Origin of the sequence: Dysgonomonas sp. PF1-14 (assembly GCF_029892965.1) — a bacterium.
Lineage (GTDB): Bacteria > Bacteroidota > Bacteroidia > Bacteroidales > Dysgonomonadaceae > Dysgonomonas.
Map to the genome: position 1 here is coordinate 1 of NZ_JARXWN010000003.1, position 57,671 is coordinate 57,671.

46 protein-coding genes, 1 tRNA gene and 1 pseudogene (1 of these 48 running past the window's edge) are annotated in these 57,671 nt (G+C 39.7%); 36 read left to right on the forward strand and 12 right to left on the reverse strand.

Features of this window, described 5'->3' with window-relative positions; genetic code table 11:
* Positions 1-129: 129 nt before the first annotated feature.
* Both M2448_RS04215 and M2448_RS04220 read right to left on the reverse strand, forming a co-directional pair.
* On the reverse strand, positions 130-1,356 hold the full coding sequence (locus M2448_RS04215) for a DUF4861 family protein (RefSeq protein WP_280646598.1): 1,227 nt from the start codon (positions 1,354-1,356) through the stop codon (positions 130-132).
* A 140-nt stretch (positions 1,357-1,496) separates the two neighbouring features.
* Positions 1,497-5,939, reverse strand: a complete 4,443-nt coding sequence (locus M2448_RS04220) for a two-component regulator propeller domain-containing protein (protein ID WP_280646599.1) — start codon at positions 5,937-5,939, stop codon at positions 1,497-1,499.
* Positions 5,940-6,294: 355 nt separating this feature from the next.
* On the opposite strand from M2448_RS04220, the gene M2448_RS04225 reads away from it, so the two are divergent.
* From M2448_RS04225 to M2448_RS04310, 18 genes are all read left to right on the forward strand, one after another.
* Positions 6,295-9,495, forward strand: coding sequence for a TonB-dependent receptor (locus tag M2448_RS04225; RefSeq protein ID WP_280646600.1), 3,201 nt, complete (start codon positions 6,295-6,297; stop codon positions 9,493-9,495).
* A 19-nt stretch (positions 9,496-9,514) separates the two neighbouring features.
* Positions 9,515-11,305 (forward strand): RagB/SusD family nutrient uptake outer membrane protein, encoded by a 1,791-nt coding sequence (locus M2448_RS04230; protein ID WP_280646601.1) that lies wholly within the window; start codon positions 9,515-9,517, stop codon positions 11,303-11,305.
* Positions 11,306-11,324: 19 nt separating this feature from the next.
* Positions 11,325-12,872 (forward strand): DUF4957 domain-containing protein, encoded by a 1,548-nt coding sequence (locus M2448_RS04235; protein ID WP_280646602.1) that lies wholly within the window; start codon positions 11,325-11,327, stop codon positions 12,870-12,872.
* A 204-nt stretch (positions 12,873-13,076) separates the two neighbouring features.
* Complete coding sequence (locus tag M2448_RS04240) at positions 13,077-14,696, forward strand: glycoside hydrolase family 28 protein (protein ID WP_280646780.1); 1,620 nt, start codon at positions 13,077-13,079, stop codon at positions 14,694-14,696.
* An 18-nt stretch (positions 14,697-14,714) separates the two neighbouring features.
* On the forward strand, positions 14,715-15,881 hold the full coding sequence (locus tag M2448_RS04245) for a glycoside hydrolase family 88 protein (protein ID WP_280646603.1): 1,167 nt from the start codon (positions 14,715-14,717) through the stop codon (positions 15,879-15,881).
* A 3-nt stretch (positions 15,882-15,884) separates the two neighbouring features.
* On the forward strand, positions 15,885-17,264 hold the full coding sequence (locus M2448_RS04250; protein ID WP_280646604.1) for a pectate lyase: 1,380 nt from the start codon (positions 15,885-15,887) through the stop codon (positions 17,262-17,264).
* Between the two features lie 5 nt (positions 17,265-17,269).
* Complete coding sequence (locus M2448_RS04255; protein ID WP_280646605.1) at positions 17,270-18,223, forward strand: pectinesterase family protein; 954 nt, start codon at positions 17,270-17,272, stop codon at positions 18,221-18,223.
* Between the two features lie 9 nt (positions 18,224-18,232).
* Positions 18,233-19,024 (forward strand): rhamnogalacturonan acetylesterase, encoded by a 792-nt coding sequence (locus M2448_RS04260; RefSeq protein WP_280646606.1) that lies wholly within the window; start codon positions 18,233-18,235, stop codon positions 19,022-19,024.
* Positions 19,021-20,646 carry a glycoside hydrolase 43 family protein gene (locus tag M2448_RS04265; RefSeq protein WP_280646607.1) on the forward strand — a complete coding sequence of 542 codons (1,626 nt, stop codon included), beginning with the start codon at positions 19,021-19,023 and terminating at the stop codon, positions 20,644-20,646. The genes M2448_RS04260 and M2448_RS04265 overlap by 4 nt, the downstream gene beginning before the upstream one ends.
* A 109-nt stretch (positions 20,647-20,755) precedes the next feature.
* Positions 20,756-21,754, forward strand: coding sequence for an alpha/beta hydrolase (locus tag M2448_RS04270; RefSeq protein WP_280646608.1), 999 nt, complete (start codon positions 20,756-20,758; stop codon positions 21,752-21,754).
* Between the two features lie 239 nt (positions 21,755-21,993).
* Positions 21,994-23,400, forward strand: coding sequence for a glucuronate isomerase (gene uxaC, locus M2448_RS04275; protein WP_280646609.1), 1,407 nt, complete (start codon positions 21,994-21,996; stop codon positions 23,398-23,400).
* 26 nt (positions 23,401-23,426) lie between these two features.
* Entirely contained in the window at positions 23,427-24,269 is an 843-nt protein-coding gene (gene kduI, locus M2448_RS04280) for a 5-dehydro-4-deoxy-D-glucuronate isomerase (RefSeq protein WP_280646610.1), read from the forward strand.
* 27 nt (positions 24,270-24,296) lie between these two features.
* Positions 24,297-25,454: a DUF4861 domain-containing protein gene (locus tag M2448_RS04285; protein ID WP_280646611.1), complete on the forward strand. Its 1,158-nt coding sequence runs from the start codon at positions 24,297-24,299 to the stop codon at positions 25,452-25,454.
* 84 nt (positions 25,455-25,538) lie between these two features.
* Positions 25,539-26,576: a sugar kinase gene (locus tag M2448_RS04290; protein WP_280646612.1), complete on the forward strand. Its 1,038-nt coding sequence runs from the start codon at positions 25,539-25,541 to the stop codon at positions 26,574-26,576.
* Positions 26,577-26,679: 103 nt separating this feature from the next.
* A complete protein-coding gene (locus M2448_RS04295; RefSeq protein WP_280646613.1) occupies positions 26,680-27,459 on the forward strand; it encodes a gluconate 5-dehydrogenase in 780 nt (259 codons plus the stop codon).
* A 134-nt stretch (positions 27,460-27,593) separates the two neighbouring features.
* On the forward strand, positions 27,594-28,265 hold the full coding sequence (locus M2448_RS04300) for a hypothetical protein (RefSeq protein ID WP_280646614.1): 672 nt from the start codon (positions 27,594-27,596) through the stop codon (positions 28,263-28,265).
* 18 nt (positions 28,266-28,283) lie between these two features.
* On the forward strand, positions 28,284-28,952 hold the full coding sequence (locus tag M2448_RS04305; protein ID WP_280646615.1) for a bifunctional 4-hydroxy-2-oxoglutarate aldolase/2-dehydro-3-deoxy-phosphogluconate aldolase: 669 nt from the start codon (positions 28,284-28,286) through the stop codon (positions 28,950-28,952).
* A gap of 10 nt (positions 28,953-28,962) precedes the next feature.
* On the forward strand, positions 28,963-30,546 hold the full coding sequence (locus M2448_RS04310; protein WP_280646616.1) for an MFS transporter: 1,584 nt from the start codon (positions 28,963-28,965) through the stop codon (positions 30,544-30,546).
* 89 nt (positions 30,547-30,635) lie between these two features.
* Here M2448_RS04310 and M2448_RS04315 read toward each other — a convergent pair whose 3' ends face one another.
* Together M2448_RS04315 and M2448_RS04320 are read right to left on the reverse strand one after the other, a co-directional pair.
* Positions 30,636-33,257, reverse strand: a complete 2,622-nt coding sequence (locus tag M2448_RS04315) for a carboxypeptidase-like regulatory domain-containing protein (protein WP_280646617.1) — start codon at positions 33,255-33,257, stop codon at positions 30,636-30,638.
* Between the two features lie 14 nt (positions 33,258-33,271).
* On the reverse strand, positions 33,272-34,117 hold the full coding sequence (locus tag M2448_RS04320; protein WP_280646618.1) for a GLPGLI family protein: 846 nt from the start codon (positions 34,115-34,117) through the stop codon (positions 33,272-33,274).
* Between the two features lie 258 nt (positions 34,118-34,375).
* Between M2448_RS04320 and M2448_RS04325 the strand changes: the two are divergent.
* The 4 genes and pseudogenes from M2448_RS04325 (at position 34,376) to M2448_RS04340 (ending at position 39,424) form a co-directional block, all read left to right on the forward strand.
* A pseudogene (locus tag M2448_RS04325) lies at positions 34,376-35,242 on the forward strand (IS982 family transposase).
* A gap of 601 nt (positions 35,243-35,843) precedes the next feature.
* Positions 35,844-37,721 (forward strand): ABC-F family ATP-binding cassette domain-containing protein, encoded by a 1,878-nt coding sequence (locus M2448_RS04330; RefSeq protein ID WP_280646619.1) that lies wholly within the window; start codon positions 35,844-35,846, stop codon positions 37,719-37,721.
* A gap of 153 nt (positions 37,722-37,874) precedes the next feature.
* Positions 37,875-38,246: a hypothetical protein gene (locus M2448_RS04335; RefSeq protein ID WP_280646620.1), complete on the forward strand. Its 372-nt coding sequence runs from the start codon at positions 37,875-37,877 to the stop codon at positions 38,244-38,246.
* Positions 38,247-38,248: 2 nt separating this feature from the next.
* Positions 38,249-39,424 (forward strand): MFS transporter, encoded by a 1,176-nt coding sequence (locus M2448_RS04340; protein ID WP_280646621.1) that lies wholly within the window; start codon positions 38,249-38,251, stop codon positions 39,422-39,424.
* Between the two features lie 7 nt (positions 39,425-39,431).
* On the opposite strand, the gene M2448_RS04345 is transcribed toward M2448_RS04340, so the two are convergent.
* Genes M2448_RS04345 through M2448_RS04365 form a run of 5 tightly spaced genes read right to left on the reverse strand, consistent with a single transcriptional unit; the run spans position 39,432 to position 46,442 of the window.
* Complete coding sequence (locus tag M2448_RS04345) at positions 39,432-40,412, reverse strand: Gfo/Idh/MocA family oxidoreductase (protein ID WP_280646622.1); 981 nt, start codon at positions 40,410-40,412, stop codon at positions 39,432-39,434.
* Between the two features lie 5 nt (positions 40,413-40,417).
* Positions 40,418-42,259, reverse strand: coding sequence for a hypothetical protein (locus tag M2448_RS04350; RefSeq protein ID WP_280646623.1), 1,842 nt, complete (start codon positions 42,257-42,259; stop codon positions 40,418-40,420).
* Between the two features lie 37 nt (positions 42,260-42,296).
* Positions 42,297-45,293 carry a tetratricopeptide repeat protein gene (locus M2448_RS04355; RefSeq protein WP_280646624.1) on the reverse strand — a complete coding sequence of 999 codons (2,997 nt, stop codon included), beginning with the start codon at positions 45,291-45,293 and terminating at the stop codon, positions 42,297-42,299.
* Positions 45,290-45,811, reverse strand: a complete 522-nt coding sequence (locus M2448_RS04360) for an NUDIX domain-containing protein (protein WP_280646625.1) — start codon at positions 45,809-45,811, stop codon at positions 45,290-45,292. Before M2448_RS04360 ends, M2448_RS04355 begins: the two co-directional genes overlap by 4 nt.
* A 46-nt stretch (positions 45,812-45,857) precedes the next feature.
* Positions 45,858-46,442, reverse strand: a complete 585-nt coding sequence (locus M2448_RS04365; protein WP_280646626.1) for a DUF3109 family protein — start codon at positions 46,440-46,442, stop codon at positions 45,858-45,860.
* Positions 46,443-46,756: 314 nt separating this feature from the next.
* Between M2448_RS04365 and M2448_RS04370 the strand changes: the two genes are divergently transcribed.
* Positions 46,757-46,828, forward strand: a tRNA-Arg gene (locus M2448_RS04370).
* 86 nt (positions 46,829-46,914) lie between these two features.
* The gene (locus M2448_RS04375) at positions 46,915-48,279 is read left to right on the forward strand and encodes a phage integrase SAM-like domain-containing protein (RefSeq protein ID WP_280646627.1); all 1,365 of its coding nucleotides are present in this window, start codon (positions 46,915-46,917) and stop codon (positions 48,277-48,279) included.
* A 310-nt stretch (positions 48,280-48,589) separates the two neighbouring features.
* Here the strand turns inward: M2448_RS04375 and M2448_RS04380 are convergent, their stop codons facing one another.
* Genes M2448_RS04380 through M2448_RS04390 form a run of 3 tightly spaced genes read right to left on the reverse strand, consistent with a single transcriptional unit; the run spans position 48,590 to position 49,535 of the window.
* Positions 48,590-48,856, reverse strand: coding sequence for a hypothetical protein (locus tag M2448_RS04380; protein ID WP_280646628.1), 267 nt, complete (start codon positions 48,854-48,856; stop codon positions 48,590-48,592).
* A gap of 1 nt (position 48,857) precedes the next feature.
* The gene (locus M2448_RS04385; RefSeq protein WP_280646629.1) at positions 48,858-49,067 is read right to left on the reverse strand and encodes a hypothetical protein; all 210 of its coding nucleotides are present in this window, start codon (positions 49,065-49,067) and stop codon (positions 48,858-48,860) included.
* Positions 49,068-49,097: 30 nt separating this feature from the next.
* Positions 49,098-49,535 carry a helix-turn-helix transcriptional regulator gene (locus tag M2448_RS04390; RefSeq protein WP_280646630.1) on the reverse strand — a complete coding sequence of 146 codons (438 nt, stop codon included), beginning with the start codon at positions 49,533-49,535 and terminating at the stop codon, positions 49,098-49,100.
* A 137-nt stretch (positions 49,536-49,672) separates the two neighbouring features.
* Between M2448_RS04390 and M2448_RS04395 the strand changes: the two genes are divergently transcribed.
* The 12 genes from M2448_RS04395 to M2448_RS04450 all read left to right on the forward strand — a co-directional run.
* Positions 49,673-49,927 (forward strand): XRE family transcriptional regulator, encoded by a 255-nt coding sequence (locus M2448_RS04395; protein WP_280646631.1) that lies wholly within the window; start codon positions 49,673-49,675, stop codon positions 49,925-49,927.
* Between the two features lies 1 nt (position 49,928).
* Positions 49,929-50,480, forward strand: coding sequence for a helix-turn-helix transcriptional regulator (locus M2448_RS04400; protein ID WP_280646781.1), 552 nt, complete (start codon positions 49,929-49,931; stop codon positions 50,478-50,480).
* Between the two features lie 253 nt (positions 50,481-50,733).
* Positions 50,734-51,018, forward strand: coding sequence for a hypothetical protein (locus tag M2448_RS04405; RefSeq protein ID WP_280646632.1), 285 nt, complete (start codon positions 50,734-50,736; stop codon positions 51,016-51,018).
* 5 nt (positions 51,019-51,023) lie between these two features.
* Positions 51,024-53,024: an AAA family ATPase gene (locus M2448_RS04410; protein WP_280646633.1), complete on the forward strand. Its 2,001-nt coding sequence runs from the start codon at positions 51,024-51,026 to the stop codon at positions 53,022-53,024.
* Positions 53,025-53,042: 18 nt separating this feature from the next.
* A complete protein-coding gene (locus tag M2448_RS04415; RefSeq protein WP_280646634.1) occupies positions 53,043-53,969 on the forward strand; it encodes a recombinase RecT in 927 nt (308 codons plus the stop codon).
* 11 nt (positions 53,970-53,980) lie between these two features.
* Positions 53,981-54,709: an MBL fold metallo-hydrolase gene (locus tag M2448_RS04420; RefSeq protein WP_280646635.1), complete on the forward strand. Its 729-nt coding sequence runs from the start codon at positions 53,981-53,983 to the stop codon at positions 54,707-54,709.
* The gene (locus M2448_RS04425; RefSeq protein WP_280646636.1) at positions 54,706-55,068 is read left to right on the forward strand and encodes a hypothetical protein; all 363 of its coding nucleotides are present in this window, start codon (positions 54,706-54,708) and stop codon (positions 55,066-55,068) included. The genes M2448_RS04420 and M2448_RS04425 overlap by 4 nt, the downstream gene beginning before the upstream one ends.
* Positions 55,061-55,501 carry a hypothetical protein gene (locus M2448_RS04430; RefSeq protein WP_280646637.1) on the forward strand — a complete coding sequence of 147 codons (441 nt, stop codon included), beginning with the start codon at positions 55,061-55,063 and terminating at the stop codon, positions 55,499-55,501. Before M2448_RS04425 ends, M2448_RS04430 begins: the two co-directional genes overlap by 8 nt.
* Positions 55,502-55,629: 128 nt before the next feature.
* Positions 55,630-56,196: a hypothetical protein gene (locus tag M2448_RS04435; RefSeq protein ID WP_280646638.1), complete on the forward strand. Its 567-nt coding sequence runs from the start codon at positions 55,630-55,632 to the stop codon at positions 56,194-56,196.
* A gap of 49 nt (positions 56,197-56,245) precedes the next feature.
* Entirely contained in the window at positions 56,246-56,674 is a 429-nt protein-coding gene (locus M2448_RS04440; RefSeq protein WP_280646639.1) for a hypothetical protein, read from the forward strand.
* A 27-nt stretch (positions 56,675-56,701) separates the two neighbouring features.
* A complete protein-coding gene (locus M2448_RS04445) occupies positions 56,702-57,460 on the forward strand; it encodes a hypothetical protein (protein ID WP_280646640.1) in 759 nt (252 codons plus the stop codon).
* Positions 57,461-57,509: 49 nt separating this feature from the next.
* Positions 57,510-57,671, forward strand: partial view of a hypothetical protein gene (locus M2448_RS04450; RefSeq protein WP_280646641.1) — the 5' portion only. 645 nt of this gene lie beyond the right edge of the window; the window shows 162 of its 807 coding nt (coding positions 1-162); the start codon lies at positions 57,510-57,512; the stop codon falls past the right edge of the window.

The following is a 57,671-nucleotide window of genomic DNA, read 5'->3' on the forward strand; positions in this document are numbered from 1 at the left end:
TCTACAAAGGCACGAAGGAAGTTACCTTCTCCGAATTGAAGGATTTTTACTGGTAAGTTTTTCTTTTCTACTGTCGATTTATTCAGTTGTTTCATGTGTGTAAATTTTATGGTATATATTTATTTTACTTTACTTTCTGATTTTGTATGTAACAGGGTTGTTCAGCCTGTTCATTACTTCGTCTATGCACTGCATAAGGTCTTCTTTTGTCTTTACAGACTCTTTGTCCATCTCCCATGTCGGCATGAAGTAATATTCGGCATAGCCATTTTGGGGAGTAAGTACCAGTACATGGTTCAGCTCGTCTTCAGTGATTTCTTTTATCTGCTTAGTCGGGGCAAATACCACCAGTCCCTGCATGTCGTTGTTGAGGCTTTGTTTGCCGAAAGTAGCAATGTACGACCATTTGCTGTTTTTGTCATTGCCCACGATCAGCTCTGTATCTTTGTTTTTTATGATTCCTGTTGCAATATTAGCTACCGAATTGCTGCTTACATGCAGTTCCATGTGCGATGCCCTGCTTCCGGCGTCAATGGATATAAGAGCGGTCAGGTCGCATTTTATATAGTTTGCTTCCCATCCGTAGTAAATGGTTTTCACCTGTGATCGTATTTTGCCGTCTGCCGGAATATAACAGGTCATACTGTCCTTTTTTTCTACTCTTACTGCTTTTTGTCCGTCCCATATAGCTATAGAACCAATACCCAGCGCTTTGCCTACTTTCAGGTTGTCCATACCCCAGTCGGCCATTTTGTGGTAGTTGTCGAATCCATCTACACCTACGGCAGGAAGTACAATATCGGATGTCTTTTTGCCGAATACGTCTATCGCATTACGATTGTCCAGATAGAAGCGGAAGGCTACCTTGTCGCTTTCCCATCCCGGACCTTCATACTTAATGTAATACGAGTGATCGCGGAATGTACCGGGCAGTGTTATGTAATTGGGTTTTACCCACGAAAATCCCCCCTCGTATTTATGCCCTTCAAATTTTCCGCCTATCTTGTGCGAAAGTTCTGCATAAGTACGTTTCGGGTATGCATCGGCTATTCCTTTTCTCACAGAAACAGTGATTTCTTTGCCTGCATCTATTTTGTCGATGGGAAGTATTGCTTTTTGTTTACCATTGATGTCTGTTATAACTTCTATCGGCACAATATTGCCGTTTACAACAGCCTCGTAGTTTCCATAAGAAAGATGTAATTCCCCGACAGGTATTTCAAGTGTATAGTCCAGAATTGCCTGTTTCGAATTGTTCTTTACAAGAAGTGTTTGCGCACACACCGTTGTGTTTAAAAAAACGAATGAGAGGACAAAAGTCAATAATAAAATCTTGTTTTTTACAATATTCTTCATTGGTTCTTAAGGTTATTAAGAGTTTAAAAGCCAGAGGGGAAAAAGTTTATCTCCGCAATTTTGAAACAAATATAAGATATATAATTTATTATATAGGGGAGTTTTTGACTTAAACAGTTTAACCCCCCATTCTATTTATATTACTTTGTACTATTTTGCAGATTCTTATACTCGGTAGGAGTCATACCATACACATTTTTAAATAACTGCGTGAAGTATTTCGTGTCCGATATCCCTATCATATAAGACACCTCTTTTATTGTGTATTGTTGTGTGGCTATCAGTGCTGCCGCATGTTTGATCTTAATATCCCTTATAAATTCGATAGGGGCAAAGCCGGTGAGGCTTTTCAACTTTTTGAAGAATACCGTACGGCTCATCGCTACCGAGGCGGCAAGGTCTTCGACAACGAAGTCGCTGTTGTCGATGTTCTTCTCTACTTCTTCCTTTATTTTTGTGATAAAGGCTTCATCCTGAGGGGTAAATTTTAATTCGGTTTCAGCTTCTTTTACCGTTTCGGTTTCAACAATTGGTTTGTCTTCAACTTGCTTACCAGTAGAATAAGATTCGTACAGTCGTTTGCGCTGGCGGATTATGTTGTCGATACGTGCTTTCAGGTATTTTACACTGAATGGTTTTGTAATATAGTCGTCCGCTCCGTAATCGAGTCCATGCAACTTACTGTCCATGTCGGTTTTAGCAGTAAGCAGTATAAATGGAATATGGCTGGTCTCGGTGTTGGATCTTATCTTTTGCAACAATTCCACCCCGTCTACTTCAGGCATCATAATGTCGCTGACAATGAAATCGGGTATATTCTTTGTCGCTACCTCGTATCCAACTTGTCCGTTCTCGGCATCCAGTACATTATAGTGTGGTTCGAGGATGGTGCTGATAAACCTTCTTAGGTCGGTATCATCTTCTACAACAAGGATGGTTTCTTTCGGGTTATGTTTTTCTTTATCGCTTTCCACTGGTTCTACAGCAAGGTTTTCATCCTGCAGGATGGTATCTTCCTGTACCTTTATAGGTTCAGTATCTTTTTCCGTATCGGCATAAGTGAAAGCCGCATTTTCGTCATTCTTAAAGTGGTCTATACCTGTAGGGAATAATACGGTGAATGACGAACCTTCGTTCACTTCACTTTCTACCTGTAGCTTAGCATGATGCTTGTCTGCCACTTCTTTCACAATGGATAGCCCGATTCCGGTACTCGGCTTGCTTTTATCTTTATTGAAGGACGCAAAACGGGTAAAGAGCTTGTTTAGTACATCTTTGCTCATACCTCTTCCTTCGTCTTTTACCTGTATGGCTATATTTTTATCTTTTGGATTGCTGGTGACAAATACTTCGATCGTTTTCTCTACCGAAGTGTATTTAAAGGCATTGGATAACAGGTTGAATACCAGTTTTTCCACATTATCCCTGTCTACCCATATTTTTTCACCATCCGAATTGTCATGAAATTTCAGATTTATGTTCTGGTATTCAGCTGTTTTAGAGAAGTTGTTGCAAATGTCGGCTACATATTCACCTATAGCAGTCTCCTGTATATTGAGCTTTTGTTTCTGTATCTTTCTGAAATCCAGTATCTGATTCACCATCCGTTGCATTCTGTTGGTGTTTTTCAATACCAGTTGCAACTGCGATTTTATATCTGTTGGTGTACTATCGTTCTCTATAATGTTTTCTACAGGGGAAACAATCATAGTAAGCGGTGTACGTATTTCGTGCGAAATGTCAGTAAAGAAGCGGGTTTTCATTTCCGTCTGTTCGTGTTCCAGTTTCACCTTGTCTCTTAGGCGATAGAAGACGAACAGGGTTCGCAGGATTGCATACAATATGCCTGCAATAAGGACAACATACAGCAGGTATGCCCAGCCTGTTTGCCAGAACGACGGAGTGATTTCGATGCCCAGAGTATGCTCGTTATCCATCCAGATGCCATCACTATTGGTTGATTTCACCCTGAATGTGTATTTGCCCGGCAACAGATTGTTGTAGTTGGCAATGCGCTGTTCTTTGGTTATTATCCAGTCATCGTCGAATCCATCCAGCTTGTAAGCGTATAATATTCGCTTAGGCTCTACAAAATCCAGAGCGACAAATTCTATATTGATGAAGTTTTGCTTGTGATTCAGCTTTATATGGTCTACGTCATTGATATTCCGTTCCAGAGGAGAATCGCCGCCAATCGGCACATCTTTATTGGCTATCTGTAGCTTTGATAGTGCTACATACGGTTTGAAAATATTCCGGTTGATATTTTCGGGGTCGATGGAGAGCACACCTTTAGAGTATCCGAAATAAACGATTCCTGTTTTGGAAGTCAAGCGGGAGCCTTCCGAGAAGTTTTGTCCTTCTATCAGCCTGTTAATTTCACTATATGTCTCAAACGATTTTTTCTCCGGATCAAACTTCGTGAGATTTCCTTCCGATGCAATCCACAGTTTGCCTTTATTGTCTTCTGTCAGCATCAGAATGACATCTGAAGGCAATCCGTCTCTGGTTGTGTACGAAGAGAACTTAGTAGGGAATCCGTTGTTGTCTACAGTCTCTATTTTGTTTATTCCTCCGCCGAAGGTTGCCAGATAAGTGTCGCCGCTTTTTGTAGTGCAAATATCATACACATCATTTTCGCTCAGGCTTTCATTATCGCCCGGGGTGCGGGTGTAAAATTTATAGTCTATTTGACCGGCATCAGTAAATTCTGACGAAAAAATAATGAGTCCGAGCGTGGTTCCAATACAAATGTTGCCATATTTGTCCGATTGCATTGTTCTTATTTGAGAGCCAAACTGGGTTGGATAATTCTTTAGATTATTACGATCGTTGAAAAACCTGTTCGTTTTTTCATCCAGTAGGTTTAGTCCTCCTCCGTATGTTCCTACCCATATTCTGTTTTTACTGTCTTCCAGAATAGCATATACGCTGTTACTGCTCAGGCTATACACATTATTGGGAGAATTTCTATAGTGCTCTGTACGGTATGAATTTCCGGAAGGTATCAGTTTGTAAACACCTTCACCTTTCGTTCCTAACCAGATGTTGCCTTTGCTGTCTTCTGTGATGCAATATGTTATGCCCTCTATCGGAGTTCCATACTCGATTTTCCCATTGCTACACAAATATCCTTTTTGTGCAAGATTCTGGTCATAAATAAATACCTTACCGCCTTTTGTCGATACCCATAGATTCCCTTTGCTGTCTTCGAATACACTGCGGATATCGTTATTTATCGTAGAATGGATATTCGGGTCGACAACAATGGATTTGAATACATCATTATTGAAAATCACTTTGTCTAAACCATGCGAACGGGTACTCAGCCATAGGTTTCCCTGTTTGTCGGAAAATGCGGTGTGCATAACATTTGAGAATCGCCAGTCGGGAGAAGACGGCTCGTTGAAAAATGGCATCAATACATCATTTTCGGGATTGTACCAACCAAAACCACCCCCTCTTGGATGTACCCATAGACGATTAGCATTGTCCTCGAATATGAAAAAATTGGATGGGAATACGTTTGAAACGGAGCTTTCGGTCTTCATTGTAAAGTGTTTCAATTCCTCCGTTTCAGGATTGAATTTTGCTATACCCGGATAATCTACTTCGAACCATATATTTTTCGATTTATCGAGGTAGGTAGATAGTATGCGGTCGGAATGCATGGCGGACAAATTCTTTTTGTTGTATTTGTTCAAAACTTTCTCTCTCCGGTTGTAAATAAAGAACCCGTCTTCGCGGGTAGAGATGACAATCTGATTATTGTCTATGTTTCCTATAAATCTTATTTCAGATTTCGATTCAGTCTGCAATAAGTCTGTTTGTCCACTTTGTTTATCGTAAATCCAAATACGGCCGTTTCCTGCTCCAAACCAGATTTTGTCGTCCAGTTCGAGAACGGAATAAAAATCCTGAACGGGGGAAGATTCTATATAAGCTTTTTCAGTAAAATAACTATTGAATTTTTTCCCGTCAACACTAACCGAATATAATCCGTTGTTGGTCAATATCCATGAATTTCCGTTCTGGTCTTCGTATATGTTATTTACCTTGTTGCCATTTATTTTTTTATTCTCAATATTGTATAGCTCTATATTGAAAGCCGAATCAGTGACACACACACATCCCATATTGTCAGACAATAGCCATACCTTTCCTGAAGCGGTAGTGATGATTTTTGTAGAAATGAAAGTAAGATCTTCATGCCCTTTCAGAGATCTGATACCCATAAACTCTTCTGTACGGGGGTCAAATCGGTGTGGCTCCCTGTCGTAAGGAAGTGTCCATATAAAGCCGTATTTGTCTTCAGTAATAAGATCGATACGGTTACTTCTCATATGATATTTATCCCCCTGTTGTATCCGGTAGGTATAAAAATTATATCCATCGAAACGACACAGCCCATTCCATGTCGAAAACCACATAAATCCACGTTTATCCTGAAGAATACTCATGATAGTATGCTGTGGAAGACCATCATCCGGCCCATAATGCTCAAAGAAACATCGTTGCTGACCGAAAGAAAGTATTGTAATGGAAAATATGAAGAATAAACAAAAAATACGATTCGGATTCATGGTGAAATTCGGGTTTGATACAAAGATAATGAGTTTTGCAGAAAAATTGCAAATATTGACATAAAGTCAATTTATCCCCCCGTAAAAATCACTTTACCTACCTCCGGATTCGAAAATCATGCATACATTGCACTCAAATCTGACAGTATATAATACCATGAAAATAGAATTGTTATTTGACGATTATATAATGTCTCATTATGATAAAATAATACCAATGAAACGATCCTTGAGTTTAATCCGTAATGATTTTTTGTAAACACACGATCTTCGGATACCACTTCATTACTTTTTAGATAATTACTAAAACTATTAAATAAATTAAACTAACTGTAAATAATAAATCTAACGAACTATGCAAAAGGCAATTAAAAGAATTTTGTCTCTTATGTGTATCTCACTGTTCTTGTTGGGCGGGCAAGTGTACGCTCAGCAGAGAGATGTGACAGGTACAGTGACGGACTCGCAGGGTGAGCCCCTGATAGGTGTTACGGTTTCGGTAAAAGGTACAACAAAAGGTACAATGACCGATATAGACGGTAAATACTCGCTATCGGTTCCTGCCGGTTCCCAAACTTTAGTAGCGTCATACGTAGGTATGAAGCAGAACGAAAAACAAGTAACAGCAAATGTTATCGACTTCGTAATGGAAGACCTTAGTTCCGAGCTGGAAGAAGTGGTCGTTATCGGTTACGGTACAGTAAAAAGAAAAGACCTGACAGGGTCTGTGTCATCAGTTAAAGGAGATGCCATCCAGGCAGTTCCTGTATCTAATGTCGCGGAAGCAATAACAGGTAAGCTTGCAGGGGTACAGGTAACTACTACAGAAGGTTCCCCGGATGCTGAAATGATGATTCGTGTACGTGGAGGGGGATCCATTACTCAAAGTAATGCTCCTCTATATATTGTTGACGGTTTCCCTGTAGAATCAATTAATGACATTGCATCGACCGATATCGAGTCGATCGATGTATTGAAGGATGCCTCTTCTACTGCTATTTACGGATCACGTGGAGCAAATGGGGTAATCATTGTTACTACAAAAAGCGGGAAAGAAGGTAAGCTGAATGTTGCATATAACGCCTTTGTCAGTTGGAAAAAGATAGCAAAAAAGCTAGATACTCTTTCTCCTTATGATTATGCTACATGGCAATATGAGCGTGCAATGCTTGATGATGGTAAACCGGAGAAATACACTCAGTTTTTTGGTAATTACCAAGATATAGATATGTATAAAGAAATAGAAGGTAATGATTGGCAAGAGCAGATATTCGGACGTACAGGATTCACATTCAATCATAGCCTTAGCCTTACCGGAGGAGGAGATAAAATAAAATACTCTTTCAACTACAGCCACGTAAATGATAAAGCGATTATGATGTTGTCCGGATTTAAACGTGACAACTTGACTTTGAAAGTAAATAGTAAACCATTTAAGAATCTGTCATTAGATTTCTCTGCACGCTATTCCGAAACTGAAACCAGAGGAGGTGGAGCGAATGAGAAAAATGAAAAGTCATCGGCAGACTCTCGTTTGAAGAATGCGATGATTTATCCTCCATTCCCTATTTCTGGTCTGACTGATGAAGGGAATACAGATGCTGAATTTAATTTGCAGAATCCTCGTTTGGCTGTTTATGATAATGACCGCTTTCAGGAACGCAAAGTATATAATCTGAATGGTAGTGTTACATGGGAAGCAATTAGTAATCTCTATTTGAAAGCAGAAGTAGGTCTTGATGACTATCGTAACAATGATGACCGCTTTTATGGAGCAAGTACTTATTATGCAAAAGATAAGGGAAGCGGTTATCCAGCACTTATATCACAAAGAACATCGCGTCAGACATTCCGTAGTACCAATACGGCTAATTACGATTTCAAAACATTGCTACCGGAAAGTCATAATCTGACCATGTTGCTGGGACAAGAGTATATCATAACAAAGCGCGAAATGTTAGAAAATATAAGTCATGGTTTCCCTGCCTCATTCTCTTTCACAGATGCACTAAAACTGACTTCTCAAGGGAATGCGATATCAATTAACAACAACCTGTATCCGGATGATATATTGCTGTCTGCTTTTACCCGAATAAACTATGACTATATGAGCAAATATTTAGTAGGTCTTACATTCCGTGCGGATGGATCTTCAAAATTTGCCGAAGGTAACAAATGGGGATATTTTCCTTCTGCAGCAGTTGCATGGCGTATGTCGTCAGAATCGTTTATGGAAAGTACAAAAACATGGCTTGACGATTTGAAACTACGCTTTAGTTATGGTACTGCAGGAAATAATAACATCCCATCAGGGCAAATGGCACAGGTTTATGGTGTTGAGAATACTCAATATATTAATGGATTCCCTTCTTATTGGGCTCCGTTGAAAGACGAGGATGGTAAAGTAACAATGGCTAATCCTGATCTGAAATGGGAGACAACAATCACCCGTAATATGGGATTGGACTTTACTCTTCTGGGAGGTAAACTGAATGGTAGTCTTGAACTTTACCTGAACACAACTAAGGATCTGTTACTTGCATACGAGACAGCTGGTACAGGATACGATTTCCAATATCGCAATATTGGAAAAACGCAAAATAAGGGACTTGAACTTTCTTTGAACTGGGTTGCAATCGATAAAAAAGACTTTGGCTTAAGCTTTGGTGGAAACATAGCTTTCAATAAAAATAAAGTAAAAGATATTGGAGGCATGAACTATATCTCAGGAACATCGGGATGGGCATCAACTGAAATAGGAATGGACTACCGGATCGTTGCAGGTGGATCTATTGGCGAAATCTATGGATACCGCTCGGATGGTAGATATGAGGTTAGTGATTTTACAGGATATGATGGGAATAACTGGGTTTTGGATGAAACGAAAGCTCCTAAAATGTCAGGTGATCTAATGGATCTGGTACGTCCGGGTACAATGAAACTGAAAGATCTTGATGGATCTGGCACGGTTGATGATCTGGACAGAGAAGTAATCGGGGATACAAATCCGTTGCATACAGGAGGTTTTAATATTAATGCTCGTGCTTATGGGTTCGACCTCTCTGCAAACTTCAACTGGAGCTATGGTAATGATGTTTATAATGCAAATAAGATTGAATATACATCTTCCAGTAAATACCACTCCCGTAACATGATTGCAGAAATGGCATCGGGTAAACGTTGGACTAATTTGCGTGCTGATGGTACGATCTCTAATGATCCTACAGAACTGGCAGCCATGAATGCAAATACAACAATGTGGTCGCCATACACAAAAAAATATGTCTTATCGGACTGGGCAATTGAAGATGGGTCTTTCCTTCGCTTGAGTACACTGACTTTAGGCTACACATTGCCACAAGTATTGACCAGAAAAGTGAAAATGCAAAATTGCCGCTTCTATGTTACCGGTTACAATGTATTCTGTCTGACAGGCTATAGCGGATTTGACCCTGAAGTGTCGACCCGTCGTAAAACAGCTCTTACTCCGGGTGTAGATTATTCGGCATATCCTAAAAGCCGTTCTATAGTATTTGGTGTAAACATAAATTTCTAATGTGAAAAAACAAAGTCAAATGAAAAAAATTATATATAAATCATTAGTAGCATTAGCTCTTGTCGGAACAATGGCTTCATGCGATGATATTCTGGATGCACCGGCGAAATCGACAATAGACGAGTCCGTATTATTCTCGACTCCTGCTTTGGCTGAAGGGTCTATTGCCGGAATTATTCAATCATTCTGTGAAACGAACTCATATCGTGGGCGTTATCTGGTTTATTATGGGGTGAATACTGATTGTGAAGTACACAATTCATTAATTAACACTACAGATGATAAATCACGTCTTTCTAACTATAACACCAACGTCTCTAATGGGCAGATGAATACGTCAAATAATGCCTGGTCTTGCTTTTATCAAGGTATAGAGCGTGCAAATCTGGCTATACAGGGAATCCGTACTTACGGTAATGTGGAAAATAGTCCGGAGATGGCACAGATTTTGGGAGAAATTCTTACTCTCAGAGCTGTTGTTTATAGTGACCTGATTAAAGGTTGGGGTGATGTGCCTGCACGTTTCGAGCCTATTACATCAGCAACTGTAGATATGCCAAGAGATGATCGTGATATAATCTATAAGCAATTGTTAGCGGATCTGGAAGAGGCTGCCGAATTATTGGCCTGGCCAAATGAAACAACTGTGACTAAAAAAACAGAACGTGTAAATAAAGCTTTTGCAAAAGGTCTTCGTGCACGTCTGGCTCTTGCAGCAGGTGGATATTCTCAACGCGCAGATGGAACTGTACGCAGAAGTACAGATCCGGACCTGTCTCCGGAAAAAATGCACGCCATTGTTAAAAAAGAATGTATGGACATCATAAATAGTGGAACATGCCAATTATTAGGATTTGAAGAAGTTTTCACAACTTTGGCTAAAGAAACGAGTGCTGCCGGAAAAGAAATGTTATGGGAAATTCCTTTCTCAGATACAAGAGGACGTGTGATTTTCGATCTAGGAGTTAAACATACAACAACAGATAAGTACACAAATCAAGCTAAAGGTGGAACAAACGGGCCTAACCCGATCATGTATTACGAATACGATGTAGACGATGTACGTCGCGATGTTACATGTGTCCCTTATGAATGGACAAACGGAGTTCAGGTGCCAACTAATTTGAACAAATGGTATTTTGGTAAATACCGTTACGAATGGATGACTCGCACAGAATTTTCTCCAAACGATGATGGTCTGAACTGGCCATATATGCGCTATGCAGATGTTGTCCTTATGGCTGCTGAAGCTATCAATGAACTGGAAGGTCCGGCTGCTGCTGCTCCTTATCTGAAAATGATACGCGACCGTGCATTCCCTAATAATCCGGAGAAAGTAACAGCATTTATGAGTACAGCTACGGCCAGTAAGGATGCATTCCTTAATGCTATAGTTGATGAGCGTGCTCTTGAATTTACCGGCGAAATGTTGCGTAAAGGTGACCTTATTCGTTGGAATAAACTTTCTTCAAAGTTGGCTGAAACTAAAACTAAACTTGAGCAACTAGAGAACCGTCAGGGTAAATACGCTGATCTTCCGTCTAAAATATATTATAAAACCGATACAGACGGTGAATCATTGGTAATATATGGTTTGAATCATGGTGATACAGATGCTGAAGGTGCTGCTTTGGGTTATACTTCCGAAAAATCATGGAAACTCGTTAGCAGTGGAGATAAAGTAAATTATTGGGATGCCCTTTATATGCGTAATCCTGATACTCAGCAATTCTGGCCTATTTGGCAAATATTCATTGACAGTAGCGATGGCATACTGACTAATGATGGGTACAACACTCCAAGTAACTAATCTAAAAAACTAGAAAGCGATGAATAATATATTCAAAAAAATTACATATATACTAACCCTTTCCGTAGCATTATTTACTACGGGATGCGGTGACGACATAGATGATGAAATAACCAGTCTCGATACCAGTCGCCTATTTTCACCAACTGAGGTAGAAGCACTCGTTATTAACAGAACTGAAGTTCAGGTTACATGGGATGCAGTTAGTAAAGCCGAATCTTATACTATTGAGGTGTATGACAACGCAAATGAGGACTACTCGGGTACACCTATGAGACAGATAAGTGGAATCAATTTTAATGAACTGCCATATATTATCACTGGCTTTGATGGAGAAACGACATATTCTTTGCGTGTACAGGCAATCTCTGAAGACGTGCCAGAGTCTAAATGGACTAGTACTACATTTAAGACAGCGACGGAGCAGATATTTAGTCCAGTTGATATAGCAAACGATTTGGCTGCAACATGGGTAACACTTCGTTGGATTGCTGGTGAAACTGCTACAGAAATTGTATTTACTCCTGGTGACATAATATATACTGTTACTGCAGCTGATATTGCTGCCGGAGCTGCGACTATTACAGGTCTTACTCCTGAAACTAAATATGAGGCTGTATTGAAAAATGGAACTAAAACACGCGGGACAGCATCATTTGAAACTCCGCTTGATTTAGATGGTGCGATACAAGTATTCCCTGAAGATGATTTGGCTGCACTCATCGTTGCAGCAGCAGGTGGAGAAGTATTCGCTCTTATGCCGGGAACATATGCAATAGGCAAAATAGCTATAACTAAAAATATATCTATAAAAGCAGCTAAACCAGCAGACAAACCGATTGTAAACGCATTGATTTCATTGGAGGATGGTATTTCGTTTGAATTGAAGGATGTCATTCTGGATGGTACAGATGCAGTCGAAACAGGTAAAAAAGCAGATCAGGCTATCCAGTTTAATACAGCTGATGTAAGTTATGGTAATATAAATATAGAAGGTTGTGAGATTAGGAATTATCTGAAAGGACTTCTTTATTTTAATGTAAAAGGAATGGCAGAATCAATAACTATTAATAATTGTGTCATACATGATATTGAATGTAATGGTGGTGACTTATTCGATTGTCGTCTAGGGACAGCTAAGCAGATAAACTTCACAAATAATACTGTATATAATAGTGCTGCGGCTCGTGACGTATTCAGAATTGATAATGATAATTCTTCTGCATTTACCTCTGCTCCTAAATTATTGGTAGACCACAATACCTTTATAGGTGTTGCGAATGACAGTAAAAGACGCATATTATATCTTCGTTGGGTTGGAAATGAAATTACATTTGCCAATAATATTATAGCAAATTCTCCAAACGGTACATTCAAGCATTCCTCTTCTAATATCATAGGTTCAAGTAATAATAACTTCTATGATGCGGATACTATGGCTGGTGCAGATACAGGAAGTCCAACTTCTTTGGATCCGGGCTTTGCAAATCCTGCTGGAGCAGACTTTACAGTTTCTAATCCGACTCTGATTTCGAAAGGGCTAGGTGACCCTCGTTGGATCCCATGATCGAATAAACTCTAAAATAACATACTGTTGCAGGAAATCAGTCCTGCAACAGTATTATAAAAATGCTCAGAACAATTAATTCATAGAAAATTGTAAACTTTCTGATTTTGCTGAAGATATCTATTGTCAGTAAATATAAATCATGTGAAAGTTAAAAAAGAAATACTCAAAATAATGAGAAAACTCACAATAACCCTGTTTTTTATGCTGTCTCTGCTGATACTTTCGTTTCATACCGGATGTGCACAAAAGAGCGAGTATAAATACGATTATTTATATAAAGACTTACCATTCAAGATGGCTGTAGTTCAAAGACCCGTCTTCCCAAACAACCAAGTGTCGATAATAGACTTTGGTGGGGTAGCTGATGGAACTACACTCAATACAGAAGCCTTTGCGAAAGCAATGGATGCCTTGTCCCAAAAAGGTGGGGGTACATTGGTCGTTCCCTCAGGTATATGGTATACAGGGCCGATTGTGTTCAAGTCAAATATCAATCTGCATCTGGAAAAAGGAGCATTAATACTGTTCTCAGCCAATTTCGATTTGTATCCTTTGGTGAATACAGTTTTCGAAGGCTTGGATACACGCCGGTGCCAGTCTCCTATATCAGGGCGTAACCTTGAAAATGTAGCCATTACAGGAGAAGGCTCTATCAATGGCTCGGGTGAAGCATGGCGTCCGTTGAAGAAAGGAAAAGTAACAGACAACCATTGGAAGAAAGTAGTAAACTCCGGTGGAGTAGTAAAAGACAAGAATTACTGGTTCCCTTCGGCAGGTTCGCTGAAAGGACTCGAAATGAGCGACATGAACGTGCCGCCGAAAGGACTGTCCGAAGCCGAGTGGATGGAAGTAAGAGACTTTCTGCGTCCGGTGATGATCAGCTTTATCGAGTGCAAGAATGTATTACTCGAAGGCGTCTTGTTCGAAAACTCACCAAGCTGGAATATTCATCCGCTAATGTGCGAGAATGTAATTATCGATAATATTTATGTGCGTAATCCAGGTTATGCACAAAACGGTGATGGAGTCGATCTCGAATCGTGTGTAAACTCTATTATTGTAAACAGTACATTCGATGTGGGAGACGATGCCATTTGTATCAAATCGGGTAAAGACGAAGATGGTCGCAATCGTAATCGTCCTACCGAAAATGTACTGATCGACAACTGTAAAGTCTTTCAGGGACATGGAGGCTTTGTTGTGGGTAGCGAAATGTCGGGAAGCGTAAGAAATGTATCAGTGTCTAACTGTCAGTTTTTAGGTACAGATGTAGGTCTGAGATTTAAAAGCCGTCGCGGACGCGGTGGTATTGTAGAAAATATCTATATTCGGGATATCAATATGTTCGATATAGCTACCGAATCATTCCTGTTCGACTTATACTATGGCGGTAAGTCTGCTACCGAATCATTAGAAGACGGAGATGTGACTCCGGTAGACGATACCGTTCCGGCAGTAGACGAAACCACTCCGGCATTCCGGAATATTTATGTGAAAAATCTGGTTTCGAGAAATGCGCGTAGGGCAATGTTTTTCAACGGATTACCCGAAATGAAGATTGAGAATATAAATGTAGAGAATGTGACGATCACTTCACATATAGGAGCCGAAGTCGCTGAATCGAAAAATATACACTTCAAGAATATAAAGATCACGCCACAAAACGGACCGGCACTGATATTGAAAAATGTAAGTGATTTTTCCCTTACTGAATTTGAATATCCGGCTTCACTGAAAGAAGTTATAAGTATGAGCGGAGATAATAAGAATATCCAATTACCGCAGACTTTGAGTAAAGAACTTGTACACGCTACAAAATAAAAGAAACACAGAAAGGCTATGAAGATTAAACTATTCATTGTATTATTATCTGTAGCTTCCATATTAGGTATGGAAGCTCAGGTGAAATATTATACACACTTGTCCGATTCGGAAATAAAACGTAATCCCGAACCGTGGATGCTCGATTTTTCAAAAGCACCCAAATGGAATTACTGTCACGGATTAGAATTGCAGGCTATATATCAGGCATGGCAAATGACATTCGATCAGAAATACTACGATTATGTGTATAGCTTTGCCGACCTCATGGTAGAGCAGGATGGACAGGTGAAAACCTACAAGCCTTTAGAATATAACATAGACAGGGTAAATTCGGGTAAATTTCTGTTCCCCATGTATGCTTTAACGAAACAGGAGCGCTTCAGGAAAGCGATCGATCTGATGCGCGACCAGATGCGTACACATCCCCGTACAAAGGATGGAAGTTTCTGGCATAAGAAGATATACCCGCATCAGGTATGGCTCGATGGCCTTTACATGGCAGGGCCTTTCCTTGCCGAATATGCAAAGACATTTAATGAGCCGGCCTTGTTTGACGATGTAGCTGTTCAGATTCTGGATGTACGCAAATACATGTATGATTCCAAGACTGGCTTATACTATCATGGGTGGGACGAAAGTCGTGAACAACGCTGGTCTGATCCGAAGACAGGACTTTCCCCTAATTTCTGGTCGAGAAGTATAGGTTGGTATATGATGGCGATGGTAGATGTCCTAGACTTCATGCCAGTCAATCATCCGCAGAGAGATGAGATAATAAAATTATTTCAGAACCTTTGTTCTACTGTAGAAAAATACAGGGATAAAAAAACAGGTATGTGGTATCAGGTGACTGATCAGGTCGGGCGCGAAGGCAATTATATAGAATCCAGCGCATCGGCAATGTTTATCTACTCGTGGGTAAAAGGTGCGCAAAAAGGATATCTGGATAAAAGTTATCTGAAAAAAGGAGAAAAAGCATACAGCCAGTTTGTAAAACGCTTTATAAAAGATAATGGTGATGGCACAATCTCACTTACCGATGGTTGTGGAGTTGCCGGACTTGGAGGAGAAAAGAATTATCGTGATGGAAGTTACGAATACTATATAAACGAACCGGTAAGGGACAATGACCCCAAAGCAGTAGGACCGTTTATTATGCTCAGCATAATGCTTAATAGATAAAAGATGAAAAAAATTATATTGTTTCTGACCGGAGCCATTTTTAGCATAGTCATATATGCACAGACTCCTGCATTTCCCGGAGCCGAAGGCGGAGGTATGTACACTACCGGAGGACGTGGAGGGAAAGTCTATTATGTAAATTCGTTGGAAGATACGATAATGGGCAACAAAAAAACGCAAGAAGGAACACTTCGCTGGTGTCTGAAAAGACCGGGACCTAAAACAATATTGTTTAAAGTTGCAGGAATAATACACCTGAAAGCGCGGCTGAATATTCCGGATAGTACGACAATTGCCGGACAGAGCGCACCGGGTGACGGTATTTGCATAACAAACTATCCTGTAAAAGTAGAAGGAAACAATGTCATTATCCGTTACATCCGTTTCAGAATGGGAGATTTGTCGAAAGTTACAGATGATGCATTATCAGGTAATCGCAACAAAGATATAATTATAGACCACTGCTCTATGAGCTGGAGTACAGACGAATGTGCTTCGTTTTACGATAATGAAAATTTTACCATGCAATGGTGCATTATCTCGGAAAGTCTGAGAGCATCAGTTCACAAAAAAGGCAATCATGGCTATGGAGCTATCTGGGGCGGAAAGAAAGCCTCGTATCATCACAATCTGCTGGCTCACCACGACAGTCGCAACCCACGTATGTGTGGTAGCCGATATAGCAACCAGCCCGAATTGGAACTTGTCGATTTCAGAAACAATGTAATATATAATTGGGGAAGTAATAGCGGATACGCAGGAGAAGGCGGCAGGTATAATTTTGTCAACAACTACTATAAGCCGACTCCTACTTCTGCCAATCCAAGCAGGATATTTTCGCCGAATGCCGATGATGGGAGCAATAAGCAGCCGAAAGGTGTTTGGGGAACTTTCTATGTGAATGGAAATCATGTACATGGTAATAAGAAAGTCACAAGAAATAATCTGTTAGGGCTTCAACCCAATAATCTTGGATCGAAAAATAAAGCGGATCTGATATCAGATAAGCCTTTCGATGTGCCATGTGTAACAACAGACGATGCTGAAACAGCTTATAAAAAAGTATTGGTAGACGCAGGAGCCAGCTACAGACGTGATAAGACTGACTTGCGCATTGTTGATGAGGTGGAAAAAGGACTTGCGCCAAAACGCGCTTCAGGCAGTGCAGGAACAAAGCCCGGTATGATAGATTCTCAGTACGATGTAGGAGGATGGGATACATATAGCTACGATAGTGAAGATGTCCCTGCCGATTCCAATATTGACGGAATACCAGATGGTTGGTTGGAACAGCATTATTCGGGTAAGTCGGCAAACGATCTGAACGAAGAAGGTTATACCTATCTCGAAGTTTATCTGAATAGCCTGATTGTAAAACAATAATCAATATGAGAAAATATATATCCTTTTGTCTACTGTTGTTATCAGTAGGTCTTTTTGCACAGGATAAGACCGAATATATCGTCGACCGTAACGGAACAGGTGATTTCCGGACAATTCAGGAAGCTATAAACGCAGTGCGTACAGCCGATCCGCGTGGACGAATGACGATACGCATCAAAAATGGTGTTTATAAAGAAAAACTTATAATTCCTCCTCATGTGACCAATATAAGAATGGTAGGAGAGGACAGGGATAAGACCATTATCAACTACGATGACCATGCCAACATAAACAAGATGGGTACATTCAAAACCTATACCTTTCTGTTGAGTGGCAACGATATTACGTTGGAAAATCTTACTATAGAAAATTCGGCTGCCCCGCTTGGGCAGGCCGTAGCCTTACATATAGAGGGTGACAGGGTTATTGTCCGTAACTGCCGTTTGTTAGGTAATCAGGATACCCTGTATGCCGGACGCGACGGAGCCCGCCAATATTTCGAGAATTGCTATATTGAGGGTACTACCGATTTCATATTCGGGCCTTCTACAGCGTGGTTTGAGAAATGTACAATTCATTGCAAACGAAACTCTTATATAACTGCAGCCAATACACCGCAGAATATTAAGTACGGCTATATATTCAACAACTGTGAGGTTACTCTCGGTAAAGATGTAAACGCCATGTATCTGGGACGCCCTTGGAGAGCATATAGTATGACATTGTTTATGAATTCTACCCTGCCTGCGGGAATAAAACCCGAAGGCTGGCACAATTGGAATGATGAAAATAATGAAAAGACTGCCCGCTATATGGAGTATAATAACAAAGGTGCAGGAGCTAACACTGCTGGCAGAGTAAAATGGTCGAAAGTACTGACTGCTGACGAAGCAAAAGTATATACCATAGAAAATGCTTTAAACGGCTGTGATAACTGGAACCCTTTAACTATAAAATAAGCCATTACTATGAGACGATTATTATTAACTATATTATTATGCCTGACGGTATCTAACCTTTCTTCTTTTGCTCAGAAGCGCATATTCATGATAGGAGATTCTACTATGGCGGACAAGGATTTGTTCAAAGATGTAACAGATAGTATTTCCGGTACAACAGAGTCCGTCTCTTTCCCCGAAAAAGGTTGGGGACAGTTATTACCCCTGTTTTTCAATGAAAATATTGTCATCGAAAATCATGCAAAGAATGGCAGAAGTTCAAAATCATTTATAAAAGAAGGGCGTTGGCAAAAAGTAATAGATAATATCGGGGCAGGCGATTATCTTATCATTCAGTTCGGGCACAATGATGCCTCAAAAGATAAAAAAGACCGTTACACTACCCCTGAAGAATATGTTGAATATTTCACCATGTTCGTTCAAAAAGCAAAAGAGATAGGAGCAAAGCCGATTATCTGTACATCTGTAGCAAGACGTAAATTTAATAAAAACGGATTGTTTGAAGATTCTCATGGCGAATACCTCGATTTGGCACGTAATGTCGCTAAAAAGGAGGCAGTGCCGATGATCGATATGTATGAAAAAAGTAAAAAGCTACTTCTCGAAATGGGAGAGGAGAATTCTAAAAGCCTGTTTCTACACTTAAAACCGGGCGATAACAAAAACTTTCCGAATGGGAAAATAGACAATACTCATTTCAACGTAAAAGGAGCTAATGCTATGGCAGAGCTATTTATCGAAGGATTGAAAGAAAAGAATTTAGAGGATTTAACGAAGGAATTTAAAACAATAAGGGAATGACGAGAATATATATATTATTGTTCTTTTTAGCTGCTTTACCGGCTATTTATGCTCAAAACTATATTTCCAAAGTCTGGCAATCAGACTTAGGTAACGGCATGTATAAAAATCCTGTTCTTTATGCCGATTATTCCGATCCTGATGCTTGTCGCGTGGGAGACGATTATTATATGACAGCTTCCAGTTTCAATTGCATACCCGGACTACCTATACTTCACTCTAAAGACTTGGTTAACTGGACTATTGTGGGGCATGCTATAGCCGCCATGCCCGAAAATGCCATGTTTGTGGCTGATGGAGTTAATCATGGAGGAAGTGTATGGGCTCCTGCTATCCGCTATCACAAAGGTGAATTTTATATCTATTACGGAGATCCCGATCTGGGAATCTTTATGACAAAGACGAAAGATCCTGCGGGCGAATGGGAACCTTTGATATTAGTCAAAGAAGGAAAAGGACTAATAGATGCCTGCCCTATTTTCGATGAAGACGGGCAAGTATATCTGGCACATGGTTATGCAGGCAGCCGTGCAGGAATAAAAAGTCTGTTGGCTGTAACCCGCCTTACGCCTGATGGGAAAAAAGCTATTGGAGAATCGAAGATTATATATGATGGTCACGACATTGACCCTACAATAGAAGGCCCTAAGTTTTATAAAAGAAACGGCTATTATTACATCTTTGCTCCGGCCGGAGGTGTTGCCACCGGATGGCAACTGGCTATGCGGGCGAAAGATATATTTGGTCCATACGAGCGCAAGATTGTTATGGCTCAGGGTAAAACTGCTGTTAATGGACCTCATCAGGGAGCATGGGTAGATACTAAAACAGGCGAAGATTGGTTCCTGCATTTTCAGGATGTAGGTGCATTCGGGCGTCTTGTACATCTTCAACCGATGGTTTGGAAAAATGACTGGCCTGTTATTGGAGATGATAAGGATGGTGACGGATGCGGCGATCCTGTATTGACATATAAAAAGCCTAATGTAGGGCAAACATATCCTATCGCTACTCCCGCCGAAAGTGATGAGTTTAATACAAATACACTCGGCCTACAGTGGCAGTGGCATGCCAACCCGCAGTCGTGGTGGTATTTTACTGATCAGGTGAATGGCTTTCTGAGCCTTTATTCTGTACCTGTTACTGATAATTACAAAAGCCTTTGGGATGTGCCTAATCTGCTGTTGCAAAAAACTCCCGCTCCGGATTTTACGGCGACAATGAAGCTGACATTCAAGCCTGATCCCCGTTTCAAGGGAGAACGTACCGGACTTGTAGTAATGGGGCTCGATTACGCATTGCTTTCTTTCGAGAACACCGAAAATGGGTTTACCCTATCTCAGGCAGAGTGCCTGAATGCAGAAAAAGGTGCAACCGAAAAAGTAAATGCTTCAGTACAGTTAAAAGATGCTACAGTATATTTACGTGTTAAAGTTAATCCGGATACTACATGTACATTCAGCTATAGCACCGATGATAAAAAATATACAGTTCTGGGAAATGTATTCCGGGCTAAAGAAGGAAAATGGATCGGAGCCAAGATCGGCACATTCTGCTCACGTCCTTTGAAAGGGAACGATGGCGGACGTGTAGATATAGACTGGTTCAGACTTACGAAATAAGTTTTTTTAGATTAGATTGTTTTTAGATTTTGACTAAGGGTAGGGGTAAGAATTAAAAACTATCCCTGCTCTTAGTCTTTTTTAGGAGACACTTGAAACAACTGGCTTTATGAGATATTTCAAAATATTTTTACTTTTGTTCTTTTTCAGCAGTGGTTTGTATGCTCAACTGGTGACAATAGACGGCATTCCGCGCGATACATCATTCACCCTGCATAGTGCTTATGTAAAAGCCCTGAAGCAATATCCGGATATAAAGAAAGTATTGCCCGCACTACCTGCAAATGTGCAGGCTATTGAAGGAATAATATATTCTGTTCCAGTAGAAAACAGAAACCTCAAACTTAACCTGTACCGCCCCCAAGATGATAATAAATATCCTGTTTTGCTTATGGTACATGGAGGAGGTTGGAGTTCAGGTGATCTGTCTATGCAGATACCAATGGCGCAGCAGATTGCTTCACATGGATATGTAGCTATTCCTGTCGAATATCGTTTGTCTCCCGAAGCTCCCTATCCGGCAGCAGTACTCGATCTGAAAACGGCAATCAGATGGATACGGGCAAATGCAGATGCTTACAAGATAGACACTACTCATATAGCGATATCGGGTTGCTCGGCTGGAGGACAGTTGGCAATGCTTGTGGGAATGACGAATTTTCAACAGGAATATGAGACGTCCGGAGAATATCCTGAGTTTAGGAGTAATGTGCATGCCGTTGTCAATATCGACGGAATCTCGGATTTCTCTACAGATGAGTGGGAGGCGACAAAGGAGTCTTTAGCAAAGAAGAAAATACCTGCTTCTATAAAGTGGCTTGGGGGAACCTATGATGATAAGCGAGAAGCGTGGTTGTCAGCCTCACCTGTACATCACATTACCAAAGATTCGGCTCCTGTGTGTTTTATCAATAGTTCTATCCCACGTTTTCATGGCGGGCGCAACGAGGCAATCGAAATCTTGTCAGGGTACGATATTTATACAGAGGTACATGTGGTCAATGATACTCCACATCCATTCTGGCTTTTCCACCCTTGGTTCGACAGTGCTGTTGCACACACAGTTTCATTTTTAGATAAGATGTTGAAAATGAAAAAAATGGAATGAATTTCAGGTAATTTATTATCTTGTATGTTTTATAACATTTTTTCAATTCTTAACAACGTGGTATTTTGCTGTTAATCAGGTTTTTGTGTATGTGTGTGAAAAATATGTGTGCGCACACATATTGTCGGTTAATTAATTAATAATATATTTGCATAATATTTTGTGTGCGCACACACTTTTGCGGTTACAATATAAAAAAGGATAAATAACAATATTACTACAATATAAAATATACAACCATGAAACAGTTCTTAGACGATAACTTTGTATTACAGAATGAAACAGCTCAACAACTATATCACGAACACGCAAAAAAGCTGCCGATTATAGATTACCACTGTCACCTCGATCCGAAAATGATTGCAGAAGATTACCGTTTCGATAATCTTGGTGAAATCTGGTTGGGTGGCGATCACTACAAATGGCGCGCAATGCGTACCAATGGTGTAGATGAGCGTTTCTGTACAGGAAAAGATACAAGTGATTGGGAGAAATTTGAGAAATGGGCAGAGACTGTACCTTATACGATGCGTAACCCATTGTATCACTGGACTCACCTCGAACTAAAAACTGCTTTCGGTGTAACTAAACTCTTGAAACCCGAAACGGCAAGAGAAATATATGACGAATGTACAGCAAAACTGCGTACTCCTGAGTTTTCGGCTCGCGGGCTGATGAAGCATTACAATGTAGAGGCTGTTTGTACGACAGACGATCCGGTAGATTCACTCGAGTATCACCTGGCTTTGAAGAATGAAGGTTTCTCTGTTAAAGTTCTTCCCACATGGCGTCCCGATAAGGCGATGGCAGTAGAGAATCCCGAAGTGTTCAGAGCTTATGTAGAAAGACTATCGGAAGTGTCAAACGTACCTGTAAGCAACTTCGCAGACCTGATTACAGCTTTGCGTAAGCGTCACGATTTCTTTGCCAGTGTAGGCTGTAAACTGTCCGATCATGGTATCGAAGAATTCTATGCAGAAGACTATACACAGAGCGAGATAGACGCTATATTCAATAAAGTATATGGCGGTAAGGCGCTGACAACAGAAGAAATACTTAAATTCAAGTCGGCAATGTTGGTTGAAGGAGCTATCATGGACTGGGAAAAAGGTTGGACACAGCAATTCCATTATGGAGCTATCCGTAACAACAATACACGTCTGTTCAAGCAATTAGGGCCTGATACAGGTTTCGATTCTATCGGAGACTTTACAGTGGCTAAAGCAATGTCTAAATTCCTGAACAGTCTGGATACTGAAAATAAATTGGCAAAAACAATTATATACAACCTCAATCCACGCGACAATGACCTGATTGCAACAATGATAGGAAACTTCCAGGATGGTTCGGTTGCAGGAAAAATACAGTTCGGTTCGGGCTGGTGGTTCCTCGATCAGAAAACCGGTATGGAAGCACAGATGAACTCATTATCTAATCTTGGACTGTTGAGCCGTTTTGTAGGTATGTTGACCGACTCGCGCAGCTTCTTGTCTTATCCGCGTCACGAGTATTTCCGCCGCATTCTTTGTAACCTTATCGGTACAGATGTTGAGCAAGGTTTGTTGCCTTCATCCGAACTGCCATTCTTAGGTAAGTTGGTAGAAAATGTATCATACTATAATGCAAAGAACTTTTTTAAATTTTAAAGATCAATATTTAATATAAAAAAACAATGAAAACAGTAATCGAAGAACGCTGGGGTACGCACCCCGACGATGTAAAACGCTACGACACATCACAATTAAGAAAAGAGTTTCTGGTAGAAAAACTATTTGAAGCCGACAGTGTATTGATGACTTATACGCACAACGACCGCCTTATCATTGGCGGAGCACTGCCTGTAAAAGAAGCATTGAAACTGGAAACCGTAGACCTTATTCGCTCAGAATATTTCTGCGAACGCAGAGAGGTAGGTATTATCTGTATCGAAGGCGAAGGCGTTGTTACAGTTGACGGAAAAGACTACAACATGGGCTTCAAAGATGCCATCTATGTTGGTCGCGGCAGCAAGGAAGTTGTATTTAAGAGCAATAACGCTTCTGCTCCTGCCAAATATTACTTTGCATCGTCACCGGCTCACAAAGAATATCCTACAGCGCAAATAACAAAAGATATGCGCCGTACGAGAGACTTGGGTACACCGGCTACATCTAACGAACGTTTACTCAATCAACTTATACTTAGCGAGATCGTTCCTTGCTGCCAGTTGCAGATGGGAATGACCGAGTTAAAAGAAGGCAGTGTGTGGAATACTATGCCTCCGCATACACACTCACGCCGTATGGAAGCTTACTTCTATTTCAAAGTGCCTGCACAACAGGCGGTTTGTCACTTTATGGGACAACCACAGGAAACCCGCCATATCTTTATGGGTAACGAGCAGGCGGTTATTTCCCCATCTTGGTCTATTCACTCTGCTGCCGGAACAAGTAACTATACTTTCATTTGGGCGATGTGCGGAGAAAATCTCGATTATGATGATATGGATACTTTTACAGCAGACAAATTGCGCTAATCGTAAACAATCTAAAAAGACGAGAAAATGAAAAAAATATTTAGTTTGTTGTTTGCTGTTGCATTCTTGTTTTCCTGCTCATCAAATAATAATGAAGTAAAAATTACGGTCGAGAATCCAAGCGATTTTGACCGTTTGGCTGAACTTGTTGAGATACCTATCGATACGATTAAAGGAAAAGTAGTACTCGCCGATAGTTTGGTTTATGTTGTTAAAACAGCTGAAGGCACTGTGATTCCGTCTCAGATTACATACGATAGAAAGATCATTTTTCAGCCCGAACTGAAAGCAGGTGAATCTAAATCTTTTGTGATAACAACAGGAGAACCACAGGCATTTTCTGCCAAAACTTATGGACGTCATATTGCAGAACGTAAAGACGATTTCGCATGGGAAAACGATCGCGTAGCATTTCGTGCTTATGGTCCTGCGCTTATAGCAACAGACGGCCCTAGCAATGGATTCGATGTATGGTATAAAAGAACCAATAATCTTGTTATTGACAAATGGTATAAAGATGATCTGGCCGGAGTTCAGTCATACCATAACGATAATGGTGAAGGACTCGACGATTATAAAGTAGGGCGTAGTTTAGGAGCAGGGGCAATGGCTCCGTTTGTAAATGGTAAACTGTGGCTGAACGAAAATTATGCTTCACAGGAAGTGCTTGAAAACGGACCTCTTCGTACTACATTCAAGCTTACTTACAAAGATCTTGATGTGGATGGAAAACAAGTTGCAGAAAGCCGCACCGTTTCTCTTGATGCAGGATCACAACTATCTAAAGTCGTTCAGGCTTATACAATAAAAGAACCGATGGATGTTGCTGCCGGTCTTGTCAAAAGGGAAAATGGAGACTCTATCATATCGGTTGTCGACAAAGGTTATATTGTATATGCAGAACCGGCTTCTCCCAAAGCAGAGGGAGTATATCTGGCTATGATATTTCCGCAAGGACTGAAAGAAATGGTTGTAGATACATACGAAACAGTTAATCCAGTAAACAAACAAAAAGGCAAATATTCTCACGTATTGGGAGTTACCTCCCAGCAACCTCGTGTTCCTGTAACTTACTATACAGGCTATGGATGGAAGGAATATGGCTTCCCTACTGTTGCCGATTTCGAAAAATATATACAAAATTTCTCTACTGCTTTGACGCAGCCTTTAAAAGTTACCTATTGAATAAATAACGGTCAGCAGGTCTGATCAGCCTGCTGACCGGATACTAATAAATACATATATTAAAAAAAAGCAATAACTGAAACTATGAAAAAAGTAGTAACATTCGGTGAAGTAATGCTACGTCTTGCAACTCCCGGATATCAAAGATTTATACAATCAAACACATTGAACGCAACTTTTGGCGGAGGAGAGGCGAATGTAGCCGTATCACTTTCAAACTATGGTATTCCTACAGATTTTGTAACTCGCCTTCCTCAAAATGATATCGCAGAATGGTGTATTTCCGATCTGAGAAAGTACAATGTAGGTGTAAGCAATATCGTTCGTGGCGGCGACCGCGTAGGTATCTACTTCCTCGAAACAGGAGCTGTAGCGCGTGCCTCGAAAGTAGTTTACGATCGTGCTAATTCTGCAATTGCAGACATCAAGCCGGGAATGATCAACTGGCGTGAAATATTTAAAGATGCACAATGGTTTCACTGGACAGGAATTACTCCAGCAATATCGCAAGGAGCGGCAGACGCTTGTCTTGAGGCTATAAAGATAGCGAACGAAATGGGGGTGACTGTTTCTACCGACCTTAACTATCGCAAGAATCTGTGGAAATACGGAAAGACTGTATCGGAAGTTATGCCTGCGCTTGTAGAAGGTTGTGATGTTATACTTGGTAACGAAGAAGATGCAGAAAGAGTATTCGGAATTAAACCTGAGGGCTTCGATGTAGCCCACACAGGTGGCGATGTAAATGCTGCTGAGTTTGAATCGGTATGCACACAAATGATGAAACGCTTTCCTCGTGCTAAGAAAATTATTATTACACTTCGTGGCTCTATCAATGCTAACCACAATACTTGGGGTGGATGCTTGTATTCAGATAAGCTATACCAGTCTAAGCGTTACGATATTACACACATCGTTGACCGCGTAGGAGGTGGAGACTCTTTCATGGGAGGTCTTGTTTACGGCTTGATCACATATCCTACCGATGATCAGAAAGCATTGGATTTTGCTGTGGCTGCATCATGTCTGAAACATACTGTATATGGAGACTTTAATCTTGTAACAGTGCCCGAGGTAGAAAACCTTATGAAAGGTGACGGTTCGGGGCGTGTATCAAGATAGGAGCCCTCTAATCCCCCAGAGGGGGAATTTAAGTGATTATTAATATTTGTCTCTGCTATACCTCCCCTGTGGGGAGGCAAGGAGGGACCCGAAATAATAGAATATGAATCAATTTTCACTCGAAGGTAAGGTTGCACTGGTAACAGGTGGTACTTATGGTATAGGTATGGCAATGGCTAAGGCTTTAGGTAAAGCCGGTGCGACGATTGTTTTCAATGCCAGAAGTAAAGACCAGATCGAAAAAGCGCTGGAAGAATATAAAGCAGACGGCTTCAGAGTGTATGGCTATCAATGCGATGTAACCATAGAGCAGCAAGTACAGGATATGGTTGCCGATATTTCGAAAAAGATAGGAGACGTGGATATTCTGGTAAACAATGCCGGAATAATCAAACGCATTCCTGCTCTGGAGATGTCGGTAGAAGAATTCAGTCAGGTGATAGACATCGACCTGATAGGGCCATTCATTGTATCTAAAGCTGTAGCTCCGGGCATGATCAAAAAAGGTGCAGGTAAGATTATCAATATTTGCTCGATGATGAGCGAACTGGGACGCGAAACAGTTTCGGCTTATGCTGCGGCTAAAGGCGGACTGAAAATGCTGACCAAGAATCTTGCATGCGAATGGGCAGAGCATAACATTCAGGTGAATGGTATCGGGCCGGGCTATATTGCTACGCCGCAAACAGCGCCGTTGCGTACACCGGGGCATCCGTTCAATGAATTTATTATCTCTAAGACTCCGGCTGCACGTTGGGGTACACCGGAAGATCTTGAAGGACCAGTTGTATTCCTTGCTTCCGAAGCCTCTAATTTCATCAACGGACACATTCTATATGTAGACGGAGGTATTCTGGCATATATAGGAAAACAACCGAAGTAAAATAATTTAAGTAACTAATTATTCAGCAGCAGGCAGGTATTAAATTCCATCCATTGTTTTTATTGATCTTTATAATATATACCTGCTTGTCTGTTTGATGTAATTAATAATGAAAAATTAAAGTTTTCTGTATAATGAGAATAATTATTGCTATAATCTTGCTCTTAGCAAGTATTTTTTCTTCTTGCCAAAATAAACAGTTAACTCGGGATGAATTATCAGAAAAATTCAGCAAAGATTGGTGTGGCTGTATGGAAGAGAAATCGGAGGGAAAAACGTCCGAAGAAATTATTTCTCAGGTTGTACCGGACTGTGTTCGAGGCGTGATGTCACAATATGTGCAAGATAAGCAATTGTATGACGGTATACGGGTTCTTATAGCAGCAAAAAACTACGATGAATCTCTTTCTGATTACGAGAAAGAACGGTTGTTTGGAAGAGAGCTAGGAAAAGAACTGGTAACAAATGCAGTAGATGAATGTGAAACGTACCGTAAAGCATTAATACAGTTCAAAAAAGATTATATAGAAAAGGCAAAACAAGATGCCAATACTCAAGATAAGGTTGAAGTAGGTGAGTTGATAAATAATATGCAGTCTCAATTAGACGAAATAGATATAAGTCAGGTAAAAGATCCGAAAAAGAAAAAGCAAATAAGTTCTTATTATCTCTTGTTAGGATTGATGTATGAATATGCAGAAAAGGATGCTCTCGCCGTTAAGCAATATGATAAAGCAATAGAGTTTGATTCTGAAAGCTCAACAGCAATCGGGTTGAAAAAGCTGCTTGTAAAGTATAAAGAATAATTTAAAAGTTAGATAAATATGCGTTTTTCAAGAATAAAAGCCTGTCAGGTAATGGCAGAAACAGGAATGGTACCTGTATTTTACCATAGCGATCTCGAAACATCCAAACAGGTATTGAAAGCTTGTTATGAAGGAGGAGTAAGAGCATTTGAATTTACAAACCGTGGCGATTTCGCACACGAAATATTCGGAGAACTTAACAAATGGGCAGCAAAAGAATGCCCTGACATGATACTTGGTATCGGCTCTATTGTCGATGCCGGAACAGCATCTTTGTTTTTACAACTTGGGGCCAATTTCGTAGTAGGACCCCTATTAAATCCCGACATCTTTAAAGTGTGTAACCGTAGGCAAGTAGCGTATATTCCCGGTTGCGGATCTGTATCCGAAGTCGGTTACGCACAGGAGTTGGGTGCCGAAGTAGTCAAAGTATTTCCGGGCGATGTGGTAGGCCCTGCCTTTGTAAAAGGTATAAAAGCGCCTATGCCTTGGTCTAACCTTATGGTTACAGGTGGTGTGACTCCTACCGAAGAAAACCTGAGCAAATGGTTCAGCGCAGGAGTAATGTGTGTAGGTATGGGATCAAACCTGTTTCCTAAAGATGTAATTGCAGCTAAAGACTGGGGTAAAATTACCCAACTGTGTAAAGATGCGTTGGCAATAATAGCAAAGACCAGAACTAAATAAAACTGAATATATGAATAATACCGGAAACACTAAAATGACGAACTACAGGTGGATGATCTGTGCGATGCTTTTCTTTGCTACCACGATCAACTATCTGGACAGGCAGGTGCTGTCGCTGACTTGGAAAGATTTTATCTCTCCCGAATTTCATTGGACAAATGACCATTATGGTACTATAACCGCTCTATTCTCTATTTTCTATGCAGTCAGTATGCTTTTTGCAGGGAAATTTGTAGACTGGATGGATACTAAAAAAGGTTTCCTCTGGGCTATCGGGGTATGGTCTTTTGGTGCCATTATCCATGCATTTTGTGGTATCGCTACATCAGGAATTGTAGCAGGAGAATGGTTTGTTGGCTTTGAAGGAGCACGTGAAGCTATAGCCACAGTAAGTAATGTGGGAAAAGTAGCAAGTGTTAGTGTAGTACTCTTTGTTTTTGCACGTTTAGTATTGGCAATCGGGGAAGCAGGAAACTTTCCGGCAGCAATTAAAGCAACGGCTGAATATTTCCCTAAGAAAGACAGAGCCTTTGCTACCAGTATATTCAATGCCGGGGCTACAGTAGGTGCACTTGCAGCTCCTGTAACGATTCCCGTAATTGCAAAATTCTGGGGATGGGAAATGTCATTTATCATAATAGGAGCATTAGGCTTTGTGTGGATGGGATTCTGGGTATTTGTCTATAAAAAACCGGAGGTGCATCCTAAAGTAAATACAGCCGAGCTGGCTTATATTCAGTCTGATAAAGCTGATGAGACTCCGGCTGAGATTGCAGCAGAGGAAGACAAGGGAAAGAAGATAACATTTGCTCAGGCTTTCCGCTATCGTCAGACGTGGGCATTTGCCTTTGGTAAATTTATGACCGATGGTGTTTGGTGGTTCTTCCTATTCTGGGCACCAGCATACCTGAGTTCCGTATATGGTATCAAATCATCCGATACGGCAGGACAGTTGGCGATCTTCGTATTATATGCGATTACTCTTCTTTCCATTATTGGAGGTTGGTTGCCATCATATTTTGTAGACAAAAAAGGAATGAATCCGTATGCCGGACGTATGAAAGCGATGTTGATATTCGCATTCTTCCCACTTTTAGCTCTGTTGGCTCAACCGTTAGGAGGTTATTCATATTGGATTCCTGTAATCATCATCGGTATTGCCGGAGCAGCCCATCAGGCATGGTCGGCTAACATATTCTCTACTATCGGTGACATGTTCCCTAAGAAGGCGATTGCAACCATTACAGGTATCGGTGGAATGGCCGGAGGTATCGGGTCTTTCCTTATTAATAAAGGATCGGGAGCATTATTCGATTTTACTCAAAAAAATTGGAGTACAATTAACGGACAAGCTCTTCTGGAGAAATATCCGCAACTGCAAGATAGTGAGGCAACAAAAGCATTGCTCAAACAGCATAATGTAGGAAGTATTGAAGAGTTTTTGAAAACATTGTCTGCCGCAGGTGATACAGTAGTAGATGGTATCAGTTCGGGTTATATGATTATCTTCTCTATCTGTGCAGTCGCTTATCTGATAGGATGGATAGTAATGAAAATTCTCGTACCTAAATACAAACCTATTACAGATTTATAATTCTGATTTAATATTATATTAGTTCTTAGGAGTATCCGGAGATCATCCCTTCAGAGGGTAGATTCTTCGGATATTCTGTTTTTGAATTCTTAATAATTGACTTTTATAGTAAATATACAACTAATAGGACGTAGATAATAGTTTGTATTTATTTCGTCCAAGTCGTTGTAAATTATTCTCGTATATTTCCTAATATTAGTAATATTATAGGTTGCAAGTTCTAATTCTATTTTTTTACCTGATTGAACCCTAATTCCACAATCCATAAAGAAACAATCTTCTCTTTTATTATTATATAAGGCATTATTAAAGTAATTTATATTATAATATACTTCCATTTTTGGCAGAGGCATAACTGATGTTTCAAATGTAGCACCATAATTATTTATTACAGAATTTGGTGAATTATTCGACGTTTGTATTGTTTGAGAAGAAGAGTTCACTATACCATATCCTTTCACTGAAAGCCAATTAATATAGTTAAAACTGAATGAAGGTTTAACATATAAAATTCTATTAGAATAATTGACACGCCGATCTTGTCTTACCCTTTCATTTTTAGAATAAGTTAAATTCGAGGTAAGTGATACCACCGTATTAATACTATGAAAATTCTTCGCAAAATAAAAATTCATTAAAAATTTTTGAGAATAATTAGTCGTATGTCCTGCATAAGTTGAGGTCTCTCCTATTTCAGAAATAGTTGAACCTTTTAATACGTTCTTTTTAATCTTATTATATCCGATTGAAAGAGTAGAAAAAAGTCCATTCATTGTATTCCGATAATCATATCCGATATTAAATCTCCATCCTCTATTTTCTGATAAAACACCAGACTCTCCCATAGAAGTAATGTTATAGGATTTTTGTATTGGGTTTTGCAAAAAGTTCATTATATCCCCTAGATTATGGCTTAAGCCACCAGATAAATTAATTGAAAATCCAGGAGTAAATCTGTATTGGGTCCTCAGATGTGGAGTTAAAGTTAACTTATCAAGTTTGAATGTAGAGATTAGTATTTTATCTTTATATTTGATATTATATACCTGAAGTGGTAGGACAGCCTTAAAATTAAAACTATTTTTAATATAATTATATTCTAGAGATGCCGTTGAAATTATTTTATGACCTTGATTCTTATTTTTAATATTTTCATTACTTTTTGCATACATAAGTTCTGTACTTATTTTGTCATGCTCAGATTCTACCATCACATCCACAGAAAGATTTGAATTAGCATTAAAACCTTTTATGAAAGAAGTAGAATGTTTGGTATAGAAAGAATACCCTGAAATGAGTTGATCAATAGGAATGTAATCATTTGAAAATGTTATACCCAATTTATTTTGTGGCGTATTTCCTCCTGCTATTAAAGATTTAATAGAATATGTATTATCGCCTTTTTTCCACATTAAATTTAAATCGTTACTCAGATTTATTTCTTGCATTTTATAGTTTTGAAAATAATCAGCTGAAGAAAATACATCCATAAAACTTTTTCCCCAATTAAGATTCGCATTCAAAGTATTATTTATATACAGCCTATCTGAATTCTTTTGATATTCCAATGATCCCATTAATTTGTTATCGGTGATATTACTATCAAAAAGTTCTTCTATAACGATTTCTTTCTCGCCTATATAGTATTTTGAAACAACATCTTTTTTATTGCTTCTTTTCCCTCTTTGGTACACGATATTAGCTCTAAAAGTAGAAAAATTATCCAATTTGCGGATTGAGTTAACAGACGAAGATAAATTAATCAGAGCCCCAGTACGTTTACCGATTTGGTCAGGAACATTTACAAGAGAATGCTGTATCAGTGTTTCTGCTTTTGAATTCTTTACTGACGAACCATAATGACTTATATATTCATTGGTATTGTAATCCCCTAAATTATTCCCTTTGGCAGAGAAAAGTATCTGTTGCTTTTTACTCGCCATAAAACCAAATATTTCTCCTCGGTAGAGCCACTCGTCTGAGTAACCACCACCGACAACCACATTTCCCATAGGGGCAGTCATGTCGTTGTTTTTCAGTTTGATATTGAGTGCCGCATTTTCCGACAATTCAATATCCTTAAGAAGCCTTATAGGTTGGTGATTTTCATAGACCTGAACTGTTGTAATCTGATCAGCTGCAATATTTTTAGTAATAAGACTATATTTACCTCCTTGCATATCAAGTCCTTCTATATAAAATCTATTGATAGGTTTACCCTGATATTTAATTTTTCCTATCTCATCAACTGTTATTCCTGGTAGCTTCCTTAATATATCTTCCACATTACGATCAGCACCAGACCGGAATGAAGATACATTATAATTGATAGTATCACCTCTAGTTGATATGCTTGGCACTTTGATGGTTACTTCATTTAATAAAAAAGCTGATTTTTTAAGTTCCTGATTTATAGTAGATGACCTATTTTTATATTGGGTATTCTTCTTTTCATACCCCATAATTAGAAACTCTACATTTACATGATTTTTATGTGAACGGAATTCTATAGAATAATATCCCTGCTTGTCAGTTATAGTATAAGAATTTATCTGATTCGATGTCGAATCCGTTTCCATTATTTTTACAAATACGCCCACGACAGGCAAGCCGTCATCCTGATCGGTTACTCTTCCAGTAAAAACTGTCTGAGCATGAGAGAAAGAGCATGTTAAAAAAAAGGCAAAGCATACACTAAATATCTTTTTCACTATCTATCTTCTTTTTAATCAAGTTCTATCGGTTTGTAGAATAGCTTTCTGTTCTGGTGATTCTTTTCTTCACCAGAAAGTTTCTTTGGAGCCAACTGGCTTCCTGCAATAAAACTACTCGGATTTGATTTATACTTATTAAGATTTTGATTAAACTGTTTTCTATTTGTTTTAAAATAGGATTTCTTTTCAATATAAATTTCATCAGCTGATTTCCGTAAGGTTATAGCATTGAATATATGTTCTTTATCAGAATCTTCTACCTTTAAGATCAAACCCGGAAGTCCTGAAAATTTCCATGGCCCGTCATTTATCGGGAGATCGGGAGCATAGTAAGCTGTCCAATACCGACCTCTGAAGTTTGTTTCAGCTATCTGACATAAATATCCACACACTATCTCACTCTTGTTTTTTAACGTCCATTTCATAATGTTAAGGGAATCAGCTATAACATAATAGTCTATAAAAATTCTATCATAATAGTCTATAATCTGAGAATCCTTATTTTTGATAATCGTATACGGAGATCCCATAGATATAGAGTTGCTCCTAATAATAGTTTCATATTCCTTTCTTGTAATTTTATTAATATCTTTCTTATAAACTATAGAATCAGTGCGATAAGATTTATAGCTAAAATATTTAGATTTTGTTTTGCCGACTTGCAATATATCATAATAAGTTCTCGATTGATTTAAATCCGAATCAGTCACTGAGTATTCATAAATACATTCGATCAGTGATTGATCTATATTTTTTATTTCAGCTATTTTTGCATACTGATTCCTATTCTGAGCATTTACAACAGATGCTACAAAAACAAAGAACATAAGTATTATTGCCCTAACTCTGTATTTCATAATGTTTAAGGTTTAAATTAATATCACCCACATAGGCTTCATCCGGAGCTATAGTTGGATATACCAAATCACCACATTCAAAATCTCATTAAGTTCAGCCAGATAGTCCCAATATTCGTCCTCAGTATTAAAATATAGATTTCTTACAGTATATCCTGTTGTATTACAAGTAGTCCTGTACTGTACTGTTGCAAAAGATAAAGAAGAGACAAATAATCCACAAATAAACAGTTACTAAGTGTTTGTGAAGTTACGGATATTTTCTATCTATGTGATGAATTTACCAAAGAATTTTCTTTATTTTAGTCCAGCCATATATTGCGGGAAGATAACAGCAAGAAATATCGAAACAAAGTCAATCGGCTATCCGATAGTGAAGTAATGATAATATTAATAGCCTTTCATTTAAGTGGGATGAGAAATCTGAAAGCCTACTATCTGTTCTATGTCAGTAAGCATTTGACAAGAAAATTTCCCAAATTAGTATCTTACAATCGTTTTGTCGAACTCCAGCAGCGATCACTTTTGCCTTTGGTTTTATTTCTAAAAACTTGCCGTTTAGGTAAATGCACAGGCATTAGCTTTGTTGATTCCACCACATTGGATGTCTGCAATATAAAACGTGAATGGCAACACAAAGTCTTTGATGGCATAGCAGTCAAAGGAAAAAGTACAATGGGGATTCAAACTTCATTTGATAATCAATGATAAAGGAGAAATCTTGAGTTTTGTTATTACTCAAGGCAATATTGATGATAGGAAACCTCTTGAAATGGAGAGTTTTGTCAAAAATATATTCGGTAAACTTTATGCAGACAGAGGTTATATCTCCCAATGATTAGCTGAAATACTCTTTGTCGATGGTATTCATCTAGTTTACAAACTCAAAAATAACATGAAAGAAGAACTGCCCCTAAAAGACAGAATTATGCTCCGCAAAAGAACTATTATAGAATCTGTTAATGATGAATTGAAAAATATCTGTCAAATAGAGCATACAAGGCATCGCTCGTTTGCAAACTTCCTGACAAACCTGATTGCCGGATTATTGCTTACAGCTTTTTACCGAAGAAACCATCCATCAGAGTTGACATTGTTGAAGATAATCAACTGTCAATATATTAATTACTTATGTCGAACTCACGTTGTATTAAATAAGAAAAGGTTTATCTCTACATCAGTTAGAAATCAATAGTGATCTTTGAAATGAATTAGGGCATAGCGGAAACCGGCGGAGCCAAAAATGAAGAGTAGGAAATACACAACAACTGTAAAACTTGTAAGGAATGTAAGCTTTTAGTTAAAATGACCTTACCCCAACCCGATCCAAAGGGTAGGGCTGTTAAGTACTACGAGTTGCCATGCCTTTTAAGGTGTGGGTTGGGAGTAATACCTAAAAAGACTTTAGTCAAATCTGTTTTGGCTAAAGCCATTTCATAATGATCAGGCTTATTCCTCCACTTAAAGGTGGAGGCAACTGCTTAAAAAGAAATTAGAACTTAACAACCCTACTCTAAAGGGAGAGGGAGTTGTAAAGTCTCGAAGGGGCAAAGAGAAAGGCATGAGGCTAAAAGTCACTAGCTATAAGCTTCTGATTTTTGTAATCTTTGTAAGCTTTTAGTTAAAATAAATACTGTAGGGACGAATTGCATTCGCCCGTAGATTAGACAAATGCGATAACTGCACTGTTAACTGTAAAAGTGTTACCTTTGCAAAAACTTTATCTATGGCATCTATATTACAGGTAGAAGGACTTACCAAGAGTTTTGGCGATATGGTCTTATTCAGGGAGATTGCTTTCGGTATAGCCGAAGGCGAGCGCATCGGGCTAATCGCCAAGAACGGAGCAGGAAAAACTACCTTACTGAATATCCTTGTGGGGAAAGAACCTCATGATAGTGGTTCGGTTGTTTATCGCCGCGACGTACGTGTGGCTTATCTGGAGCAAGACCCTGTATATTCCGAACATCTGACAGTTCTCGAAGCTTGCTTTCAGTCGGGGAACGAGATTACAGAGCTGATAGCCGAATATGAGCAGGTGATTAACTCCAAAGACCATTCCGGGTTAGATGCTATTCTGCAGAAGATGGATATTTTACAAGCTTGGGATTATGAGCATCGTGCAAAGCAAATACTGGGACAACTGAAAATAACCGATTTTGAGCAAAAAATATCCGAACTGTCGGGCGGACAACTAAAACGCGTGGCTTTGGCTAATGTGTTGATAACAGAGCCCGACCTGATCATACTGGATGAACCTACCAACCACCTCGACCTCGATATGGTGGAATGGCTTGAAGAGTATTTGCAGCGTTCGCGTCTTAGCCTACTGATGGTGACGCACGACCGTTATTTCCTCGACAGGGTGTGTAACGAAATCATTGAGATAGATCAGCAACAACTGTATCAATATAAAGGCAATTATTCCTATTACCTCGAAAAACGTGATGAGCGTATCAGTACGCAGAATACCGAGATAGACAGGGCGAATAATCTGTTGCGTAAAGAGCTGGAGTGGATGCGTCGTCAACCTCAGGCGCGGGGAACAAAAGCCAAATCGCGTATAGATGCATTTTATGATCTGGAGAAAAAAGCACAGCAGGTACGCGATGCCGGAAATGTACAGTTGCAAATGAAAGGTTCGTATATTGGCAATAAGATATTTGAAGCACAACACGTCTATAAGTCTTTTGGAGACATTAAAATACTCGAAGATTTCAATTATATATTTGCCCGTTACGAGAAACTGGGTGTTGTAGGAAACAACGGTACAGGCAAATCTACCTTTATAAAAATGTTGATGGGTGAGGTACAACCCGATAAAGGAGGTTTTGATATAGGGGAGACTGTTAAGTTTGGCTATTACAGTCAGGATGGGTTGAAATTTGACGAGCAGATGAAGGTACTTGACGTAATACAAAATATTGCAGAAGTAATTGATCTGGGTAACGGTAATCGTCTGACCGCATCACAATTCCTTCAGCATTTTCTGTTCCCGCCTGAGAAGCAGCATAACTTCGTTTACAAGTTGTCGGGAGGGGAGAAGCGCAGATTATACCTGTGTACGGTGTTGATAACAAATCCGAACTTCCTTGTATTAGACGAGCCTACCAATGACCTAGACATCGTTACACTGAATATATTGGAAGAATACTTGCAACAGTTCAAAGGCTGTGTGATAGTGGTTTCGCACGACCGCTATTTTATGGACAAGGTAGTCGACCATCTGCTGGCGTTTCAGGGACAGGCAAAAATTAAGGACTTCCCCGGCAATTATACCCAATACAGGGAATGGAAAGAAATACAGGATGTACTGGAAAAAGAGAAAGAACAGCAGGCTAAACCGAAAGAAGAGAAGCCTCAGACTGTAGCACCTAAGCAGGGTGAAAAGAAGAAATTGTCTTTCAAGGAGAAGCGGGAATTTGAGGAACTCGATGCACTGATACCAAAACTGGAAGAAGAAAAGGCAGGTATAGAAGCCGAACTTTCCAGCGGAACTTTATCTACTGATGAACTTATGGCAAAATCGAACCGTATCGGGGAATTGATTGATGAGATAGATGAAAAGACAATGCGCTGGATGGAACTCAGCGAATTTATATGAAAAGAATAAAATTGTTCATATTGATCTTTTGTGTAGCATCTGATTTTCTTACAAGCTACAGAGTGTACAGATCGGTTCAATTACACGTATGGTAAAAACAATTGATCCGAATCTGAATTAACAAACTTTACCTATACTTTAAATAATAAGAAAATGAAAAAACTTAAGGATGATTTACTATATACTGATGAAAAGACAGGAGAACAGGTTGTTTTCAACCATTATTCATTTTGCGAACTGATAAAATGGATAATAGTGCGGTATGCTTCAAAGACATATAAAGACGCAAATGAGTTGGTTAATAAATCGGTTCTCGTTAATGAACCTGAGTCTTATCTAAGTGTTACATTAATAACCCATGAACTGGAATATCATTGGGCTATGATAGTTGCGCATGGTGACATGTACTGGCAAAGAGGGATTCCGAGTGATTTCAAGAAATTTTCGGATGAATATTCGGAATGGGAAAAGGAGATAATCAAAAGCTATAATTTAAAAGAACCATATATCTATCTGGATAATTAGTAATGGAAACTCAAAAGGCGAAACTGTGGTCGCTTAATTATCTGAATGTTTGTTTTGCAAACTTTCTAATGGCATGTTCATTCAATTTGTTGATGCCATCCATACCACTGTATATTACCGAGCAAATGGGTGTAGCACAATCTAAAACGGGTATTGTGCTGGCATCCTACGCTATTGCCCTGATGTTTGTGCGTCCGTTTTCAGGATACATAGTAGACCTTTATTCCCGTAAAAAAATACTGTTGATCGCATTTTCCTGTTATGTGTTGATTTTCTTCGGGTATTTCTGGGCTACTACGATCATGCTGTTTATTCTTGTACGTTTCCTGCATGGCATTACATGGGGATTGTCCACAGTGTCATCCAGTACATTAGCAATAGACGTTGTACCATCGGAGCGTCGTGCCGAAGGCATAGGCTATTACGGTACTTTTATGAATGTGGCAATGGCTATAGGCCCTTTTGTGGCAATACATATATACAACCATTGGGGATTTCAGGTATTACTCTGGTGCGCCATTGGTATGGGGGCGCTGGGTATTCTGGCTGTTGCTCTTATTAAAGCACCGGAACGACCTAAAGTGGAAGCCCCTCAGAAGTTATCTTTAGACCGCTTCTTCTTATTAAGAAGCTGGCCTATATTTCTTAATCAGCTTTTACCTTGTTTTGCATGGGGAACCATTGGGCCTTTTGTAGCACAATATGGTAAACAGATAGGCATTCCGAATGCAGGTGTCTTTTTCCTCTTTTGGGCAGGTGGTATCATGGGCTCACGCGTGTTTGCCGGTAAGTTGGTAGACAGAGGAAAGATACACGAAGTCAATATAGTGGCAATGGCTATCGTAGCAATAGCATTCTTTGTGTTTGCAACTGTTCACAACCTGACGGCATTCTGTGCTTCCGGACTATTTATCGGTATCGGGTTCGGTATGATGTTTCCGGCATTACAAACTCTATATATAAACCTTGCTGAGAACAGCCAGCGCGGTACGGCCAATTCTACCTATCTTATTGGTTTCGATCTCGGATTGGCATTAGGTATGCTTGTCGGAGGATACATCACCGGATATATGTCCTTCGAGTCCCTATACCTCATTGCTTCTGTATTATGCGTATTCAGCATTCTGGTATATTGGTTCTGCTCCAGAAGCGTGTTTGAGGCTAAGCGGTTACGCTAACTCTATTTTATTTCTTGTCTGTTATCAGATCCATTATACGTGAAGTTCTGGCACCGGATACGCCTGTCGATGGGCATGTACCGATACCGCGAAGCTCATTCACTATTGTCCGGATTAATGGTTGCTGAATATGCTCAGGTTGCTCAGTTTCGTAGTATGTAATGTCATCACCTATAGTGATTGCAATAGGCTGGAATGAAAAAGTATTGAACTTAATACAACCATTCATCCCCGTTATGGTAATTGTATCCTGACGTGTTTTCTCGGGGCTGACAAAGTTCCATAAACCTGTACCCAAAACTCCCGATTTGAATTGCATTGTCGCGGCTATGGTATCAGATACTTCATAATAGCCTCCAAGATTTCGAGCATAACCATTGGCGTCCTCTATCTCTCCCAGCAGGAAGTCGAGTATATCGAGTGTATGCGGAGCTAAGTCGAAGAAATAACCGTCTCCCGCGATATCTTTTTTTACACGCCAAGCCTGTGTTTCAGGGCTTTTGTCGTCCTCACCTGCCGGACGGATATATTTGATATCAACAGTCAGTATCTTTCCTAAGACATTACTGTCTAAGAGTTCTTTGACTTTCAGAAAATAGGGTAGTGCCCTGCGGTAATAAGCGACAAAGAGCTTCTGTCCGGCTTTGTCCGATGCAGCAATCATATCGAGGCATTCGGCATAATCCATAGCCATCGGTTTCTCTACATATACGGGCTTTCCCGCTTGTAAAGCTTTTATTGCATATTCCTTGTGCGAAGACGGAGGAGTAGCAATATATATCGCATCCACTTCCGGATCATTTATCAACGCATCGGCATCAGTATAATATTTCTTCACCTGATGGCGCGAAGCATAGTCTTTGACTTTGGACTCGTCGCGGCGCATTACCGCAACGAGTTCCGAGTGTTCTATCTTATAAAAGGCTGGTCCGCTTTTCTTTTCGCAGACGCTGCCGACACCGATAATACCCCATCTGACTGTTTCCATATTCTTTAGAATTTGAAATTCAGACCACCCAAGAAGTTAAATCCTTGTAGCGGATAGCCATATTGCAGTTCATACTTCTGGAACAACAGATTATTGGCACAGGCATATATTGATACCCAGTCTAAAATCTGGAATTCAGCACGGGCATTCAGTTCATTGATATCTTTCATGCTCACTGAAGAATAACTTTCGGATGAATAATTATATCCCAATGCCTTGCGTCCTCCGCCATATAGATAGCTAAGCGTGAAAGTAAATTTGTCAATCGGTTTTACGTCGGCTCTCAGTTCTGCGGTAAACGATGGACGTCCCCAAGCTTTCTTCTCAGGATTGTAAGTAGCCTCTGTCGGTGAATAAAGATAAGTACCATTCGGATATTTTACACTGTAAAAATATGCCATAGCTTTCAGGGAAAGGTCAGTATAAGGGATCAGATTGGTTTTGAGTAAACCTCCCACATGGCCTGTACCCACATTGGCATTGAGTACGGATGAAACATTCGACCAGTATGAATTTTCGGTAGAAGATCCATAATAACCACCATCATATCCATACGCGTTATAATAGCTACTTGATCCAAAAATATACAAGTGGTCATCGTTCGTTTTCTTATACCCTGCAAATAAGTCAAATTCGAAGCCGCTTATAACTCCTGATTTGAAACCGACTTTTGCATCAAAAATAGTTTTAGAATACCAAATACGGTAACTTGGATCTGCATAGCGGTTTTCCTGTAATATATCGAGGAAAGTATTGTTGTTTGCACCACCGGTTACCTCACCATAGAATGTATTCACATCATTGACATGTATCGAAGCTTTTACATTTGGTGTAAACAGCATCTTGGTTTTCACATCGAATAGTCCGCTTACATTCACACCTAAATCTATATCCCAGTTAGCACCTTGAAATTTGATGTACGGGGTAGCAGTAATATTGGTGAATCCATGAAAAGCATCTTCAAAATATTCGGCTCTGTCTTTATCACTAAAGTGTTGATTCATAACGAACCCTTTTATACCGATGGTCTTATCCGAACCGAATGCTGTGTAGAAATCAACATCCAGATCTAACTGACCTCCTTTTTCGCCATCTTCTGTCGGAGATGCTCCATACTTACTCTTGAAGTATTGGTAACGTACACTTCCCTTGTATTTCAGCAGTCCATCATTGTTGTCGCTCGAGCGAAGACCAGCGCCAACACTGATTACATCTACTTTCTGACGCGAGGTAATGTCGAATGGGAATGCCGAAGATCCGCTTGGGAGGAAAGAGTTTCCGTAATAGTTATACGAAGTATTATAATATGAAGCATCTAGTGATAGTATCGAAGGTTCGAAGATATGTTGGTATTTCAGATTTGCTTTGGTCGCAGAGTGTTTAGCCTTCACATCGTCTATGATATACTTTTTGCCATCTATATAATCCACTTCGCCACTTGTGGAACTGTGTGTGGCAAATATGTCGAGACGGTCTGTTGCCGAATTGAGTATTCGGTATCCTGCCGCCGCTTCTATGTTGGAATGGCTTCCGGCACCTAATACTACGTATCCACGTTTTTTATTGAAATCTACATTCGTTTTAATATCTCCCGATTCGGCACTGCCCAGTTGGTTGTTTCCAAGCTTCAACTGTGGAGCTGTACTGATGTACTGAAAGTCTTTAGCTTTCACAGTAGGAGTGTAAATAAACGGAGTAGTATTTATCTTTGAAGCATCCTGCAAAGTGGGATTGTAATCACGTTCGAGCAATACCTGACGTATCAGTGTCGAGTCTTTTTGGGCGGAAGCTGTGAGACTGATAATTCCCAGTCCTATGACAAAAATTGATTTATATAATGTTTTCATTCTCTTTTCTTTTACTGATTTGTACATAAGTTATTGGTTATTTCAGTGCTGCCAGACGCTTAGTGATCATGTCTGCCAGATCGGCTTCAGAGCCTTTATAATTAGCCTGCAAGCTCTCCAGATATTGACGTGCCTGAAACTTATCTCCTTTGGCTGTATATACATCGGCCAGAACAACGATTGCTCGTGCCATCCAATATTCGTGAGGAGTGCCTTCTTTCATGAATGCCTGTACTTGTTTCTCAGCTTTATCATACGCCTTACTCTGATAGTAAATATCAGCAAGCAGGTATTGCGATTCGGCTCCAAAGGCTGTACGGGTATCTTTCGCCACTTCTTGTAGGTCGGCTATAGCTTTATCGGACTGTCCGGTATTTTTTAACGATTGTCCTCTGTAGAAACGGGCTTCGTTAGCTACTGTAGTCGAGAGTTTAGAACCTTCCAGTAATTTGTTCGCTGCTGTAACTACATTACTGTCTTTTTTCATCAGGTATGCACAACGCAGCATTCCTAACTGTGCCGTATTCTTATTATCACTGTTGGAAGCTACCTGATTAAGATGCTCGTATGCAGCATAAGCTGATTCATAGTTCTTACGGTCAAATTCTATACCCGAAGCAAATATCAGAGCATCGTCTATATATTTAGGGTTATTAGAGTTGATAACCTCTTTGAAGTTGTTGAGAGCTGTGCTATAATCCTTTGCTTCAAAAGCCATGCTACCCAGATAGTAGTGTGCATCGCTTGAGAATACACCGTTAGGGTAAGTTTGCAAGTATTTGTTGAATGAAGTCTTCGACTCATCTTTGCGGCCTTTCATGTAAACATTTTCAGCAGCCAGATATGTCAACGAATCCTGACGGCTTGCCGAAAGGATAGTTCCTTTACCCAGTGAATTTACATAAGATGCATAAGAGCCTATATCGTTTATGTCTTTATAAACACCCTCCATACTTTGTATAGCTGTGCGGGCTTCTTCCGAGTTAGGATAATTGCTTACGACCTGTTTGTATGCAGCGATTGATTTCTGAGGGTTATTCGTGTTGAAATACAACTGTCCGAGCTGTACCCCTGCTTTCTGAGCCAGATTTGATTTTGGATATTCGCTCAATAGTTTTTCCAATACAGGAATAGCGTCTTTTTCCTTATCGAGCATTACCAATGCCCTGCTCTTTTCGTACAAAGCATCATCGTAATATTGCGAGTTAGGATATTTAGCCATCATGCTGTTCAGAGCCGATACTTTACCATTATAGTTGCGTTGCATGCCTAAAACAAAAGCCTTCTGGAATTCCGAATAATCTGCGTTTGTAGGGTTTACTCTTGCTGCCTGTGAATAATAGCTCTCAGCTTCGGAGAAGTTGCGGCTGAACAGATAACAGTCTCCGATACGGTTCAGGGCATCGGGATAATTAGGTGACTGGCGATTTACTTCTGCCGAAATATATTTTCTGAAGTTAGTCAGTGCTTTACTGTAATCTCTCTGTTGATAGTTGGTATATCCCAGATTGTAAAGAGCCAGCGGGTAATTCTTTTGAGTAGGCGAAACCTGTGCTATATATGTAGAATAGTCGCGGTTTGCCGCCTGATAATCTCCGTTGCGGTAAGCGATTTCGCCGCGCCAGAAGTATGCTTCGTTTCGCACTTCGGTATTGTAGTTACCCAGATTGATCGCAGCATTCAGGTTTTTGTCAGCAGTATCGTACTTGCCGTCTATGAATTCCTGCACACCCAGCTGGAATAGGATGACCTGTTTTGCATCCAGTATTTGCTTACCCGGCGACTTTATACTGTTGATAGCCGAAAGTGCCGTATTGTAGTTTTTAGTAGACAGTAATGTGGTAGCCAAAGCCTCATTTACCTGATCGGTATATCTCGAATTAGGATATTCGGTAAGGAAACGCTGCGAAGCTGTGATAGCCTGTCCGAATGCCGAACCGCCATCGCGATTCATCAACATTACATAGTTGTACAATGCTTCCTCGCTTATTCCCGAGTCAAATTTCGAACGGGCGGCAGCATCAAAAGCCATTATGGCGTTCTGTGTATCATTTTCTTTCAGATATGATTGTCCGAGTAACATATATCCGGCTTGCCCAAGTAGATCGTCGGTAGAGGCAACATGTTTCAGTGCATTTACTGTTTTGCTGTATGCCCCTGTGCGGTAGTATGCTTCTGCCAGTTGGAACATATCGTCGCGGAATGGCGTTTCGGTTGCGTTCAGGTATTTCTCATAATTGCTGATAGACTGAGAAGAGTTTCCTGTGCGGTAGTAGCTGTTACCGAGTAAACGATACACTTCTGTTGCATTCTTTGTATTCGGATATGTGGCAAGGTATTCTTGTCCTTCCGATATGGTTCCGTTGAGGTCTCCCTGCAAATAAGCGCTCTGCATTAGGAAGAATGTCGATGTCTCTCTGTATTCACTCCTGTTTTTCAGCTTGCGGAATATTGCAGTTGCCTGATCGTATTCCCCATCTTGGAAGTTAGCGTATGCCAGATAATATGAAGCGGGCTCAGAGTACTTGTTACTATTTCGGCTCAATAGTCCGAAGAGGCGTTTTGCCTCAGTGCGACTTCCTTCTTGCAGGTTTGCGTATGCTGTACGATAGCTGTAATCTTCCTGTTCACTATCGGAAAGATAATCCATGTCCGCCTGAGAGAGCCAGTAAAGAGCCTTTTTCCAGTCTTTTTCAGCAAAGTGTGTCGATCCTATGAAAAAGCATAATTGGTTGCGGTGATAGGTTTCCGGATATTCTTCCAGATAATCTTTCAGCGTGTTAGCCATGTTTTCCGTTCCCATGTAGTACATAGAACTGATAATCATGTAGTCGGCTTCCTGTATTAATTTCGAGTCTTTCGATTTTGTCTTGAATTCTTCGAGCATATGGATTGTTCCTGCATAATTATCGTTCAAGAACATTTCTTTACCTTGCGAAAAAAGCCTTCCGGGCTGTTCCGTATATACGGATTTTTGCGCATAAGCCGATTGCAGGCTGACTACAATACCTATCGCTACAAGTAGTTTTTTCATATTTTCATTTTTTGTATTTTTCTTACTATTTCTTTTACCGACAGCAATCCGAACAGGTCGGGATTCAGCTCCGGTATTTTGATGAACTGAAGATTTGCTACATCGTCTTCAGCTTTAAGTGTGGCTGTGCTTTCCACTTTGCAGCGGTAAACCAGATCGAGTGTGTGTACTTCAAAGCCGGAATATACATATATATTAGGGATGGAGAACAGGTACTCTGTTTCCGTCACATTCAGATTGGTTTCCTCTTTTACTTCACGTATAACGGCTTCTTCCCCTGTCTCGTGCATATCTACAAAGCCGCCGGGCAAGTCCAGTGTGCCTTTTACCGGCTCGTGTGCTCTGGTAGCTACAAGCAGTTCATTGTTTTCATTTACAATGATGGCAACAGTGGAAGAGCATGAGTTGAAGTAGTAGACGAAGCCGCAGTTTTCACATCTTTTCGATTTGATGTTGTTTTCTACAAAGCGATTTGAACCGCATTTAGGACAGTATTTGAACTGTGAAAGTGGGTGCATTCTTATTTACAAATTCGTTATAATAATTGAATATAATATATTAATATTACTTCGATTCCTTACTCTTAGCGTATTCTTCGGCTACAAGAGACAGCTCATTGTACCAGTCTTCACCGAAACGGCGTACCAGAGGTTCTTTCAGAAACTGGTATATTTTTAGTCCATTTTTGTTCCCTAACGCTACGGCAGCTTTACACACTCTCCATCTGTGATAGTTCACAGCGGTGAAGTCTTTATATTTCTGGAGGCGGATAGGGTACAGGTGACACGAAATCGGCTTATAGAAACCAACCCTTCCTTCGCGGTACGCTTTTTCTATAGCGCATTTACATATGCCTTTTTCATCGTAATATGTAAATACACAATCTTTACCGTTGACAATAGAAGTGACCATTTCCCCGTCATCATCTTTGTAAGCTACACCTTGTTGTTTTATGATTGCCTGAGCGGCAGGAGATAAATCGTCCCAGACCTGTGGCAACAGGTCTTCTATTATTTTGACTTCCTCATCTTCGAGAGGCGCACCGGAATCTCCCTCTACACAACATTCTCCTTTACAAGCAGACAAGTCGCACAGAAAATTTTCCTCTATTATATCAGATGCGACTATCGTTTCGTTGATCTGAAACATTCTGTTAATTGCAGTTTTTTAATTATTTAGCAAATATAATTGTTTTTAGCGCTTCTTACAATCCATATAACATCTAATTAGCAAAAAGTGCTCTTCCATTTAACACTATTTGATTAAATATAAAATCTATTTGCCATATCTCGGAAATTCTGTTATTTTTGCATTGAATTTGCCGAAAGCCGAAAGGTAAATTAGTATGGCGCAGTAGTTCAATGGATAGAATAGAAGTTTCCTAAACCTACGATGGGTACAAAGCTACAAAAGTGTAGTGGAATAAAAAAACGATCTTTGAATCAGATGTAAAAAGCAGATAAGCCCCTGTAGTTCAACGGATAGAACATCGGTTTCCTAAACCGAAAATATGAGTTCGATTCTCATCGGGGGTACTTTTTACTTTCTTAATCTCTCCAAAATCCGCAAATAATAGCTACTTTTGCAGTGATTTGTTCTACAATAGTTCTACAAAAATCTTATGGCTACATTCAAAGCGGAAATTTATGCTCATCATAAAAAGAAAGATGGTACCTACAACATCAAAATAAGAGTTACCCATAATCGGCAAAAAAGGTACCTTGATACTCCTTATTATATAACTAAGGATGATATTACCCAAAAGACATTCAAAATAAAGAATCAGTATTACATTGATAAGACTGATGAAATAATTAAAACCTATCGGAGAAAGTGTGATGATCTTGGTGTGCTCATCAAAGAGATAGATATTGATCAGGTTATATCTCTCATAACAAAGGATGAGAAAGAGGATCGGTTTGATTTGGATATAGTCGCTTATGGCAGGGAGCTTGTTCGGCAACTAAAAGCAACTGGACACAAGGGAAGTGCTTTAGCATACCAAAACGCTATAAACAACCTGGTGAAGTTTACAGAAAGAGAAATTATAAGCATCCACGAAATCACCTCTAAATTTGTTCAGGATTGGATCCTATGGATAATAGAACAACCACCCAGGGCAAACAGAAAAAAGGGAGAGCGTGCACAGTCTTTATATCCCAGTAATTTGCGTGCGATACACAATAAAGCAAAAGAGGAGTTCAATAATGAGGATCTTGGAATAATCAATATACCATTATCTCCTTTCAAAAAACTCCCTAAAATACCACAAGCTAAAAAGCGTGCTCTGGATGTTGATCAGCTCAGGAGGATGATGGATCTTGATTACACCCTTATACTACAGCCAGGGAATAACAAGTTCAACCTTGCAAAAGATGTGTTCTTGTTAAGTTTTGGGCTTGTTGGTATGAATGCAGCAGATCTATATAATTGTGATTGTTATGAGGGTGGCAGAATAACATACCAGAGAACGAAAACAAGAAATAGAAGAGCTGATAAAGCAGAAATATCTATAAAGGTAGAGCCAGAGGTAAAGCCTTTATTTGATAAATACAGAGATCCTACTGGGGAGCGTGTGTTTTGCTTCTATAAAATGTACTCATCCATAGATTCATTTACCTATGCCATTAATGGATTTGATAGAACCGATGAAAAAGGGAATAGGCATATAGTGGGGTTAAAAAAAGTCGGTTATTCACTTGGTATTGAAGATCTACAATTTTATGCTGCCAGGCACACATGGGCTACCATTGCTGCTAATGATGTGGGGATAGATAAATTCACGGTGCATACTGCATTAAACCATGTGGATGAACAGATGAAAGTAACTGATATGTATATCAGGAAATCCTGGGATCCGATTGATAGAGCTAACCAAAAAGTTCTGAAATTTGTGAAGTTCAAACAGGATAATGTGGAGGAACCAAAGTCTGATAATTGTTTGCTTAGGCAAAAGGTCAAGCAAATACCTAAGCAAAAAGAATGATTTGCTTAACCACTTGCTTAGGCAAATGAGGTTATTTTGCTTAGGCAAAATTTAGAATTTGCTTAACCATTTGCTTGTATGTTTGCCTAAGCAAAGTTTTTTCAAGCATAATCAAAGATATGAGTATTTATCACATTTATATAATAGCCAATAAGTTACATTAAAATTATAGTGCTGAGGATTTTGGTTTTGCTTAACCATTTGCTTAACCATTTGCCTAAGCAAAAGTAAAACGGTACTATATATATGTATATATTATAATAATACTATAATATTATATAAAGAGTATATAGGGGATTATTAAGGGGAATCATTTAAACATCTTACCAAAACCAGTAAGAAGCCACTCAGCATTTACATTATATTCTCTCACCATTGGTATCAACCATGAGAGTTGAAACCATCCACGTCCGAGATCTTTTCTTTGAGCTACAAAATTTCTCCTGTCGATATTGTATAGTCTGCAATATGTATTAACACCCCTGATCTCCTTTTTAGCTATTATGGCATCCAGGGCAGAATAGAAACGCTCCATTATCTGTTTCGATTCATCTGTAATACTTCTTACCGTACCCATCCTAAAGCAAGTTATATTTAAGGTGGTTTATATCTTCTTTTAGGGATTCAAGCTCATCAGTTGGCTCATTGTGTACCTTAGCCTTATCTATGGCAAAATTAAGCTCCTTTTGTGCCTCTGAGACTACATTCTCATCTATTTCCTTTCCATTTATGTGATCCGAAAAGCATTTTTTATAAAGCTCGATCACAATCCTGTTATATTTTTCCATACTAAAATAACGATTGTTTAATACCAAAAACTACACGGCATCTGCATGATCTGCATTGCTTTCCTGGTGGGCATCCGTTTTTTTCCTTTCGTCCAGAAGTGCCTCCAGTCTGCCTATCTTTCTGTTAAGCCTCTCAATTTCTTTCTCTTTCTCCTCCAAAAGAGAATAGGGTGCAATGAGTTTATCATTCATCATTTTCACTATTTGCCTGGAGAAAACATCGGCTCCTACGTGCATTACTTCCTGGGGTGTAGCCTCAGGCACTGAAATTGGATCTATTTTATCCGTATAGTATTTGGATATATTTCCAAATTTGGACTGCAATATATCCAACTTATCAGGTGGAATTTGCCTAATTCCTCGCTCAATTCGAGAAATAAAGTTCTGACCGCACGAAAATAACTCAGCTAACTCAGATTGAGTTAAATTATTGTCAGTTCTAAAGCGTTTCAAATCAAAGGATTGCATATCTTAAACCATTTTAATCCGAAAATATATCCAAAATATATTGTATAATCTGGATATATATCCTATATTTGCATCGTGAATAATTTAATTACACTACAAACATACAAAAAAAGTGTGTTTGTGAAACAATTTAAAGCATGAAAAAGGATAAAATGACAGAAACAGACTATCAGTCTTTTGCTCAGATTTACAAAGGATTGCCTGAGCGAACAGAAGTGAAAGCTCCAAAAACGGCATTTGTTGAAAGGATTGCTGAGATCACCAAAAAATCTACTAAGACAGTTCGCTGCTGGATAGCTGGTGTACAGCGACCAGATGCGTTGTGCCAAAGTTTGATTGAAAAGGAGTTAGGTGTACCTGGTGAATATTTATTTCCAAAAACAGATGATTAAAATGAAACCTGTTGAGTTTTACACCACACCAGAGGGAGAGGTTACTATGAAACCTCTTGGAGAGGCTGAGAGACAGCTGAAAGAAACGGATAGGGAATTTATCCAGGCATTCCTGGAGATCCTAAGGGAGTTCTATCCTCATTCTTTTGAGGCTCTAATGGAGGTGTATTCTAAAAGCGATGGAAATAAAAATTACAGGGATTACTTGGCAGTAAGGCGGTTTATCAAGTGCAATTTTGGGCTATATGATAATATGATTGATTTAGATGATTCCTGGAACTTCAATTTTGAATTTGTAGGATGCCCACTGAGGGGTGAGTGTAAATATGACAAAATTATATGTGCTCCTAAATTCGATTCAAAGTTATCAGATAGGGAGCTTGAAGTAATGAAAATGCTCTATAAGGGCGTTAGCGATTCCAATGTAGCCGATAGGCTATTTATCTCTCTTAATACCGTGAATAATCACAGGAAAAATAGCTTTAAAAAGCTGGGTGTACACTCAATGCCTGAGTTTATGCGGTATGCTATGACAAATAATTTATTCAAATAACTAATGCAACACAGTTATGACTTCGGAAACATTATCTAACCTAATTTTTGGCTCCATTTGGTGCGTGTTATGCACCTGTAGTCTTATCGGAGCAATTTTCTACAATGCACATCACCAGTTTGTTTTGGCTGGTTTATCGGGATCAATGGCTTATGTGAGCTATGTTGATGATTACCTATCTGAAAGTGTAAAACATTACTTCTGTAAAGTTCGGAGAGCAAAAAGAATACAGAAACTAAAACGTATGTGATTTATGATCCAGTTAGAACTCTATGAGCTTAAAAATCTATGCAAGGATATGGCTGAGCTTGGAGCTGCTAATTATGCTAAAATGCTCTACCCTGCAAAAGATATTATCTCACAAAGAGAGGCTTTTAGGCAGTTTGGGGAGGCTCGTGTAAAGGATTGGATTCGTAGGGGGTTAATATCTGGTACCAGGAATGGATCCAGCGAAAACTCAAAGATTCTATACTCCAGAGCAGATCTCCTGGCTGTTGAGAAATCAGAGAAATTAAATTTTATAATCAAAAGTAAATGAGGAAAATGAGACAGATTTATTTAAAAAAGTTGATACTTAGAAACTTCAAAGGTATCAAAGATCTTACCATTGATTTTACCGAACAGGAGACTGTGATTAGCGGTGATAATGGAACAGGTAAGACTACAGTTTTTGATTCATTCCTTTGGTTGCTATTCGGAAAAGATAGCACAAACAGAGCAGATGGGAATGGTGGTTTTAACATCAAAACCTTGGATGATAACGGTAAGCCGATTTTGAATCTGGAGCACGTTGTAATAGCTACTCTGTTGGTTGATGGTAAAGAGGTAACTCTACAGCGTTCTTACTTGGAAAAATGGGGTACTGGTGTTAATGCTGGGCAGCTTAAAAATCATTACACTGAGTTCTATTTGAATGGTGTAAAGCTGGGAACTAAAAAGGAATATGATGCTGAGGTATCGGCAATTCTACCAGAGGATGTTTTCCGTATGGTTACAAATCCTTTCTATTTCCCTACCCTGCCAGCAGCTACTCAGAAAAATATGCTCATGGATATGGCTGGCAATGTAACGGATCAGGATGTGGCAGCCCTAAAGCCTGAATACCTGGAGCTGTTAAGTCAAATCACAGGTAGAACTTTGGAGCAATTTAAGAAAGAAACTGCTGCCAAAAAGAAAGCTATACAGGATGAGCTGAAAGAACTCCCTGCTCGTATCGACACAGCTACTCAAATGATGCCAGAGGCTGAAAATTGGAGTGAGTTGGAAAAAGAACTCAAAGCAAAAAAAGAATCCCTACAAAGCATAGAGGAGCAAATCACCGACAAATCAAAACAGGTAGAGAGTGCCTATAAAGCCAAAAGTGATATTCAGGCTAAGATCGGACAAAAACGCTTAGAGAGATCTAAAAAAGAGAGTGAAATCCGTGAGAAAGCAAATACAGCGAACAATGCTACACGCTCTGAAATAAAGGAGCTGGAGTATAAAATCAAATCAACAGAGGATGATATAAGCAGAAAGAGTAGCCGTGTATTTGCTATTGATTCAGAGATCTCAACTCTCAATACAGAGTTAGATACATTACGTGGTGAGTATCGTGCTATCAACTCTAAGCAGTTGGAGTATCCAGCTGGTGCTTTTGCTTGTCCTACTTGTAGCCGTCCGTTGGAGGCTGAGGATATTGAGACTAAACAGAATGAACTTTTATCTAACTTCAATCTGGAGAAATCGAAACAGCTACAGGATAACAAAAACAAGGGAGTAACGAGATCGGCTAAGGTGAAAGAACTGCAAAAAGAGCGTGAGGATGTTCTGGCTGAAACTAAGCAACTGGAGGCTGATCTGGAAAACCTTAATGGTCAAAAGAAATACAAAGAGGAAAATCTACCAGATGCTCAGGATCCTCAAAAACTTATTGAGGTAGATGCTGACTGGATCCGTTTGGGAAATGAAATTACCGAACTTGAAAACCAGTTGAGTGTAGAGGCTCCAGCTGTGGACACATCCGAACTACAAGATGGCAAACGCCTATTATCCGATAATATAGCAAGCCTTAACAAACGCCTGGCTCAAAGAGACACTATAGAGCGTGCTCAAAAGCTAATCCAGGAGTATGAGGATAAAAAGCTATCCAATAACGATGCTCTGGCTCAACTTGAAAAAACAGAGCTTACCATACTTGAATTTCAGAAAGCTAAGGATAATGAGCTGATGAAACGAATAAATGGAATGTTTACTATGGTTTCTTTCTCTTTCGTGGATGAGCAGCTGAATGGCAATGAAAAAATAACCTGTGTATGTACCGTTGATGGTGTGCCTTTCCCCGATCTGAACAATGCCAGAAAAATAAACGCTGGGCTTGATATTATCAATGCTATATGCAACTCAAAGGGAATATCTGCACCTATTTTCATTGACAATAGAGAAAGCGTTAATGAGCTTATCCCTACTGTTTCTCAGGTTATCAATTTGACGGTTAGCAAGCATCCTAAGCTGATGATCAAGATGCCAGGTGATGAACCGATGGAAATGTATCAGGAGTTATAATCAACTAAAATAATTAATATGACACAACAAGCAGTTAAAGGCACAGGATCTAATGTGCCAGCACAAACTAAGAAAATAGATGTGCTAAAGAATATGCTGAATGCTCCCTCTGTTATGGAGCAGTTTCAAAATGCTCTCTCTAAGAGTGCTCCAACATTTGTAGCCTCTGTGATTGATCTGTATAATGGAGATTCCAATCTCCAGATGTGTGAGCCTAAGGCGGTGGTAATGGAAGCTCTGAAAGCAGCTGTACTGAAATTGCCGATCAATAAAGCTCTGGGATATGCTTTTATCATTCCTTTCAACAATAGTGTAAAGGATGAAAAAGGTAACTGGACTAAAAAGATGATGCCTACTTTCCAAATGGGTTACAAAGGCTACATCCAGCTGGCAATGCGAACAGGTCAATACAAAACGATCAATGCAGATGTGGTGTATGAGGGAGAGCTTAGAAAGGTAAACAAGCTCACTGGAGAGATCGCTTTTGATGGTGAGAAAACATCCGATAAAGTGGTAGGTTATTTCTGCTACTTCGAGCTTATGAACGGCTTTTCAAAAACACTCTACATGACAGTAGAGCAAATGGCTGATCATGCAAAAAGATACTCAAAAGGGCTTAAAAAAGAGACTACAGTAGAGAGCTTGATGAATCTGGCTAATCTGCCAGTGGCAACCGATAGCAAAACTGTAGGATGGATGGGTAATTTTCATGGTATGGCTGTAAAAACCGTTATCCGAAATTTACTAAGTAAATACGGCTATCTCTCTGTAGAAATGCAAGAGGCAATACAAAATGACACAGAGGGAGATACTGATGTGCGTGATTCTCTTGTAGAAAAGAATGGCAATATTCAGACTTTTGAGATCAGTGATACTCATTATGAGGATGTAACCGAGGCAGAAAATCAACCCAAATCACCAGAGGAGGTAGATCCAGGGTATTAATACACGAAATTATGGAATTGAAAGTATTAGGTAGCTCATCAAGCGGTAACTGCTACATTCTGGACAATGGGAATGAGGCTCTGATAATTGAGGCTGGGATCCGATTTATGGAGGTAAAAAAGGCTTTGGATTTTCAGTTACGCAAAGTTGTGGGCTGCCTAATCACCCACCAGCACAACGATCATGCTAAGTATATCAAAAACATGGTAGATACAGGCTTTTATGTACTGGCTCTCCCAGAGGTTCTGACTGCAAAAGGTGTGAGTGGATCCAGGGTGAGATCGTTGGAACTTGGTAAGGGATACAAATTCGGCAATTTCAAAGTAGCTCCTTTTGCTGCGTGCCATGATGTTCCCTGCGTTGGTTATCTGATCGATCATCCTGCCAGTGGCAGAATATTATTCCTTACTGATAGCTGTATGTGTGAGTACACTTTCCCAGGGCTTAATCACATATTGATTGAGTGTAATTATTCTGACAGGAAACTTATTGAGAGTATTAATGCTGGCATTACTCTCCCGATTCAAAGAACTCGCTTACTGACTTCACACATGGAGCTGGAGACTTGCAAGGGGATCCTTTCCGCAAATGATATTTCAAATGTGAGTAATGTAGTTCTGTTGCACCTCTCTAAAGATAATGGGGATGAACCACGATTTATATCTGAGGTACAAAGGGCTACTGGTAAGCTGGTATATATCGCAAAACCAGGTTTAACAATTCAATTAGATAGATTATGATAGCAGGATTTACAGAGCAAACAAAACCACTATCATCTTATGAAAGTGATACGTTGCTCCCCTTGATCGTTCAGGGGCTTCACAGCAAAGTAGGAAAAGAGAAAGCTATTACAAACCAGCAGATCTGCACGGCTCTTAAAAAGCAAGGATATAAGCTGGATAATGCACGGCTGAGAAAAATAATAAACCATATCAGGACAAACAACCTGGTTATAGGTTTAATCGCTACCAGTGATGGCTATTACATAGCTGAGGACAAAAAAGAGCTGGAGGTTTATGTGGGTAGTTTGATGGGTAGAGAAAATGCCATTCGTGTTGTAAGACAAAGTTTACAAAGCCAGATAGCACTGTATGAGTAAGAAAGTTCACATAGAGAAAAAGAACGGTTTATTTAACCTCAAACCCATATACGGATTAATGAACTCTGTTCTGGATGGGATTTATCGCTTTGAGATGAAAAAAGTAAGAAAGCCCAGATCGAATGATCAGAATGGATGGTTATGGGGGTGTATTTATCCTATGCTATTGGATGCTTTGCTTAATGAGGGGTGGGAATTTACCTCCTGTGAGCAGGTACATGAGTTCTTTAAGTCTCAAATGACAGCGGATAAGGTAGTGAATAAACACACTGGGGAGATAATAACATTCCCAGGATCTACTGCAACGATGGATACACTAACTTTTTCTACCTATTGTGAAAAGCTCAGAGAGTATGCACTGGAGTATCTTAATCTGGAAATACCAGATCCAGATCCAAACTGGAGGCAGTCCGATGAAAATAATACCGAATAACATAGTGTAAGATCTCATTAGGCTGTTACCAGTGCTAATTGAAAACATCCCTCCAGGTAGAAGTACCAGGGTGGAAAATGCCATAAGACTAACAAAAATAATTATCAAACGCTTAAAAAATTTGAAAGATGAGCAAAGTTGAAATTAAAAAAGAAAATGTAGATGCTGCCTATAAGGTAGCTGATGAGAATGTAAAGAAAGTTTTGAACGCTCTGTTCGGCAAAGAACGCAAAAAGCCTACACTGGATGATCATACAACCATTCAGAGTTATGAGGATGCCTGTGAAGCTCTGGGAGAGCCTCAGGAGGTATTTATGGAGGGAATCCCTCCTCACATTGTAGCTCTTATGAAGTTAGAGACTATCAGCCGTGCTTTATGGGGTAGAACCTTTCAGCCGAAACCAGATGCTGAGGGTAAAGAGATCTACTGGTGGGTATGGTGGGCTTTATACACCCAGTCAGAGATTGATAATATGGATGAGGATGATCGTGGTGCCCTGTTGTCTGCGTATGCGGCGACTGGGGCGAGTGCTGGGTTCGGTTTCCTGGGCACGGGTAATCGCTCCTCGCACTCGGCTGCGAACTTTGGGTTCCGCTTGTGCCAAGAAACGGCTGAAAAGGCACGGTATTTTGGACGGACATTCAACCGATTATGGGCTGAATATCTGGCTTTTAATTTCACCGTGGAAATATAATATCACTAACAATTAATAATCATTCAAGATGAAAAATGAAAAGAAAGGCATGAGCGACATAATGTTAGCTGATGTGCCTATTGAAAAACGTGCTCAAATTCTGAGAGATAGCTGTGATCAGATTGAGGAAAAGCATTACACCCGAAAGTTTGAACAGGCAGAAATCAATGAAAGGCGTGAGGAGCTTGCTGAGGTATCTATTCAGATCAACGGCTTGCATCAAGAATTGAAAGAGATAAATGCCGACTTCAAGGGCAGAATTAAGCCTAAAGAGGAACGTAGAGGTAGGATCCTGGATGAGTTGAAATCTGGAGGAGAGTATGTAAAATCGGAATGCTACAAGTTTATAGATGCTGATCTGGGCAAAGTAGCATGGTACACTCCTGATGGTTATAAGCTGGAGGAAAGAGACATTAACCAGGAGGAGAAACAACGGACGACATTCCAGGCGTTCAGACGAACTGGAACAGATAATTAAGTTATTAACAATTAATTCATTTACAAGATGGAAAAAGAAGAAAAAATCCAGATCCATATCCATGAGGGAGTGGATGTTTCAAAACCGATTGAGGTTATTATTAGAGAGGGTGCTGCTGCTAAAGCCACTGAGGTGTTACCGACAAAAGCTCCTGAGAGTATCAGTTTGGATGGAGTAATCTCAACTCCTTTTGATTGGTTGGAGAAAAGAGTAGAAACAATCGAACAAAAACAGGCTAATATCAAAGTGGATCGTGAGGCTATGACTATTGCCCTCACTATCAACGAAACCGATTCCTACAACAAAAATACTATTACTGGCAAAGTCCAGCTCTCAGAGGTATTTGAAAAGTTCGGTATCAACGATGAGAGAAAAGCCTGGGCACCTGGAAAATTAGGGCAGTTTTTACGCCTTAATCGTGGTGTGTTTGAGGATAAAGAGAAATGTATGGTTATGGTTTCTAACCTCAAAAACTTTACAGCAAACGCTAAATCAGAGATCCAAAAGCAACGAGATCCATCTGGCTCTATGGCTGAGGTGTACAAGTGCCAGGTTGAAAGCAATTTGCCAAAATCATTCTCTGTATGCCTTGCTGTGTTCAAAGGAACTCCAAAGGAGCGTATTGAGGTAGAGTTCGACCACTACCTGAGTGATGGTGAGGTTTTCTTACAGCTTGTTTCTCCTGGAGCAAATGAGATGGTAGAGGCTTACCGTGATTCCTGTATTGACCAGGTACTGGATAAAATCAAAGAGATTGCTCCTGATATTGCAATTCTGGAAGTGTAAAACAATTTGGGAGAGGGTACTTAGTGCCCCTCCCTTAAATCTCTAATATATGGCTAAAGATAAAAACCCGATGCCCTTTTTTACAAGAGACTGGCTGAGCTGTGCTGAGGTAAAGTTCCTATCTCCTGATATTCGTGGGCTATGGTTCGATTTGATCTGCTATATGTGGGAGTGTGTTGAGCGTGGTGTGATGGTAAAGCCTAACCACCAG

What these genes read in the sequence shown, in the direction of transcription:
- M2448_RS04215 (WP_280646598.1), bottom strand. Translation starts at nt 1,356, where the DNA reads ATGAAGAATATTGTAAAAAACAAGATTTTATTATTGACTTTTGTCCTC.
- M2448_RS04220 (WP_280646599.1), bottom strand. Translation starts at nt 5,939, where the DNA reads ATGAATCCGAATCGTATTTTTTGTTTATTCTTCATATTTTCCATTACA.
- M2448_RS04225 (WP_280646600.1), top strand. Translation starts at nt 6,295, where the DNA reads ATGCAAAAGGCAATTAAAAGAATTTTGTCTCTTATGTGTATCTCACTG.
- M2448_RS04230 (WP_280646601.1), top strand. Translation starts at nt 9,515, where the DNA reads ATGAAAAAAATTATATATAAATCATTAGTAGCATTAGCTCTTGTCGGA.
- M2448_RS04235 (WP_280646602.1), top strand. Translation starts at nt 11,325, where the DNA reads ATGAATAATATATTCAAAAAAATTACATATATACTAACCCTTTCCGTA.
- M2448_RS04240 (WP_280646780.1), top strand. Translation starts at nt 13,077, where the DNA reads ATGCTGTCTCTGCTGATACTTTCGTTTCATACCGGATGTGCACAAAAG.
- M2448_RS04245 (WP_280646603.1), top strand. Translation starts at nt 14,715, where the DNA reads ATGAAGATTAAACTATTCATTGTATTATTATCTGTAGCTTCCATATTA.
- M2448_RS04250 (WP_280646604.1), top strand. Translation starts at nt 15,885, where the DNA reads ATGAAAAAAATTATATTGTTTCTGACCGGAGCCATTTTTAGCATAGTC.
- M2448_RS04255 (WP_280646605.1), top strand. Translation starts at nt 17,270, where the DNA reads ATGAGAAAATATATATCCTTTTGTCTACTGTTGTTATCAGTAGGTCTT.
- M2448_RS04260 (WP_280646606.1), top strand. Translation starts at nt 18,233, where the DNA reads ATGAGACGATTATTATTAACTATATTATTATGCCTGACGGTATCTAAC.
- M2448_RS04265 (WP_280646607.1), top strand. Translation starts at nt 19,021, where the DNA reads ATGACGAGAATATATATATTATTGTTCTTTTTAGCTGCTTTACCGGCT.
- M2448_RS04270 (WP_280646608.1), top strand. Translation starts at nt 20,756, where the DNA reads ATGAGATATTTCAAAATATTTTTACTTTTGTTCTTTTTCAGCAGTGGT.
- uxaC (WP_280646609.1), top strand. Translation starts at nt 21,994, where the DNA reads ATGAAACAGTTCTTAGACGATAACTTTGTATTACAGAATGAAACAGCT.
- kduI (WP_280646610.1), top strand. Translation starts at nt 23,427, where the DNA reads ATGAAAACAGTAATCGAAGAACGCTGGGGTACGCACCCCGACGATGTA.
- M2448_RS04285 (WP_280646611.1), top strand. Translation starts at nt 24,297, where the DNA reads ATGAAAAAAATATTTAGTTTGTTGTTTGCTGTTGCATTCTTGTTTTCC.
- M2448_RS04290 (WP_280646612.1), top strand. Translation starts at nt 25,539, where the DNA reads ATGAAAAAAGTAGTAACATTCGGTGAAGTAATGCTACGTCTTGCAACT.
- M2448_RS04295 (WP_280646613.1), top strand. Translation starts at nt 26,680, where the DNA reads ATGAATCAATTTTCACTCGAAGGTAAGGTTGCACTGGTAACAGGTGGT.
- M2448_RS04300 (WP_280646614.1), top strand. Translation starts at nt 27,594, where the DNA reads ATGAGAATAATTATTGCTATAATCTTGCTCTTAGCAAGTATTTTTTCT.
- M2448_RS04305 (WP_280646615.1), top strand. Translation starts at nt 28,284, where the DNA reads ATGCGTTTTTCAAGAATAAAAGCCTGTCAGGTAATGGCAGAAACAGGA.
- M2448_RS04310 (WP_280646616.1), top strand. Translation starts at nt 28,963, where the DNA reads ATGAATAATACCGGAAACACTAAAATGACGAACTACAGGTGGATGATC.
- M2448_RS04320 (WP_280646618.1), bottom strand. Translation starts at nt 34,117, where the DNA reads ATGAAATACAGAGTTAGGGCAATAATACTTATGTTCTTTGTTTTTGTA.
- M2448_RS04330 (WP_280646619.1), top strand. Translation starts at nt 35,844, where the DNA reads ATGGCATCTATATTACAGGTAGAAGGACTTACCAAGAGTTTTGGCGAT.
- M2448_RS04335 (WP_280646620.1), top strand. Translation starts at nt 37,875, where the DNA reads ATGAAAAAACTTAAGGATGATTTACTATATACTGATGAAAAGACAGGA.
- M2448_RS04340 (WP_280646621.1), top strand. Translation starts at nt 38,249, where the DNA reads ATGGAAACTCAAAAGGCGAAACTGTGGTCGCTTAATTATCTGAATGTT.
- M2448_RS04345 (WP_280646622.1), bottom strand. Translation starts at nt 40,412, where the DNA reads ATGGAAACAGTCAGATGGGGTATTATCGGTGTCGGCAGCGTCTGCGAA.
- M2448_RS04350 (WP_280646623.1), bottom strand. Translation starts at nt 42,259, where the DNA reads ATGAAAACATTATATAAATCAATTTTTGTCATAGGACTGGGAATTATC.
- M2448_RS04355 (WP_280646624.1), bottom strand. Translation starts at nt 45,293, where the DNA reads ATGAAAAAACTACTTGTAGCGATAGGTATTGTAGTCAGCCTGCAATCG.
- M2448_RS04360 (WP_280646625.1), bottom strand. Translation starts at nt 45,811, where the DNA reads ATGCACCCACTTTCACAGTTCAAATACTGTCCTAAATGCGGTTCAAAT.
- M2448_RS04365 (WP_280646626.1), bottom strand. Translation starts at nt 46,442, where the DNA reads ATGTTTCAGATCAACGAAACGATAGTCGCATCTGATATAATAGAGGAA.
- M2448_RS04375 (WP_280646627.1), top strand. Translation starts at nt 46,915, where the DNA reads ATGGCTACATTCAAAGCGGAAATTTATGCTCATCATAAAAAGAAAGAT.
- M2448_RS04380 (WP_280646628.1), bottom strand. Translation starts at nt 48,856, where the DNA reads ATGGGTACGGTAAGAAGTATTACAGATGAATCGAAACAGATAATGGAG.
- M2448_RS04385 (WP_280646629.1), bottom strand. Translation starts at nt 49,067, where the DNA reads ATGGAAAAATATAACAGGATTGTGATCGAGCTTTATAAAAAATGCTTT.
- M2448_RS04390 (WP_280646630.1), bottom strand. Translation starts at nt 49,535, where the DNA reads ATGCAATCCTTTGATTTGAAACGCTTTAGAACTGACAATAATTTAACT.
- M2448_RS04395 (WP_280646631.1), top strand. Translation starts at nt 49,673, where the DNA reads ATGAAAAAGGATAAAATGACAGAAACAGACTATCAGTCTTTTGCTCAG.
- M2448_RS04400 (WP_280646781.1), top strand. Translation starts at nt 49,929, where the DNA reads ATGAAACCTGTTGAGTTTTACACCACACCAGAGGGAGAGGTTACTATG.
- M2448_RS04405 (WP_280646632.1), top strand. Translation starts at nt 50,734, where the DNA reads ATGATCCAGTTAGAACTCTATGAGCTTAAAAATCTATGCAAGGATATG.
- M2448_RS04410 (WP_280646633.1), top strand. Translation starts at nt 51,024, where the DNA reads ATGAGACAGATTTATTTAAAAAAGTTGATACTTAGAAACTTCAAAGGT.
- M2448_RS04415 (WP_280646634.1), top strand. Translation starts at nt 53,043, where the DNA reads ATGACACAACAAGCAGTTAAAGGCACAGGATCTAATGTGCCAGCACAA.
- M2448_RS04420 (WP_280646635.1), top strand. Translation starts at nt 53,981, where the DNA reads ATGGAATTGAAAGTATTAGGTAGCTCATCAAGCGGTAACTGCTACATT.
- M2448_RS04425 (WP_280646636.1), top strand. Translation starts at nt 54,706, where the DNA reads ATGATAGCAGGATTTACAGAGCAAACAAAACCACTATCATCTTATGAA.
- M2448_RS04430 (WP_280646637.1), top strand. Translation starts at nt 55,061, where the DNA reads ATGAGTAAGAAAGTTCACATAGAGAAAAAGAACGGTTTATTTAACCTC.
- M2448_RS04435 (WP_280646638.1), top strand. Translation starts at nt 55,630, where the DNA reads ATGAGCAAAGTTGAAATTAAAAAAGAAAATGTAGATGCTGCCTATAAG.
- M2448_RS04440 (WP_280646639.1), top strand. Translation starts at nt 56,246, where the DNA reads ATGAGCGACATAATGTTAGCTGATGTGCCTATTGAAAAACGTGCTCAA.
- M2448_RS04445 (WP_280646640.1), top strand. Translation starts at nt 56,702, where the DNA reads ATGGAAAAAGAAGAAAAAATCCAGATCCATATCCATGAGGGAGTGGAT.